The organism is Kitasatospora sp. NPDC056731, assembly GCF_040687675.1.
GTDB lineage: Bacteria > Actinomycetota > Actinomycetes > Streptomycetales > Streptomycetaceae > Kitasatospora.
This window is the reverse complement of the sequence record NZ_JBFBNR010000031.1, coordinates 57,672-104,146: the sequence shown is the minus strand read 5'-3', so window position 1 is coordinate 104,146 and position 46,475 is coordinate 57,672. Positions and strand designations below refer to the sequence as shown.

Genomic DNA, 46,475 nt, shown 5'->3' with positions numbered 1-46,475 from the left:
CGTCCTCGGCCGCGCCGGCGAGTTCGACGGCTCCGGTGGCGAGGTCGCGGCGGAACACGTTCTGCCGCCCGCCGTCGACGCCGGGGACGAGGTTGGCCATCCCTGAGCAGGTACGGCTCCCGGCCCGGCGCCGGCCCGTTCGCCAGCCGAGGCGCCAGGACGGCCCGCAACTCGCCGCTGAGCTCCGCGAGTTCCGCCGGGTCGAGCCAGAACGTACCCTGCCGGTAGGCCACCCCCTGGGCGGCCGGGTCGGCGTCCTCGCGGTCGAGGTAGGCGTTGAACTCGGCGATCAGGACGGCCATCGCGGCGGCGAAGCCCCGGCGGTGGTCCTCCCGCGTCATCGCGGCGGCCGCGGCGTCGTCCACGACCGGGCGGTCCTCGCGCAGCCGGTAGTGCCGCTCGACGGCGCCGCGCACCCGGCGCTCCTCGGCGACCTCCAGGAAGCCGGCCTCCGCAAGCAGCGCGACGTGCCGGTACACCGTCACCTTCGACACGCCGGACAGCCGCTCGCACAGCTGCGAGGTGGTGAGCACCTGCCCGCCGGCGAGGGCGTGCACCACACGCAGGCGCACCGGGTGGAGGAGGAGGTCTACCGCTTCGAGGTCCATTGCCCAACGATTTCACAGTCGCTATCATTATCAAAGATGAAAACAGTGCGTCCGGGAGACGACCCGGATGCCGGTTCCCAGGGGGGAAGCACCATGCGCCAGGCGAACGGGCGGGCCATCACCGTCAACGGGCGATCGATCCACGTCGAGGAGTCCGGCCACGGCACCGACGTCGTGCTCTTCGAGTCGGGCCAGGGGCTCGGCCGCGTCTCCTGGGACCCGGTCCTGCCGCTGCTCGCGGACCGTGCCCGGCTGGTCGCCTACGACCGGGCCGGCTTCGGCCGCAGCGCCCGCACCGACGCCCCGCTCGACCTCGACGACCTGGCGGCCGACCTGGTCGCCCTCGCCGAGGCCGTCGCCCCCGACCGGTTCGTCCTGGTCGCCCACAGCATGGGCGGCCTGGTCGCCCGCCTCGCGTACCAGCGCCTCGCGCCCCGGCTGCGCGGCATCCTGATGGTCGACACCACACCGGAGACCGCGCCCGCCTTCGACGCCATCGCCCAGATCGCCCGCCGCGTCGACCGCACGCTCGCCATCGCCCAACCCCTGGTCCGCAGCCGCCTGGTGGCCCGTCTGCTCAGCGGCACCGCCCGCCGGGTCTTCCCCACCGACACCTACGAGACCATGCTCGCCGAGGACTTCGTCCCGGCCGGCCTCGCCCAGACCCGCCGCGAGTTCCGCGCCGTCGCGGCCGCCGTCCCCCGGCTGCGCGCCGAACCCCCGGCACCCCCCGGCTGCCCGACCGTCCTACTGTCCGCCGACCGCCCCCGCCGAGGCGGCGAACGCACCCACCCCGCCCTCCAGGAACACCAGCGCCGCTGGACCGAAACCCTCCCCGACGGCCGCTACGAGACCGTCGACGCCGGCCACTTCATCCAGGGCGAGCGGCCCGACGTGGTCGCCGCCCGGATCCGCGAACTCCTCGACCGCAGCTGAGTGGTGGGCCACCGGGCGTCGGTCGACCGGCCGCAGAACGTCCGCCCGTCCGACCCGATCGCCGACCTTCACCGGTTCAGGCCGACGGCAGCAGTCCGGGCACCGGGCCGCCGCGACGGGACAGCCGGCGCAGGAAGGTCAGCACTCCGGGCGTCCCGACCGCCCAGGCGCGGGACTCGGCGGTCGGGTCGCCGCCGGGGAAGACCGGGCGGCCCGCCGGCCCGCCGGCCCGGGTGAGGAGCAGGGCTGCCAGTTGCTCCGCCGCGTGCCAGTGGCGGGGTTCGCCGGTGGCCGTGGCGAGGTCCACGAGGAGGTCGCCGACTCCGGCCAGGCCGCAGCAGCGGACCACCAGGGCGGTGCGCGGGGCGAGCGTCCGGCAGGTGTCGGCCGCGTCGGCGGCCAGGGCGAGGAGGGCGTCGTCGCCGTACTGGATCCCGGCCTGGACGAGGACCGTGCCGAGGCCGGCCAGGCCCCGGCACCAGGAGAGGTAGCGGCGGGTCGCCCCGGGCCGCAGGGCGGCCGCATTGAGGCGGGGGAGGTCGGCGGCGAGTCCGTCGACGATGCGGCGGGCGGTCCGGCGGGAGGCCTCGTCCGGCCGGGCGAGCAGGAAGTGGGCGATGCCCGCGCGGCCGTGCGCGAAGCCCTCGGCGAGGGCGGCGGTGCCGGGGTTGGGTTCCTCCCCGGGGTCGTCGAGGGGGCGGGCGGTCAGTGCCGTGGCGTACCCGGCGGCCGCCGCGAGGTGCCGGTCGGTGTCCCGGCCGAGGGCGGCGAGCAGCAGGTGGGCGGTGCCGAGCCCGGCCGCGCCGGCGATCTGGTCGGTTCCGACGGGCTCGTGGTGGCGGAGGTACGGGGAGTTCGTACCGGGCGGCGCCGTGCCGAGGGTGTCGGCGGCCAGGGCGAGGAACAGGTCGGCGCCCGCCCGGCCCTGGTAGAGCGAGCCGTCGAGGCGGTCGAGCGCCGGGTGGGCGGCCGTCCAGTCGGCCAGGGCGGTGGCGGCGGCCCGGGCGTCGGGGCGGTCCGCGTGCTCCAGCAGTTCGAGGCCGAGGCCGGCGGCGCCGTCGTAGAGCGACAGCAGGGTGCGGGGTTCGCCGGCGCGCGGGTCGGTGGCGACCAGCTCGCGGGCCATCCGCACGCAGGTGCCGACGGTGTGGTCGACGGCCTCGTCGAGCGGGGCCCGGCGCGGCCCGGCCGAGCGCCGGGCCGGGGGGTGGCCGGGCGGCCTCCCGTCCCGCAGGCCGGCGGCGGCGGCCGCGCGCCGGTCCCGGTCCGGGCTCACCAGGCCCGCGACCAGGGCCACCGCGGAATCCGCTGGGTCCGAAGGCCCGGGGAGGGCCGCGCGCAGGCAGGCCAGGGTGCGGTCGCGGTTGGTCGCCGGCTCGGGGTCGATCACCACCGGGTCGAGGCCGGTGAGGGCGTGGTGGAGCGTGGTGCCCAGCGCGTAGTAGTCCTCGGTGGGGTCGGTCCCGGTGGCGCCGGGCAGCCCGTAGCCCGCCGTGGCCCCGGGCGGGCGGGCGCCGTCGAGGGCGCTGACGCCGAAGTCGACCAGCGAGCAGCGGCCGGCGGCGTCGAGCACCACGTTCGCGGGTTTCAGGTCGCAGACCACCACGCCGCGCGCGTGCACCGCGTCCAGGATCCGCAGCAGTCCGCGCGCCAGGCGCCACCAGTCGCGCCCGCCGGTGCCCGGCCGCAGGTCGTACGGGCCCGCGGCGAGGACGTCGCGCCGCAGGTCGCGCGGCCCGCACGCGCCGCTGACCAGGTACTCGTCGGCGCCGTGCCGGAAGTAGTCGACCAGCGGCGGCACCCCGGGCACCCCGGCCAGGGCGGTGAGCACCCGGCGTTCGTGCCGGAGCCGGCCGCGCGCGTCGGTGCCCGCGCCGTCCTCGCCGACGTGGGCGCGGGCCTGTTTGACCACCACCTCGCGCCCGGTGGCGAGTTCGACCGCGCGGTAGACGTGGCCGTTCGGCGAGCGGGTGATCCCGGCGGTGATCCGGTAACGGCCCTCGCCGACCCGGGTGGTCGGCGGCCGGGCGGCGGCCGCGACGGGCGTGAACGGGTCGCTCGCCCAGGGCGGTTGGCGGTAGCGGGCTTCGGCCAGGCCGGGGAAGACCGCCCCGTCCGGGCCGGTCATGCCGTAGTCGGCGCCGTCGTCCGTGACCCGGAACAGTCCGTAGCGGTAGTAGACCGGCGCGTCCGGCCGGAGCCGGCGGTCGCTCACCACCCGGGGTCCGGCCCAGCCGGCCAGCGCCCGGGCCAACTCCGTTCCCAGCGCGACGAGGTCCGCCTCGTCCGGGTAGACCGTGACGGCCTTGCCCACGGCCGCGGGGCCGCGCAGCCCGCTGTTGAGCTCCCGCAGCACGGCCGCGCCCGCCGCGAACTTCGCGTCGCAGGTGCGGCGCAGCAGGATCGGGACCACCGCGTCCAGCAGCTGCGGGAGTTGGCCCTGCCGGGCGGACAGGTGGAGCTTCCAGCCGTGGGCGCGCGCCGGCATCCGCGGGTCCTGGAGGTACCACCAGTGCCCGTCGGTGTGCAGCGGGCGGCGCGGGCCGGGCGCGGCGGCCGCCAGGTCGGCGACCCGGCGCCGCAGTGCCTCGGCGGAGCCGGGGTCGGGTGGTGTGGTCATCGCTCCGCCCTCCCCCGGTCCGCTTCCTCGGTACGGGTCAGCAGTCCACGGCGCAGTCGAAGCGCGTCGGAACGTAGGTGACCCACGGGTCGGCGAGACACGCGACCGGGGCGAGGTCCGCGTCGTGCTCGTCCTCGAAGACGATGGCGTCCTCGTCGATGTCCAGCAGGCCTGCGTCGCGGATCTCGGTCACCACTGCGCTCATGGGTGGTTCCTCCCTTGGGGGTTGGACCTGCTCTTGCGGATCACGCCGGGCGCGCGGGACACCTGGGCACGCTGATCCGACGTGACCCGCAAGAGGGGGCCTGGGCCGGTGTTCCTTGCGGTTGGCGCCTCATGCTAGCCACGCCGGCCGGTCCGCGACAGGGGTACGACAACGCCAACTCGGCCGCTCAGCACCGCGATTCCCGGCGACCGGAACGGATCGTTCAGTCACTCACCAGGCGGCGGCCGGTGATCTCGTCCGGGCTGATCCGGATCCAGCAGGTCCGGCCGCCGCCGGCCCAGGGGATGGCGCCGGGGAGGCCGACCAGGTGGTGCAGGGCGGCGGGGTCGTGCACGTGGTGGGCGGTGCCGAGGAGGAGGACGCTCCAGCCCCGGCCGAGGTACTCGTCGATGTGGTCGATCTGGAAGGAGAGCGCGGTGCCCTCGGCCGGGGCGCCGCGCTCGGTGGTGCGGTAGGCGATGGTGCGGTCGTCGACGACGTAGTTGACGGGGACGACGACCGGGCCCGGCTGGAGCGGCAGGGCGATGCGGCCGACGCCGTGGGTGCCGATCAGCTCCCAGCACTCGGGTTCGGTGAGGCCGAGCAGCCGCGGGTGCGGGCCGGGGCCGCCCTGGCCGGGCGGGGCGTCGGCGCGGCCTTCGAGCAGTTCGCCGCGGCTGAGGCCGAGTGCGGCGGCGATCCGGACGAAGCCGCCGGGGTCGAAGGCCGGTCCGGCTTCGAGCAGGTAGTGCAGGTAGCGGGGGGCCATGGCCGCCTGGTGGGCGAGGTCGTCCTCGCTGAGGCCGAGTTGTTCGCGCCGCTCGGCGATCCGGCCGGCCACGGCGGCGGGTTCGGCCCGGTCGACGGCGTCAGGGGTGTCGTTCACGGTGGTGGCTCCTCGGCTTGCCGGCGGGTGCCCGGGGTCGCGCCCGGCGTCGTGTCCCGGGTCGTGTCCGGGCGGTGACCAGGCCGGATCCATCCAAGCGCCCGGCGTGCGCCAAGTCGAGGAACGGCGGGGCGCCGTGCGTGTCGGCGCGGGGCGGACCGGTGGCCGGCCCACTCGACCGGCCCGCACCCTGCGGGCCCGACCTTGATCGGCTCCGCCCCGCCTGCGATCATCGCGCTGACGTCGAATCAGGTCGGTGTCAGCTACGGGGAGGAGTGCCATCCGTGATCGTTGTGACGGGTGCCACCGGTACGGTCGGGTCGAAGGTGGTCGTGGGGCTGCGCGAGCGCGGCGAGGCGGTGCGGGCGCTGGTGCGCGCCGGTTCGCCGGGCCCGGCGGAGTGGGACGACGCGGTCGAGCGGGTGGCCGCCGACTTCTCGGATCCGGCTTCGCTGGACGCGGCCCTGGCCGGGGCCGACGCCGTCTATCTCCTGGTGGCCGTCCACCCCGAGATGGCCGCCCACGAGCGGAACGTGATCGACGCGGCCGTGCGCACCGGCCGGCGGCCCCGGATCGTGCTGCACGCGGCGGCGGGCGTCGAGCAGCGGCCGGAGGGCGTCCGCTTCGTGGGCGCGCACGTCAGCGGCCTGGACCACCTGCGGGCCTCCGGGCTGCCGTGGACGGTCGTGGCGCCGAACGGCTTCCACCAGAACGTCCTGGGCATGGCCGCGGGCGTCCGGGCCGGCACCCTCGCGGCGCCGGGCGGCGAGGGCGCGGTGTCGTACGTGGACGCCCGGGACGTGGCGGCGGCCGCCGTCGAGGTGCTGGCGACCGAGGGCCACGAGGGCGCGGTCTACACCCTGACCGGCCCGGAGGCGCTGTCGCACGACGCCTTGGCCGAGCGGCTCGCCGCGGTCGCGGGCCGCCCGGTGGCGTACACCGCGCTGGCGCCCGAGGCGGCCCTGGCCGGAATGCTCGACGCGGGCTGGGACCAGTGGCGCGCCGAGGGCATGGTCGAGCTGTACGGGCTGTACGCGGCCGGGTACGCCGCCGCCGTCAGCCCCGACGTGGAGAAGCTCACCGGCCGCCCGGCGCGCTCCTTCGCCGAGTTCGCCGCCGAGCACGCGGCCGCCTTCGCCGGCTAGGCAAGAGGGTTCCAGGACGCCCGTGGTGCCCGCCACGGGCGTCAGCCCGCCGCCGCCGGGGTGGCGCGGTCGCGCCTTGACCGGCGGAGCGGACGGCCCGTCAGGATCCCCGGCGCACGCGGCTGTCGATCCCCGCGGCCGGGGCGCATACTGTCCTGCGCGGCTCGCACCCGCGCGACAGGGCCCGCTCAGGACCCGGCCCGGGCTGCGCCGCTACGGGGAAGGTCGGACGAACGTGGCAATTGTCGTTCTCGTCGTCGTGCTGGCGCTGTTCTGGCTGATCACCGGCGTGCGGGTGGTGCAGCAGTACGAGCGCGGCGTGGTGTTCCGGCTCGGCCGGGTGCGCGAGCAGGTCCGCCAGCCGGGCCTCACCCTGCTGGTGCCGGTGGTCGACCGGATGCGCAAGGTCAACGTCCAGGTCGTCACCATGCCGGTGCCCGCCCAGGAGGGCATCACCAAGGACAACGTCTCCGTCAGCGTCGACGCCGTGCTGTACTTCCGCGTCGTCGAACCGATCAAGGCCACGGTGGACGTCCAGAACTACTCCTTCGCGATGCTCCAGGTCGCCCAGACCTCGCTGCGCTCGATCATCGGCAAGAGCGAGCTGGACGACCTGCTCTCCGGCCGGGAGAACCTGCACCAGGGGCTGGAGATCATGATGGAGAGCCCGGCCACCGGGTGGGGCGTGCACATCGACCGGGTGGAGATCAAGGACGTCAGCCTGCCCGACTCGATGAAGCGCTCGATGGCCCGCCAGGCGGAGGCCGACCGCGAGCGCCGGGCCCGGATCATCACCGCGGACGGCGAGTTCCAGGCCGCCGCCAAGCTCGCCGAGGCCGCCGTCACGATGTCCGAGACCCCGGCGGCGATGCAGCTGCGGCTGCTGCAGACGGTGGTCGAGGTCGCGGCGGAGAAGAACTCGACGCTGGTGCTGCCGTTCCCGGTGGAGCTGCTGCGCTTCTTCGAGGCCTCAGCCGCCCGGACCGCCGAAGCGGGCTCCGCGCCGGCGCCCGCCGTCCCGGCCCAGGCGCCGTCCGACGCGGGCTGACGGCCCGCCCGCACGACCACGGCCGGTCCGGGGCCCGCCCCTGACCGGCCGTCGGCCATCGACCTGACCGCCCCTCACGGGCGGACGATCGGCAGCAGCACCTCGTCGACGATCTCCGCCGGGTCGAGCTGCGCCGGCGCGCCGCCGCACATCTTGACCCGGTACAGCATCAGCGCCGGGACGACGTCGGTGACCAGCGGGGTGACGGACCCGGGCCGGACCTCGCCCCGGGTGGCACCGCGGGCGAGCACCTCGGCGATCAGCGCGGCGGTGGGCTCCACCACCCGCTCCAGCACGATCGCCAGGAAGGTGTGGGCCCGCTGCTGGTCCAGCTCGCCCATGATGGCCCGCACGGCGGCCCCGGGTTCGCTCAGCATCGCCGCGCGCAGCCTGGTCACCACCTCCACCAGGTCCCCGCGCAGGCCACCGGTGTCGGGCGGCGGGCCGACCGGGGGCAGGCAGGCGCGCAGCGCGTCCTTGACCAGTTCCTCCTTGGAGGGCCAGCGCCGGTAGAGCGCGGCCTTGCCGGTCTGCGCGGCGGCGGCGACGCCCTCCATGGTGAGCCGGGCGTAGCCGTCGGCGGTGAGCTGCTGGAGGGCGGCCTCGAAGATGGCATTCTCCAGCGCCTCACCGCGCCTCCGGAGCGGGGCGCCCGTCGCCGGTCCGCGCGCGACTGCGGGTTCAGCGGGCATGGCTGCGCACCTTCTTCGGTTCCACCTCTCGACACGCCCGTTCACCGGCTGTCCGTAATGAACGGATGTGTTCCCTATATCCAGGGCCACTGTCGATGTTAGTGAACGAACCCGTCCCGTCCCAATCGCTCGCCCCCCGGCCGTCGCGGGCCGCGCCGGCGCCGTCCGACCGGCCTGCCATGGTTCTCCCTCCCCTCTCCCGCGCGACGCGACCGCCCGCCGGAGCGCGATCGCGTCCGGGCCGGAGACCGTCGATACGCGGGGCCGCCGTCAGGACACCGTCAGTGACGGCGCCCGCACAGTCAAGGGGGCGTCAGGATCGCCCGCCCCCCGAGGGTCCGCGGCCTAGGCTCGGACTCGTCCCCGCCCGGCTGACGCGGGCCCAGCGCCCCGTCACCGACCTCCGGAGCACCCTTAGCCGCCCACACCCGATCGATCCGCCGTGTCGGACGATACGCAACGAAGGTGAGGTCCCCGTGGCCGTTCTCGGCGCCTTCCACCGCCGCCAGCCCCTCCCCGCCAGCTGGCCCGCATCCGCGCCGGCGCGCGGCTCGGTGGCCGCGACCCTGTCCGCGATCGTGCGCAGGCTCGCCGACAGCCCCCTGGACAACTCCGTGCTCCAGGCCGTGGGCGCCCCGACCGCCTCCAGCGGCACCGGCGCCGCCCGCCGCACGGTGCGGATGCGGGCCAGCTGGCGGGCCGTCACCACCCCCGACGGCACCCGCCGGCTCGAAGCCCGCTGGGGCCCCGGCCGCTGAACCGGGCCCGCCCCGGCGGCCCCGACAGCGCGGGGCCATCACGTGCGCACGCGTGCACGCATCGGGCTCACGCCGACCTACGATGAGCACATGAGCACAAGCACCGACCTGGCAGCTGCACACGGCTCGCAGGAGCAGGAGCAGGACAGCGGCGAGCGGCTGGACGTCGCCGCGTCCGTCCTCGCCCTGCTCGCGGACCGCACCCGGCTCGCGCTGCTGCACCGGCTCGGCGCGGGCGAGGCCGACGTCACCTCCCTCATCGAGGCCTGCGGGGCCCCGCGCACCTCCGTCAGCCAGCACCTCGCGAAGCTCCGCCTCGCGGGCCTGGTCACCACGCGCAGGGACGGGCGCCGCGTCGTCTACTCGCTGCGCCACGGGCACCTTCGGCGCCTGGTCGACGAGGCGCTGAACGTCGCCGACCACCAGATCGGCTCCCTGCCGCCGCACGACTGACCCACCGCACGACAGACCCAACTCGCCCCGACCCGCCCCGACCCGACCCGCCCCCGCAGACCGGAACGGCAGCGAGGGCCGCGCCATCGCAACTAACACGTGCACACGTATGCACGTGTTGGATACGATGGTGCCGCCGCACCACGCCGCCGACCGGGACGGGGCCGATGCTGTCCACACTGCGCAACCGCACCTACCGCCACCTGTTCGCAGCCCAGGTCATCGCCCTGGTGGGCACAGGCCTGGCCACCGTGGCGCTGAGCCTGCTCGCCTACGACATCGCCGGCGCCGACGCCTCGGCCGTCCTCGGCACCGCGCTGGCCGTCAAGATGGTCGCCTACGTGGCCGTCGCACCGGCGGTCGGCGCCCTCGCCGACCGCATTCCGCGCCGAACGCTGCTGGTGGCGATGGACCTCACCCGCGCCGCCGTCGCGCTCGCGCTGCCGTTCGTCAGCCAGGCCTGGCAGATCTACGTCCTGATCTTCCTGCTCCAGGCCGCCTCGGCCGCCTTCACACCGGCCTTCCAGGCCACCATCCCCGAGGTGCTGCCGGCCGAACGGGACTACACCCAGGCGCTGTCGATGTCCCGCCTCGCCTACGACCTGGAGTCCCTGTTCAGTCCCGCGCTCGCCGCGGGCCTGCTCGCGCTGGTCCCGTACACCTGGCTGTTCACCGGCACCACCGCGGGCTTCCTCGCCTCCGCCACCCTGGTCGTCTCCGTCGTCCTGCCCAAGCCCGCCCCCGTCGAGCGGACCGGCGGCGTCTACGCCAAGGCCGCCTTCGGCGCCCGCCTGTTCTGGGCCACCCCCCGCCTGCGGGCCCTGCTCGCGCTCGACCTCGCGGTCGCCGCCGCCGGGGCGATCGTCTTCGTCGACACGGTCGTCGCGGTCCGCGAACACTTCCACCGCCCGGCCGGCGCGGTCTCGCTCGCCCTGGGCGCCTACGGAGCCGGCTCCATGCTGACCGCCCTGCTCCTGCCCCGGCTCCTGCGGCGGCTCTCCGACCGCGCCGTCATGCTCCCGGCCGCCTTCGCGCTCCCCGCCGTCCTGGCCGCCGTCGCCGCCGTCACCGCCGCGGCCCCGGGCGGCTGGTCCTGGGGCGCGCTGCTGGCGTCCTGGGCCGCGATCGGCGCCGCCTGTTCCGCCGTCCTCACGCCGGGCGGGCGCCTGATCCGCCGCTCCGCCGCCGACGCGGACCTGCCGGCCGCCTTCGCCGCGCAGTTCTCCCTCTCACACAGCTGCTGGCTGCTCACCTACCCCCTCGCCGGCTGGCTCGCCGCCGGCGCCGGCCTCCCGGTGACGGCCGTCGTCCTCGGCGCCATCGCCCTGCTCGCCGCCACCGCCGCCACCGCGATCTGGCCCACCCTCGACCCCGCCAGGCTCGACCACGTCCACGCCGACCTGCCCCCGGGCCACCCCCACCTCACCGACGCCCACCCGGCCGCGGACGGCTGGCTCCACGGCCACGACTACGTCATCGACCGGTACCACCGCCACTGGCCGCAAGGCCTCGCCGCGCGGGCCAACTAGTCGGTCCTGCCCGGCGGGGCGACAACTCCATCACCCGGGAGGGTCAATCCAGCGGGAATAAATGAAGAGCTGTTCATGTATTCCTGTATGGTCGACGCGTCGCCCCGTCGTGTCCGCGTGGAGGAACACCACAGCCATGTCCGCAACCCTCACCGAGCGCCCAGCCGCCGCAGCCCCGCGCGGCGGAGCCGCTCCCAAGCGCCGTACGCGCGTCTTCGCGCTGGCCGAGGCCCGCTGGGCCGCCGCCGCGACCGTCGCCTTCCTGACCGCCCTACCGCTCCAGCTGGCCAGCGCCCCGGCCTGGGCCTGGGGGTCGCTGTACGCGATCGCCTACGCCACCGGCGGCTGGGAGCCCGGCTGGGCCGGACTTCAGGCGCTGCGCGAGAAGACCCTCGACGTCGACCTGCTGATGATCGTCGCCGCGATCGGCGCGGCCTCGATCGGGCAGGTGATGGACGGCGCGCTGCTGATCGTCATCTTCGCCACCTCGGGCGCGCTGGAGGCGCTGGCCACCGCCCGCACCCAGGACTCGGTGCGCGGCCTGCTCGACCTCGCCCCCAGCACCGCCACCCGCCTGTTGGACGACGGCGGCGAGGAGACCGTCGCCACCGAGGACCTGGTGGTCGGCGACACCATCCTGATCCGCCCCGGCGAGCGCGTCGGCGCCGACGGCCGCGTCCTGGACGGCGCGAGCGAGATCGACCAGGCCACCATCACCGGTGAGCCGCTGCCGGCCGCCAAGCAGCAGGGCGACGAGGTCTTCGCCGGCACCCTGAACGGCACCGGCGCCCTGCGGGTGAAGGTCGAGCGCGACGCCTCCGACTCGGTGATCGCCCGGATCGTCGCCATGGTCGAGGAGGCCTCGGAGACCAAGGCCCCCACCCAGCTGTTCATCGAGAGGGTCGAGCAGCGCTACTCCCTGGGCATGGTCTTCGCGACCCTCGCCGTCTTCCTCGTCCCGCTGGCCTTCGGCGCCGCCGTGACCGGCTCGCTGCTGCGGGCGATGACCTTCATGATCGTCGCCTCGCCCTGCGCGGTGGTGCTGGCCACCATGCCGCCGCTGCTGTCCGCGATCGCCAACGCCGGCCGCCACGGCGTCCTGGTGAAGTCCGCCGTCGTGATGGAGCGGCTCGGGCAGGTCGACGCGGTCGCGCTGGACAAGACCGGCACCCTCACCGAGGGCACCCCCCGGATCACCGACCTGCTCCCCCTCGCCGGCAGCGGCCTGGACGAGGACGAACTGCTGGCCCTGGCGGCCGCCGCCGAGCACCCCAGCGAGCACCCGCTGGCCCGCGCGGTGGTCGACGCCGCCCGCCGGCGCGGCCTCGACCTGCCGGTCGCCGAGGGCTTCGCCTCCACCCCCGGCATCGGGGTGACCGCCACCGTCTCCGGTGCCGTCATCGCGGTCGGCGCCCCCGCCCGGCTCCTCGCCGGCGCCGCCGACGCGCCCTCCACCGAGGCGGAGGGCAAGGCGGAGGCCACCGCCGTCGCCGAGGAGCTGGAGCGCGACGGGCGCACCGCCGTCCTGGTCCAGCGCGACGGCGTCCCGGTCGGCGTGCTCGGCATCGCCGACCGCCTGCGCCCCGACGCCGCCGCCACCGTCACCGCCCTGGCGGCCCTGACCGGCGCCGCCCCGGTGCTGGTGACCGGCGACAACCCGCGCGCCGCCGCCCGCCTCGCCACCGAGGTCGGCATCACCGACGTCCGCGCCGGGCTGCTCCCCCAGGACAAGGTCGCCGCCGTGCAGGAGCAGGAGCGGGCCGGGCGCAAGGTGCTGGTGATCGGCGACGGCGTCAACGACGCCCCCGCCCTCGCCGCCGCCCACACCGGCATCGCGATGGGCCGGGCCGGCTCCGACCTGGCGCTGGAGACCGCCGACGCGGTCGTCGTCCGCGACGAACTCGCGACCGTCCCCACGGTGATCGCGCTGTCCCGGGCGGCCCGGCGGCTGGTCGTCCAGAACCTGGTGATCGCCTCGGTGTTCATCTCCGGCCTGGTCGTGTGGGACCTGGTCGCCACCCTGCCCCTGCCGCTCGGTGTCCTCGGCCACGAGGGCTCGACCGTCATCGTCGGCCTCAACGGCCTGCGGCTGCTGCGCGAGAGCGCGTGGAAGCGCGCGGGCGCCACCGGGCCGCGGCCGGTTCAAGAGCCGGTTCAGAAGCCGGTTCAGGAGCCGGCGCGGGCCCGGCGCAGCAGGTAGGCGCCGGAGGCGGCGGCGAGCAGCGCCATGCAGGCGGTGAAGACCAGGCCGGCGTGGGCCAGGCCGATCGGCGCGGTGAGCAGGCCGATGCCGATCACCGGGATCGAGATGCCGAAGTAGGCGACCACGAAGAGCGCCGACAGGGCGCCGCCGCGGTGCTCGGCGGGCGCGGCGGCGGCGATCTCGCCGACCGCTCCGCGCAGGCCCATGCCCTGGCCGGCGCCGCCCACCAGGGCGCTGAGCACCAGCAGTGGCAGGGCCGTCCAGGCGAGGGAGCCTGCCATCAGGGCCAGCCCGGCGATGAGCACCAGGCAGCCGATCGGGATCGCCCGGGCGGTGCCCAGCCGGGGCACCAGGAGCTGGCCGAGGATGGAGGCGAAGAAGGCCGTGCAGACGATCAGGCCGACGACGGCCGGGCTGTGGACGTCCAGCCGCTGGGCGAGGAAGGCCGGGCTGACGGAGGTGAAGACGCCCAGCAGGGAGAAGCCCGCGAACGCGGCGAGGCCGGCCGGGACGAACACCCCGCGGACCTCCGGCGGCAGGGACGGCCGGCGCGGCCGGGCGGTGCGCAGCGGGCGGGCGCCGGTGACGGTCTCCGGCAGGAGCCAGGTGACGGTGAAGGAGGCGGCGAGCAGCACCAGGTGCACGGCGAACGGCAGGGTGAGGGGGTGGCGTGTGTACTCGGCGAGCAGTCCCGACAACACCGGTCCGCAGCCCAGGCCGCCGATGTTGGCGGCGGTCGCGACGAAGCCCGCGCGGGCCTGGTGTCCGGGTGGGGCGAGCTCCAGGACGTACGCGGTGGCGGTGCCGGTGAACAGGCCCGCGGACAGGCCGGACAGCAGGCGGCCCAGGGCCAGCAGCGGGAGGCCGCCTTCGGCCAGGAAGGCGAGGGCGCTGCACGCCGCGAGTGCCAGTCCGCAGAGCAGGACGGGCCGGCGTCCGACGGAGTCGGAGACGTTGCCGACGAGCAGCAGGACGCCGATGACGCCGAAGGCGTAGATGGCGAAGACGACCGTCACCATCAGTTCGGAGAAGCCGATCTGCTCCTGGTACAGCCCGTACAGCGGGGTGGGCAGGGTGGTGCCCGCCATGCAGACGGCGAAGCCGGCGGCCGCCCCGAGGTAGCCCGCCCGGCCCATCGCGGGTCGCGCGGTCTGATGATCGGTCATTCGCCCACGGTAGGCGCCCGCCGATGCCGGGCCCGCGACGCGCGGGCGCGGTTACGCCGATCGGCTCCACGGGCGGATCGCCCACCCGAAGGCGCCCCCGCATCCGATGCACCGTCAACTGGCCTGCCATAAAGCAGAATCCGTTCGCGTCCGCCCCCTTGTCAAAGGTTAGTGATGTTTCCTAACTTAATGTCATGTCCGAGACCTCACGGCACTCCCGGCGCGACCTCCTGCGAGTGAGCGCGGCGGGCGGTGCCGCCTTCGCCGCGGGCAGCCTCCTGCTGCCCGGCGCCGCCCAGGCCGCCCCCCGCCCGACCGCCCTCGACACCCCGACCCTCCCCTCGCCCCGCAGCGACCAGACCGCCGGGTCCGCGCTGCGCCCCTTCGGCCGGCACCTGGCCTTCGGGGCCGACCCCTCCCAACAGGTCGTCGTCTCCTGGCAGGTGCCGGGCGCGGTGACCGCCCCCTTCGTCCGGATCGGCCTCCAGCCCGGCGACTTCGGCTCCCCGATCGCCGCCGAGGTCCGCACCCTGGTCAGCAAGCTGTCCTGGCAGCACCCGGTCGAGGACCAGCCCCTGGTCAAGCCCACCACCGTCACCCAGTACTACCTGCACGCGCAGGTCGACCAGCTGATCCCGGACACCACGTACTACTACGTCGTCGGCCACCAGGGCTACGACCCCGCGGGGCAGCGCGCCCGGCTCGGCGACGTGGCGAGCTTCCGCACCGCGCCCGCCCCCGGCCGCGGCGCCGGGTTCACCTTCACGGCCTTCGGCGACCAGGGCATCGGGTACAACGCGGCCGCCACCGCCAACCTGATCGCCGGCCTCGACCCCGCCTTCCACCTCCACATGGGCGACCTCTCGTACGCCAACAGCGGCGGCAGCGGCAAGACCAGCGACCCCTACGACGCCCGCCTGTGGGACTCCTTCTTCGTGCAGAACGACCCCGTCGCCTCCCGGACCCCGTGGATGATGGCGATCGGCAACCACGAGATGGAGGCCTGGTACGGCGCCGACGGCTACGGGGGCGTCCGCGCCCGGTTCACGATGCCCGACAACGCCTGGGCCCAGTCCACCGGCATCTACTCCTGGCGCTGCCAGAACGTCGGCCTGATCAGCCTCGACGGCAACGACATCTGCTACAACACCGCGGCCAACCTGAACTACACCAAGGGCAAGCAGAAGAAGTGGCTGGAGAGCCGGCTCGCCGCGCTCCGCGCCGACACCACCATCGACTTCGTCGTCGTCTACCTGCACCAGTGCACGTACTCCACCTGCCACGACAACGGGGCCGAACTCGGCGCGCAGCAGGACTGGGCCCCGCTGTTCGACAAGTACCAGGTGGACCTGGTGCTCAGCGGCCACAACCACGTCTACGAGCGGACCGACCCCATCCGCTCCGGCAAGCCCACCCGCAAGGTCGCCTCCGGAGACACCGTCAATCCGCTGAAGGACGGCACCACGTACGTCGTCGCGGGCGGCGGTGGCGGCGGGGTCTACTCCTTCCCCGTCGCCGACACCTACCTCGGGCACGAGACGAAGAACGACTCCCCCGTCCCGATGGTGGTCGCCGATCCGACCGGCCACAACCAGACCGTCAAGGTCACCTGGTCCAGGGTCCGTTACACCGGTTACTGCCTGGTGGCGGTCGACGTGACGCCCGCCGCCGCCGGCAAGCCGGCCCGCATGGCGGTGCGCTCGATCACCGAGGACGGCACCGCCGTGGACCAGTTCACCGTGCAACGCGGCTGACCCGACAACCGCGCCCGGACGGCCCGCGCCCGGCCTGCCTGCTCCCCGCCGGCCGGGCCGGGCGCGGCCGCCGGGCCGGCGGGGTGCGCGTCAGTGCTCCGTGGTGACGGTGAAGCCCTGCGGGGCGCGCAGGTCGACGGCCCCGGTGTGGTCGGTGGACACCTCGATCGGCAGGCCCGCCACCGTCAGGCCGGTGAACGTCAGCGACTCGTAGCCGGCGGGGAGTTGGGCGCGCACCCGGAGCCGACGGTTGGGGGCGTCGGCCTCCAGGCCGAGCAGTGCCTGCACCACCTGGACGGAGGCCGCGGCGGCCCAGGCCTGCGGGCGGCAGGAGGCCGGGTAGGGGACGGGGCGGGCGAACTCGGCGCGCGGGTGGCCGCCGAAGAGTTCGGGCAGGCGGTGGTCGAAGGCGGCCGCCGCGCGGACCAGGCCGGCGGCCAGCGGCGCGGCGGCGGCGTGCAGCCCGGCGCGGGAGAGGCCGTGGACGGCGATGGCGCTGTCGTGCGGCCAGACCGAACCGGTGTGGTAACCGAGCGGGTTGAAGCCGGCTGCGGCGGCGTCCAGGGTGCGCAGCCCGAAGCCGCTGTCCATGCCGGGGGCGGTGAGCCGGCCGGCGACCAGGGCGCTCTCCTGCGGGTCGAGCAGGCCGGTGCCGAGCAGGTGGCCCATGTTGGAGGCGATCGAGTCGACCTGGTGCTTGCCGCCGTCGAGGGCGACCACCGGGTACGGGCCGTGCGCGTCCTCGGTCCAGAACCGGTCGCGGAAGCGCAGCCGCAGCTCCTCCGCCCACTGCCGCCAGCGGTCGGCGCCGGGCCGGCCGAAGGCCTCCAGCAGGTCGGCCGAGGCGACGGCGGCCTCGTAGGCGTAGGCCTGGACCTCACTGAGCGCGATGGGGGCGTCGGCGATCCGGCCGTCGCGGAAGCGGATGCTGTCGGAGGAGTCCTTCCAGCCCTGGTTGGAGAGCCCCTTGCCGGAGCTGTCCACGTACTCCAGGAAGCCGTCGCCGTCCGCGTCGGCGTGGTCGGCCAGCCAGGCGAGGGCGGCCTCGGCGTGCGGCAGCAGGTCCTCGACCTGGTCCTCGGGCATGCCCCAGCGCCAGGCGTCGTGCAGGAGGGTGAGCCACAGCGGGGTGGCGTCGGCCGTGCCGAAGTAGCAGGGCGGCAGGTGGGAGCCGTTGTCGAGGTGCTGCTCGTCGCGGCGGACCTCGTGGAGGATCTTGCCGGGCTGCTCCTCGGTGGCCGGGTCGAGGGCGCGGCCCTGGCGGCGGGCCAGGGTGCGCAGCGTGCCGGCGGCGAGTTCGGTGCCGAGCGGGAGCATCATCCGGGCCGCCCAGAGGGAGTCGCGGCCGAACAGGGTGAGGAACCAGGGGGCCCCGGCGCCGAGGAAGTGGTCGGCGGGCTGCAGCGGGTCGGTGAGCAGGAGGCCGCGCAGGTCGTGGTGGGAGCGGGTGATCCAGTGCGCGAGGTGGTGGTCGCGGCCGGTGATCCCGGGGGTGCGCCACGGGGCGGCGTCGGCGGCCGGGGCGGGGAAGAGGTCGCCGTCGCGGTGCTCGGCGGTGCACTCCAGGACGGCCTGCCAGCTCTGGCCGGGGGCGAGTTCGAGGTCGAAGCCCAGGGTGCCGGTGTCGGCGGCGAGGTGGTCGGGCGCCGGCTCGACGGTGAGGGCGGCGCTGAGCGGGCCCTCGCTCCAGCGCAGGCCGTTCGAGCCGGCGGTGGGCGTGCGGATCTGGGTGGCGCGGCCGGCCTTGACGCTGTCCATCGCGGCGAAGTCGCTCTCCGCGCGCAGGTCCAGGCGCAGGCGGGCGGTGAGGTCGCCCGCGTTGCGGACGGTGTAGCGCTCGACGAGGCGGCCGGGGTGCAGCTCCCGGCGGCGTTCCAGGGTGACGGCCGGGTCGGGGGTGAGTTCGGCGATGCCGCGCAGCACGGTGACGAAGGTGGTGCGCCCGTCCTCGCCGTGCGCGGTGGCGACGGGGGTGTTGGGGACCGCGGCGACGCCGGCCTCCAGGCGGGAGAGGATCCGGCGGTCCCCGTGGTAGAAGCCGTCCGCGCCTTCGCCGATCCGCCCGTCCGGGCGCGAGGCACAGAAGCTCGGGGCGGCCACGGAGAGCTGGGCGTCGTGCAGGAACGGCTGCAGGGCGATCGCTGACATGGTCTCTTCATCCTCGTTTTGGGGCTTGACAGTTGCTTCCACTCGGGCGCAACCTTTCTGCCATTGGAGCGTTCCAAGACATTAACCCCCCTGGTGGGGAAGATGGAACCCCGTATTGGAACGCTCCAAGATCTTGTCAATGAAGACAGAACCTAGGATCGCCGTCATGCATGCACACTCATCGCCCCGGCCCAGGACAGGGTCCGCCGCGACCCTCGAAATGGTCGCCGCCCGGGCCGGCGTGGGCCGTCAGACGGTGTCCAACGCGATCAACTCGCCCGAGCTGCTGCGCCCGCAGACGCTGGAGCGGGTCCAGCGCGCGATCGACGAGCTCGGCTACCGCCCGCACCGGGCCGCGCAGGCGCTCAAGACCAGGGCCAGCCGGCTGATCGGCTACGGCATCCGCTCCAGCAGCACCGGCGTCCCGACCCCGGTCCTGGACCAGTTCCTGCACTCCCTCTCCGAGGCCGCCGACCAGGCCGGCTACCGCGTGGTGCTGTTCGCCGTCGCCCCCGGGGACGACGAACTCACCAGCTACCAGCAACTGCTCGACGAGCACGGCGCGGACGGCTTCGTCCTCAGCAGCACCGACCGCGGCGACCGCCGCCAGGGCTGGCTGCACGAACGCGGCGTCCCGTACGTCGCCTTCGGCCGCACCTGGTCCGGCCGGGACGTCGGCGACTGGGTCGACGTCGACGGCTCCGCCGGGACTTCGGCCGCCGTCCGGCACCTGGCCGGGCTCGGCCACCGCAAGATCGGCTTCCTCGGCTGGCCGAAGGGCTCCGGCGTCGGCGACGACCGCGCCCGCGGCTGGCAGAGCGCGATGCGCGAACTGGGCCTGCCCACCCGGGGCCGCCGGGCCGAGAGCCCAAACGACCAGGCGAGCGCCACCGAGGCCGCCGAACGGCTGCTCGCGACCGGCGCGACCGCGGTGGTGACCGCCAGCGACACCCTGGCGCTCGGCTGGTACCAGGCGCTGCGCCGCGACGGCCGCACCCCCGGCCCGGACGCGGCCGTCATCGGCTTCGACGACTCGCCGATCGCCCCCCTGCTGTTCCCGTCGCTGTCCAGCCTCGCCCAACCGCTCGACGCGGTCGGCCGCGAGTGCATGCGGCTGCTGCTGGAACGCCTCGGCGACCACCAGCGGCCGACCGAACACGTGCTCCTGGAACCGGAGCTGGTCCTGCGCGAAAGCGTCTGACCGCCACTCCCCCGAAACCATCTCCGCCCACTCCCCCACCCACCCTCGCAAGGAGATCCCGCATGGCCACCTCCCGCACCCTCGCCGCGGCAGCCGTCTGCGCGGCCGTCACCCTCGGCGCCGTCACCGGCTGCTCCTCCTCCGGCGGCTTCGGCGACTCACCGGCCAAGCAGTCCTCCGGCGGCAACCAGAGCCTGACGGTGCTGATCGCCACCTCCGGCGAGGCCGAGACGGCCGCGGTCAAGGCCGCCACGGCCGACTGGGCCAAGAAGACCGGCAACACCGTCACCGTGCAGATCGCCAGCGACATCAACCAGCAGCTCGGCCAGGCCTTCGCCGGCGGCAACCCGCCGGACCTCTTCTACGTCAACTCCGACCAGTTCGCGAACTACGCCAAGGGCGGCTCGCTGTACGCCTACGGCGACCAGATCCCGGACGCCGCCGACTTCTCCGAGCCGCTGCGCAAGGCCTTCAGCTACGACGGCAAGCTCACCTGTCTGCCCAAGGACACCTCCACCCTGGGCCTGGCGATCAACACCACGCTGTGGCAGCAGGCCGGCCTGACCGAGGCCGACTACCCGACCAGCTGGCAGCAGCTCTCCGACGACGCCGCCAAGCTCACCAAGGACGGCGTGACCGGCCTGGTGACCGCCCCCGACTACCAGCGGCTCGGCGCCCTGCTGAAGGAGGCCGGCGGCTGGATCACCAACCCCGAGCAGACCGCGATGACCGCCGACAACCCGGCCAACAAGCAGGCGCTGGAGTACGTGCAGTCGATGATGAAGGCCGGCTCGGCCAAGTACGTCGCCGAGGTGGACGCCGGCTGGGGCGGCGAGGCGCTCGGCAAGGGCAAGGCCGCGATGACCATCGAGGGCAACTGGCTCAAGGGCGCGATGGCCAAGGACTACCCGAACGTCCAGTACAAGGTGCTCCCGCTGCCCGCCGGCCCGGCCGGCCCCGGCACCCTCGCCTTCAGCAACTGCTGGGGCATCGCCGCCAAGAGCCAGCACCAGGCGGCCGGGGTCGACCTGGTCAAGCACCTCGCCTCCGCCGACCAGCAGCTGGAGTTCGCCCAGGCCTTCGGCGTGATGCCCTCGCGCACCAGCGCGCTGAGCGCCTACGCCCAGAAGTACCCCGAGTCCAAGGCTTGGGTCGACGGCGTCGCCAACGCCCAGGCGCCGGTCACCATCGCCGGGTTCACCAAGGTGCTCACCCAGTTCAACACCGACCTCCAGTCGCTGAAGACGGGCGACCCGGCGGCCATCCTGGCCACCCTCCAGCGCAACGGCGAGCAGGCCATCAAGAATGCCAAGTAACAGCTCCACCGGCACGATACGCCGGCGCGGCCTGCGCGAGGGAGCATGGGGCTGGCTGTTCGCCGGCCCCATGGTCCTGGTCCTCGGCCTCTTCATGGTCCTGCCGATCGGGATGGCCCTGTGGGTCAGCCTGCTGCACTGGGACGGCCAGTCCAACCCGTTCAGCGGCAGCGCGGACTTCATCGGCCTGGACAACTACCGCCGGCTGTTCGCCGAGGACGGCCTGGACCGCACGCTGTTCGCCACCTCGATGCGCAACACGCTGTACTACGTCCTGCTGACGGTGCCGCTGCAGACGGTGCTGGCGCTGCTGCTCGCCATCCTGGTCAACCAGCGGATGCTGCGCGGCCGGGGCGCCCTGCGCACGGTGTTCTACTTCCCGTCCGTCACCAGCTCGATCGCGATCTCGACGGTCTTCCTGTTCCTCTTCCAGGGCAGCGGCGCCGTCAACCGGATGCTGGACTGGCTCGGGGTCAAGGGGCCGAACTGGTTCGCCGACCCGCGCGGGGTGATCTGGCTGGTGCTCGGCTGGTTCGGCCTGGACCAGCCCGCCCCGGGCACCGGCGGCCCGCTCGGGCTGTCCTGGTCGGAGTGGTTCGCCGGGCCCTCGGTCGCGATGTGCACGCTGATCCTGATGGCGGTGTGGACCACCTCCGGCACCTTCATGCTGATCTTCCTCGCCGCCCTCCAGGACATCCCGCGCGAACTGGAGGAGGCCGCCGCGCTCGACGGCGTCAACCGCCGCCAGCTGCTGCGCCACGTCACCCTGCCCGCGCTGCGGCCCGTCCTGTTCCTGGTGCTGACCCTCGGCCTGATCTCCACCTGGCAGGTCTTCGACCAGGTGTACGTGATGGGCAAGGGCGCGCCCGGCAACACCACCCTCACGCCCGCCTACCTGTCCTACTCGGCCGGCTTCGACAACGCCGACTTCGGGCAGGGCGCCGCCATCGCGTTCGTCCTGCTCGGCCTGATCCTGCTGCTCACCGCCGTCCAGCGGTGGGTCCTGCGGGAGCGGGACGGCAAGCCCCGCCGCAGCCCGAAGGGAGCCCGCCGTGCCGCACGCTGACCGCAAGCCCGCCGTGGACAAGCCGATTCTCGGCCGCTTCCCCCGGCCGCTGCGGATCCTCGGGTACGCCGTCCTGCTCGGCTTCGCGCTGCTCTACCTGCTGCCGTTCCTGCTCCAGCTGGTGAACAGCTTCAAGACCGACCCGGACGCGGCCGCCCACCCGATGTCGGTGCTGCCCGACGGCGGCACCCTGGCCTCCTACCGGCGGCTGTTCGGCCTGGCGGAGGGCGTCGAGAACATCCCGTTCCTGCGCTGGCTGGGCAACAGCGTGGTGGTGACCGTCCTGGTGACGGCCGGCCGGGTGCTGTTCGACTCGATGGCGGGCTACGCGCTGGCCCGGATCAGGTTCCCGGGCCGCCGGCTGCTGTTCGCCTTCGTGCTGGCCGTGATGGCGGTGCCGGGCGTGGTGCTGCTGATCCCGAAGTTCCTGGTGCTGAAGAGCTTCGGCATGTTCGACAGCTACAGCGGCATGATCCTGCCGCTGCTGGTCGACGCCGCCGGGATCTTCATCATGAAGCAGTTCTTCGAGTCGGTGCCGCGCGAGATCGAGGAGGCGGCGCGGATCGACGGCGCCGGGACGTTCCGGATCTTCTGGTCCGTCGTCCTGCCGATGTCCCGGCCCTCGCTGATCACGCTCACCGTGCTCTCCTTCCAGGGCTCCTGGAACGAGTTCACGCACTTCCTGGTCTCCACCCAGTCCAGCGAACACGACACCCTCACCACCGGTCTGGCGCACTTCGTCTCCGGCGGCCTCGGCTCCGGGACGCAGTACCCGCTCAAGCTGGCGGCGGCGCTGGTCTCCACCCTCCCGGTGGCGATCCTGTTCTTCTGCTTCCAGCGCCACTTCGTGCGCGGCGCCAACTCGGGCTCGCTCAAGGAGTGAGCCCGGCCCGGCCCTGCCCTGCCTGTACACCCCCCTCTGCCGAACCTTCCTGTGAACCCTTCTTGGAGAACCACGTGCCCGCCCGTATCGAGGACTACGCGCTGATCGGCGACATGCAGACCGCCGCCCTGGTCGGCAGGGACGGCGCCGTCGACTGGCTGTGCCTGCCCCGCTTCGACTCCCCGGCCGTCTTCGCCGGCCTGCTGGGCACGGACGAGCACGGCTTCTGGCGGATCGCCCCCGGTGACGCCCCGCCCGCCCACCGGCGGCGCTACCGGGGCGACTCGCTGGTCCTGGAACAGGAGTGGGACACCGCCGGGGGCACCGTCCGGGTGATCGACTTCATGCCGCCGCGCGGCACGGCGGCCCCGCAGCTGATCCGGATCGTCGAGGGCGTCGCCGGCACCGTCCGGATGCGCTCGGCGGTGCGGATGCGCTTCTCGTACGGGCGCATCGTGCCCTGGGTGCACCGGGTCGAGCAGGCCGGAGGCGGCCACCGCACCGTCGCCGTGGCCGGGCCCGACTCGGTGTGGCTGGACGGCGAATCCGAGACCTACGGCCGCGACCTCACCACCTACGCCGACTTCACCGTCACCGCCGGCGAGCGGATCGCCTTCGCGCTGACCTGGCAGGCCTCCCACCTCGGCGCCCCCGACCGGCCGGACGCCGAGCAGGCACTCGCCGCCACCGAGGAGTTCTGGCGCGACTGGGCCGCCCAGTGCACCTACCAGGGCCCCTACCGCGAGGCCGTGATCCGCTCCCTGATCACCCTCAAGGGCCTCACCTACGCCCCCACCGGCGGCATCGTCGCCGCCCCCACCACCTCACTGCCCGAGGACATCGGCGGCGTCCGCAACTGGGACTACCGCTACACCTGGCTACGCGACGCCACCATCACGCTCTCCTCGCTGCTGCGCACCGGCTACCGCGACGAGGCCAAGGCCTGGCGCGAGTGGCTCCTGCGCGCCGTCGCCGGCGACCCGGAGAACCTCCAGATCATGTACGGCATCGCCGGCGAACGGGAGCTGGTGGAGACCGAACTCGACTGGCTGCCCGGCTACGAGGGCTCCCGCCCCGTCCGGATCGGCAACGGCGCCGCCGGGCAGCTCCAACTCGACGTCTACGGCGAGGTCGTCGAGGCCCTGCACCTCGCCCAGCACACCGGCCTGGCCCGCAACGACCACGCCCACCTGCTGCAACTGCGGCTGATCTCCTGGCTGGAGCAGCACTGGCAGGAGCCGGACGAGGGCATCTGGGAGGTCCGCGGCCCGCGCCGGCACTTCGTCCACTCCAAGGTGATGGCCTGGGTCGCCGTCGACCGAACGGTCCAACTGCTGGAGCAGACCGACTGCGAGGGACCACTGGAGCGCTGGCGCGCCCTGCGCGACACCATCCACGAGGACGTCTGCACCCACGGCTACGACCCGGACCGCAACACCTTCACCCAGTCCTACGGCTCGCAAGAACTCGACGCCTCGCTGCTGCTCATCCCCCAGGTCGGCTTCCTGCCGCCGGACGACAAGCGCGTCATCGGCACCGTCGAGGCGATCCAGCGCGAACTGTCCACCGAGGACGGCTTCGTGCTGCGCTACCCCACGAGCGGCGGGGTGGACGGCCTGCCGGGCGACGAAGGCGCCTTCCTGGCCTGCTCGTTCTGGCTGGCCGACGCCCTGGCGATGATCGGCCGGACGGACGAGGCGCACCAGCTGTTCGACAAGCTGCTGTCCATCCGCAACGACCTCGGGCTCCTGGCGGAGGAGTGGGACCCGCGGCTCAAGCGCCAGGTCGGCAACTTCCCGCAGGCCTTCAGCCATGTGCCATTGATCGACACCGCACTGCGCCTCGGCCGGGGCTGAGTCGGTCCGAAATAATCGGCCACCCCCTTGTTGATGATGTGATCAAATGTGTAAGCACTGTGGCGCTTGACGCCACCGGGGAGGGACCGGTCTGACCATGTGGTCAGGCCCCGTTACACAGGAGACGTACCATCAACACCGCCATTCGCCGGGCCGCGCGCGGAACCGTTCCCGTCGCCGTCACCGCATCCGTGCTCGCCGCCGGCCTGGCCGCCTGCGGCACCGTCGAGCAGCTGTCCGCCGCGCAGAAGGTGTCCAAGGCCTTCACCAAGGTCGGCGAGGGCAAGGCCGCCGGCCTCACGTTCTCCGTGGACGCCACGCCCGAGCAGATCATCGCCTTCGGTGCGGCCACCGGCGACAAGGTCGACCCGAAGAGCGCCGACGCCGTGTCCGGGCTGAACTTCTCCGTCGCGGTGTCCGCCGACAAGCCCCTGAAGGACCTCGACACCTTCAAGAACGCGCAAAGCAACGGCGCCGACAAGGACCTGACGCTCGACAAGTCGGTGCGCCTGTCCTACGTGCTCTCCGACCGGAAGGGCACCGCGCTGCTGGAGTACCGCCAGGTCGACGCCAAGGCGTTCCTGCGCGCCGACGCCAAGGGCCTGGTGAAGCTGGTCGGCGAGGACCCGTCGCAGGTCGACGCCATCAGCAGCGACCTGCCCGCCGAGCTGAAGCCGGTCAAGGACGTGCTGGCCGGCAAGTGGGTCTCCTTCGACCTGCAGAAGCTCGCCGACGAGACCAAGAAGTTCGACGGCGCCAAGGCCACCCCGAGCACCCCGAGCGGACAGCCCTCGCTGGACCCGGAGTCGGCCAAGCAGCTGACCAACTCCCTCAAGGACGTCCTGTCCCGCACCGTCACCTTCGAGGACAAGGGCAAGAAGGACGGCGCCGAGCACATCTGGATGAGCGCCCCGGGCCGCCAGCTGGCCGACGAACTGCTGAAGGCCGTCAAGCCGCTGGCCGCCAAGTTCCCCCAGCAGTTCGGGAAGCTCCCCACCTCCGTCCCGAGCACCGTGCGCGAGGACAAGGTCGGCGCCGACCTCTACCTGAAGGACGGCAAGCTCTCCGCCGCCACCTTCGACCTCGCCCAGCTGGAGGCGAAGGCCGCACCGGGCGTCAACTTCCCGGTGAAGCTCGCCTTCAACCAGAACGCCCCGACCGTCGAGGCCCCCGCCGACGCCGTCACGCTGACCAGCGACGACATCCAGAGCGCCATGCTCACCCTCCTCACCTCCGGCGCCACCAGCGGGGGCAAGGGCGGCACCGCCCCGGGCACCCCGGGCACCCCGGCGCTCACCCCCGGCAAGCCGCTGACCCCCGCCCAGGCCGAGGAGCTGAAGGCCCTCGGCCTGCCCCTGGCGCAGCAGGAAATGTTCAGCAAGCTCGGCATGGGCTACGAGGACATGAAGAGCCTCGCCCAGGAGGGCTGATCCCCGGCTCTCCCCCACGGCGCCCGGCCGGCCGCGACAGCGGCGGGCCGGGCGCCGCTGTTCGACGTCACAGCCGGTGCCCTGACCGCCCGGATCACCGGCGCGCGGGGCTGCGTCCTGACCGCCCGGATCACCGGCGCGCGAGATGGACGGTGAGGTCGGCCGCGACCTCGACCGTCTCGGGCAGCACCCGCGCGATCGCCTCGAAGGCCTCCCGCCGCCTCGGCGGCGGCAGTTGGAGGTACGCCGAGACGGTCGACAGGTGACCGAGGTAGTACGGGGCGCTCACCAGCAGGCGCCGCCGGATGACGGACTGCCGGACGTCGCGGAACAGCCGGGACCGTTCCAACTCCGTACCCGGCCACTGCAGTTCCTCCTCGGGAGCGGTCCCGTCCGGGGACGGGACGTCGTCGCTCTCCAGGAACGGCGCCCGGGCCGCCCGCACGGCCTCCTCGACGGCCGGGTCGGCCAGCTGGAACGGCCCGCCGAAGTTGGCGAACACGCCCTCCGGCTCCAGCAGTTCGGCCACCCGCGACCACCGGCCCTCCGGGCGCGTCCAGTGCAGGGCCGCCGCCGCGTAGACCAGGTCGTACGTCCCGCCCGGCCGCAGGTCCTCGAACGCGGCCCGGACGGTCCGCACGTTCGGGGGCGCCGTCCTGCGCAGTTCGGCGAGCATGGCCGCGTCGGGCTCCGTCGCCGTGACGTCGACCCCGCGCCCGGCGAACAGCCTGGTCGCCTTGCCGGTGCCCGCACCGATCTCCAGGGCGGTCCGCACCGGACGGCCCGCGTACGCCGCCACCGTGTCGAAGAGTTCGTCGGGGTACCCCGGCCGGAAACGTTCGTAGGCTTCGGCGATCGCGCCGAAGCTCAGTGCACGAGCAGACATGCCGAGCATCCTGACACGACCGCGGCGGGCCGTGCCCCGGGTTTTCCGCCGCCGCACCGCGCCCGGAGGAGTGGCGTGGGTCCGGAATCAGCCGCTTGTCGGTAATGAACGATTGTGTTCCCTATACCTCGGGGATACTGCCGGTGTCAGTGGACGGACCCGCCCCTCACCGTCGTTCGCTCCCGAGCCATTGGGGGACCTGCCATGGTCACCTCGCGCGCCCTGGCCCCGGCGCCGCCCGCACCCGCACGACGCGGCCAGCACCCGGGGACAGCCCTCACCGTCATCGCGGCCACCCAGCTCATGGTGGTCCTCGACGTCACGATCGTGAACATCGCCCTGCCGCACATCCAGCAGGCGCTGAGGTTCAACACCACCGACCTGTCCTGGGTCGTCAACGCCTACACCCTCACCTTCGGCGGGCTCCTGCTGCTGGGCGGGCGGATGGGCGACATCCTCGGGCGCCGGCGCGTGTTCGTCGCCGGGGTCCTGATCTTCAGCCTCGCCTCACTGCTCGGCGGCGTCGCGCAGTCCTCCGGCTGGCTGCTGGCCGCACGCGCACTCCAGGGCCTGGGCGCGGCGATCGCCTCGCCGACCGCGCTCGCCCTGATCGCGACCAACTTCCCGGAGGGCCCGGCCCGCAACCGCGCCTTCGGCGTGTACTCGGCCGTCGCGGGGGCGGGCGGCGCCGTCGGCCTGCTCGCCGGCGGGATACTGACCTCCTGGCTGTCCTGGCGGTGGGTGCTGTTCGTCAACGTGCCGATCGGCATCGCGATCGCGCTGCTGGCGCCGCTCTACATCAACGAGTCCGAACGGCACCCCGGACGCTTCGACCTGACCGGCGCGTTCGCCGCCACCGCGGGCATGGTCTCGCTGGTCTTCGGCTTCATCCGGGCCTCCGACCACGGCTGGACCGACTCCGTGACGCTCACCTCGTTCAGCCTCGCCGCGCTGCTGCTGGCGGCCTTCCTGTTCCACGAACGGCGGGCGCCGCAACCGATCACCCCGCTGCACCTGTTCCGCGACCGCAACCGCTCCGGCGCCTACGGGCTGCTGCTCTGCGTGGCCGCGACCATGTTCAGCATCTTCTTCTTCATGACCCTGTTCGTGCAGGACGTCCTCGGGTTCAGCCCGCTGCGGGCCGGCCTCGCCTTCCTGCCGATCAGTGCCGCGAGCGTCGTCGCCGCCCAGTTCGCCGCCCGCAACCAGCTGCGGTACGGGCGCAGGCCGTTCCTGGTGGTGGGCTCGCTGCTGGTGGCGGGCGGGGCGTTCTGGTCCACCCGGCTCGACGCCCACAGCGGCTACCTGACCGGGGTCCTCGGCCCGACCCTGCTGTTCGGCCTCGGGATGGGCTCGATCTTCGTCCCGGCCACGCTGACGGTGGTCTCCCGGGTCGCCCCGCACGAGACCGGCGCGGCCACCGGCATGCTCAACACCACCCAGCAGGTGGGCGGCTCGCTGGGGCTGTCGATCCTGGTCACGGTCTACGGCGCGGCCGGCCGCACCGAGGCCGGCCGGCAGGTCGGCGCGTTCCTGCGGCAGGCCACCCCGGAGCAGGCGGCCCGGTTCCGGGCCACCGGAAAGCTGCCGGCGCCGTACTCCTCCGAGGTGCTGGCGCACGGCATCTCCAGGGCGTTCGACATGGGCCTGGCCTTCGCCGTGCTCGCGGCGCTGATCGCCCTGTTCGTCATCAGGGCCGACCGGGAGGCGCCGCCCGTCAGCCCTTCGGGGGACGGCACTTGACAGGGCGTCCGGACATCGCCGACAGTCCATCTTGCAATGGTTTTCATCTTCGATAACCAGACTCCGCGAAAGAGGACACCCATGTCGCTCGACGTCTCCCCCGCCCTCCTCGCCCAGGCCGAGCACGGCCGGGTCAACCAGGCCGACTTCCTCGACACCGTGCGCGCCTCCCTCCCCTACGCCTACCAGGTCGTCGCCGGGCTCAGCACCGAACTCAGCGCAACCGAGGACGAGTTCACCACCGACAACACCACGCCCACCGACGAGGAGCGCGCCCAGCTGCTGCGCGCGCTCGCCAGCAACGCCATCCGCGGCAGCCTGGAGGACCACTTCGGCGTCAAGCTCGCCTTCGTCAACTGCCACCGCGTCGGCGCCTTCCGCCCCGGCACCGAGGACGGCGACGCCTACCGCGAGTTCACCTCGCTGCACAACCAGATCCGCAACCAGAGCCCGGAGCTGCGCAGCTGCTGACCCTCCCGGACGCGCGGCGGGCCCCGCCCGGGGGAGGGGGCCCGCCGCGCCCCGTACCGGGTCGGTATTGAGGCGGGATTGCGCCGTGTTGCGCGCCGATGTCCGATCCCGCGCCGATCTTGTGGGGACGCGAGCCGCCTGCGTACGTTCGACGGGCACCACCCGCCCGGCCCTCCCGGGGCCGCCTCACACCACCCGGAGCCACCCACCATGCCGCCGACCCCACAACCACTGCGGAAACTCGGCTTCCTGACCATCGGACTGTTCGACGAGACCGACCCGCGCCGGGGCCACGAGTCCACCCTCGACCTCATCACCCTCGGCGAGCAGCTCGGCTTCGACAGCGCCTGGCTGCGCCACCGCCACCTCCAGTACGGGATCTCCTCCCCCGTCGCCGTCCTCGCCGCCGCCTCCCAGCGCACCAGCCGCATCCACCTCGGCACCGCCGTCACCCCGCTCGGCTGGGAGAACCCGCTGCGCCTCGCCGAGGACCTCGCCACCGTCGACATCCTGTCCGGCGGCCGCCTCAACCCCGGCTTCAGCGTCGGCCCGCCCACCCACTACGACCGGGTCCGCGGCGCGCTCTACCCCGACACCGGCGAGCACGAGGACTTCGGGACCGGCCGCGCCGAGCGCCTCCTCGGCCTCGTCCGCGGCGAACCCGCCTCCGACTTCGCCGGCACCGAGGGCATCGAGGTGTACTCCCGCCGGGTCCAGCCGCACTCCCCCGGCCTCGCCTCCCGGCTCTGGTACGGCGCCGGCAGCCTGCGCTCCGCCCGCTGGGCCGGCGAGCACGGGCTCAACCTGCTCACCAGCAGCATCGTCAAGGCCGGGGAGCCCGGGGAGTCCGAGGACTTCGCCGAGATCCAGCGCACCCAGATCCGCGCCTTCCGCGCCCACCACCCCGACGGCGAGCGCGCCCGCGTCTCCCAGGGCCTCGTCGTCATCCCCACCGACGGCGCCAGCCCCGAACAGCGCGCCAAGTACCAGGCGTACGCCCTCGCCCGCACCCCGCGCACCCTCGCCCCGCAGGGCCCGGCCCGGATGGTGTTCGCGCCCGACCTGGTCGGCCCGGCCGAGGAGATCGCCGAGCGGCTGCACGCCCACGCCGGCTACCAGGAGGTCGACGAGGTCGCCTTCGCCCTGCCCTTCACCTTCGACCACCAGGACTACGTGCAGATCCTCACCGACCTCGCCACCCGCCTCGGCCCCGCCCTCGGCTGGCAGCCCTCGGCCGGGCACGGCTGACCCGGCGACCGGCCGCGCCTCGCCGCGCGCGGCCGGGCGACCCCGCGCGCAGCGGGTGCGGAGCAGGGCGCGGCGGGGGCGGAGCAGGGCGCGGCGGGGGCGGAGCAGGGCGCGGCGGGGGCGCTGCGGCTCAGGGCCGGTCGGGGCCGCGGGTGGGCAGCGTCTGGCTGTAGACGACGCTCGTGGTCGTGCTGCCGAAGCCGGCCAGCTCGTCCACGAGCGTCTCCAGATGCTCCATGGAGGTCGCGGCGACCTTGAGGGTGTAGCAGTCGTCGCCGGTGGTGCGCAGGCACTCCAGGAGCTCCCGCCGCTCGGCGAGCAGCCGGCGCAGCGGCTCGTGCCGGTTGCCCGGGTACTTCAGCCGGACGACGGCGAGCACGGGGTAGCCGACCTTGGCCAGGTCGACCACGGCGTGGTAGCCGGTGATGACGCCCAGCGCCTCCAGGTTCCGCACCCGTTCCGTGGTGGCGGACGAGCTGAGGTTCACCCGCCGCCCCAGCTCGCTGAGGGAGATCCGGGCCTCCCGTTGCAGCTGTCCGATGATCTGCCAGTCGACGTCGTCGAGATTCACGGCCATTGTGCGATTCTACCGGTAGAACCACGGCAGAGGGCTGTGATCGCCGGGATGGTTCGGTTCCGTCGGCCATGATCACCGGGATAGCCTCGGTCCATGCAACTTGGCGTCAACGTACCGAACTTCGGGCCCGGGACGGACCCCGGCGTGCTGCGCGAATGGGCGCGGACCTCGGAGGGGCTCGGCTTCGACCTCCTCATGCTGTCGGACCATGTGACCATCACCTCGGACGTGGCCGTGCGGTACCCGGAGCCGTTCTACGAGCCGTTCACCACGCTGTCCTGGCTGGCCGGTCTCACCACGGACCTGCGGCTGGGCACGAGCGTGCTGATCCTGCCCTACCGGCACCCGCTGCTGACGGCCCGGCTGGCCGCCAACCTCAGCCGGCTCAGCGGCGGCCGGTTCGTCCTCGGGGTGGGCGTCGGCTGGGCGCGGCAGGAGTTCGACGCGCTCGGCGTGCCGTTCGCCGCGCGCGGCCGGCTGACCGACGAGTACCTGGGCGCGCTGCGGGACGCCTGGCGTCCGGAGACTCCAGAGGCTCCGGAGTCTCAGGAGACGGGGATCGGGGGCCACGCCGCCCCGCCGCCCGTCTGGATCGGCGGCCACAGCGCGGCGGCGATCCGGCGCGCGGTCAGGTTCGGCGACGCCTGGCACCCGCTGCGGCTCCCCCTGCCCCTGATGCGCTCCATCCTGGCGGAGCACTCGCTGCCGGGGTTCTCCCCCCGCATCGCCCTGCGGATCACCGAGGCGCCGGTCGACGATCCCGAGCGGCCCGCCGGGGTCGGCACCGTCGAGCAGGTCCTCGACGACCTCGACCAGCTGCGGCTGCTCGGCGCGGACACCGTCGTCCTCGACCCCTACCACGGCGATCCGGAGGAGACCCGTCGGCCCCGCGCGGCCTGGCAGGCGCTCACCACCGTGGCCACCCACTGGAAGGCACGACCGTGATCACCCTGGCCGACGAAACCCTCCTGCGGCGCGCCGTCGCCCTCGCGGCCCGGGCGGTCGCCCTGGGCGACGCACCGTACGGCTCCCTGCTGGCCGGCCCGGACGGCGCGATCCTCGCCGAGGCGCACAACACGGTGCGGCGCGACGACGACATCACGGCCCACCCGGAGCTGAAGCTCGCCCGCTGGGCGGCCCGCGAACTCGACCCGGACCTGGCCGCCCGCACCACCCTCTACACCAGCTGCCAGCCCTGCGGCATGTGCACCGGCGGCATCGTCCGCTCCGGCCTCGGCCGGGTGGTCTTCGCGCTCTCCACCGAGCAACTCGTCGAGCTCAACCCGCAGTCGGGCGCCTGGCCGACGGTGGCCCAGGACGGCCCGGCCCTGTTCGACGAGGCGCGCGCACCCCTCGACGCCTACTACCGGCCAGGCTGCTGACGTCGACGCGCCGGGCGGGCACTGGTCAGATGACTAAGCGCTTGCTTAGACTCGGGCCTCCAGTGCAGGCCCGCGCGCGCCCCCAGGAGACGTCATGACCGCGACCAACCGTCAGATCCGCCTCGCCCGTCGGCCGGTCGGGGAGGTGCGGGCGGAGGACTGGGCACACGGGTCGGAGCCGGTGGGGGCGGCCGGGCCCGGGGAGTTCGTGGGGCGGACGCGGTACGTGTCGCTGGACCCGGCGATGCGCGGGTGGCTGGACGACCGGCCCTCCTACCTGCCGCCGGTCGGGCTGGGCGAGGTGATGCGGGCCGGGTCCGTGGTCGAGGTCGTCGAGTCCGACCACCCGAAGTTCCGCGTCGGCGACCACGTGGTCGGCAGCTTCGGCGTCCAGGAGTACGTGGTCTCGGACGGCAAGGGCGCGCTGAAGGTCGACCCCGCGCTCGCGCCGCTGTCGACGTACCTCGGCGCGCTCGGCATGCCCGGGATGACCGCCTACTTCGGGCTGCTGGACGTCGGGGCGCTCAAGGAGGGCGAGACCGTGGTGGTCTCCGGCGCCGCCGGGGCCGTCGGCAGCCTGGTCGGGCAGATCGCCAGGATCAAGGGCTGCCGGGTGGTCGGCATCGCGGGCGGCCCCGAGAAGTGCGCGCTGCTCACCGGGGAACTGGGCTTCGACGCGGCGATCGACTACCACTCCGAGGACCTCCGCAAGGCGCTGCGCGACCACGCGCCCGACGGCATCGACGTGTACTTCGACAACGTCGGCGGGGACGTCCTGGACGCCGCGCTCACCCGGCTCGCGATGCACGCCCGGGTGGTGCTCTGCGGGGCGATCAGCCAGTACAACAACGAGACCGCCGTGCAGGGCCCGTCCAACTACCTGTCACTGCTGGTGCGGCGGGCCCGGATGGAGGGCTTCGTGGTGTTCGACTACGCGCCCCGCTACCCGGAGGCGGCCCGGGAGCTCGCGGGCTGGATCGCGGACGGCCGGATCAAGGTCAAGGAGCACGTGGTGGAGGGGACGGTGGACGACTTCCCGACCGTCCTCGGGATGCTCTTCCGCGGGGAGAACACCGGCAAGCTGGTGCTGCGGCTGAGCTGATCCCGGCCCGGTGCGGCGGCGACGGGATGTCCGCCGCCGCACCGGGGGCGTTCAGAGCAGGCGCTTGATCTCGCCGCGCGCCCGGTAGAAGCCGCCCGAGGCGGACTCCCGCACCTCGGCGACCAGGTACCGCGCCCCCGCGACCCGGACGTCCTTCGGGAACTGCACCCGCCGGCCCGGGTCGAAGCCCGCCGACACCACCCGCACCCGCAGCCGGGCGCCGTCCTGCACGCACTCGACCTCGATCCCGCCGCCGGGCAGGCCGCCGGTGCCGGTGACCACCGTCTCCAGGGCCGTGCCCGGCCGCACCGCCTCCCAGCCCGCGTTGCGCACCTCGGCGGTGGCCGGCAGGGTCCCGCCCTCGGCCGCCCGGACGGCCTGCTCGCTCGCGTCCAGGCAGGCGAGCGAGCCGTCCGTGGTCACCAGGTAGAGCCGGCCGTCCCGGTACTGCATGCTGTACGCGGAGCCGCAGCCGGTGGCGAGCTTCCACAACCGGGTGCCGTCGGCGGCGAAGCAGTACACCGAGGAGTGGTTGTCCCCGGCGAAGACGTACTCGCCGTCCGGGGAGGCCGCGCAGGAGAACACGGCGGCGTCGCAGCGGTAGGCGGCGACCTCGGAGCCGTCGGACTTGCGCAGCCGGTGCACCCAGCCGCGCCCGGTGCCGGCGAACACCTCGTCGGCCTCCTGCCAGCCGAACAGCACCTCGCCCTTGGTTACGGTGTGCCACAGCTGGTCGCCGCCGCGCGCCGCGTAGCGGGCGACGCCGCGCGAGTGGCCGTGGTAGACGCCGTCCGCGTCGCAGCGCACCATCCAGCCGGAGCGGCCCTCGGCCTTGCGGCGCCACTGGAACTCGTCCTCGTGGTCGACGGTGGTCAGCCCGCCGCGTTCGTCGGCGACGCCGAGGACGCCGTCGTGGATGTCGAGCCAGAAGATGTCCACGTCCTCGGCTATCTCGTACGCCACCCGGGGGACCTTGCCGCCCAGGTCGTACACCTTGCCGTCGTCGCAGCCCGCGTAGATCCACCAGTCGTCGGCGACGATGCACTTGACGCCGTCCGGCAGGCCGAACCGGGCGGTGACCTCGCCGTCGTGGGTGAGGGTGTAGACGTCGCCGCGCTCGTTGCCGACCCAGGCGTGCTCCTCGCCGACGAAGACGCCGAAGGCCGGCGAGCCGGAGCGGAACCGCCACAGCAGCGGCGCCTGGTTCGCCGTCGAACGGGTGCTGACGAGCTGCCGCCTGGTCACCGCCCGACGCTGGCGCACGCCCTGGACGGCCGGCGCGTAGCCCTTGCGGACCTTCTCGCCGATCTTCTTGGCCGCCGACGCGGCGGCCTTCTCGGCGCTCGGGAAGCTGGTCGACTTGGCCTGCCCCTCCTCGCCGATCCGCCCGTACCGGACCGTCACCGTACTGCCGGCGAGCCGCACCTCGTAGAACTTGTGCGCGCTCCCCTCCTCCTCGGACAGTTCGAGGTAGGTGACCTGCTCTTCCACGGCGACGGACACGACGAAGTCCCCTTTCGGGTTTTCGGGCAACGGAGACGGGAGGCGGGGCGGGGCCTGTTCGCGGCCCCGCTCACCGACAACCCCCAACCTAAGGCGCGGCACTGACAGCGCGTCCCGCTGGGCCCTCCCGGAACCTCGCCTCCCACTTGTCGCCCCACGAACCATTCTTCCGCCGTACATCTGGTCGTCGCCCGCCGCGCACGGTAGGGATCGGGTGGCGTTGCTAGAACCGCAGCGCCCGAACTTTCTTGTCCGTGCTCAGACCGCCGGGCCACCAGCCCGAGCGGCCGTCAGGAGGAAGCTCATGCGGAGTACCCAGCGAGTCCGGCGCAGAGCGATGGCGGGGGCGTCCGCCGCAGCCGTGGTGGGGGCGCTGCTGGCGCTGCCCGGCGGCGTCGCCCAGGCGGCGTCACCCGACGTGGTGATCAGCCAGGTGTACGGCGGGGGCGGCAACTCCGGTGCCCCGTACGCCAACGACTTCATCGAGCTGTACAACCGCGGCACCGCGCCGGTGTCCGTCACCGGCTGGACGGTGCAGTACGCCTCGGCGGGCGGCACGTCCTGGGGCCGGACCACCCTGTCCGGCACGATCGCGCCGGGGCGTTTCCTCCTGGTGCAGGAGGCCGCCGGGGCCGGGACGGGCGCGGCGCTGCCGACGCCGGACGCCACCGGGACCCTCAACCTGGCCGCGACCTCCGGCAAGGTCGCGCTGGTCACCAACGGCACAGCGCTGACCTGCGGTTCGGGCTGCGCGACGCAGCCCGGGGTGAAGGACCTGGTCGGCTACGGATCGAGCGCCAGCTCCGCCGAGGGCTCGCCGACCGGCAACCTGTCCAACGCCACCGCCGCCCTGCGCGTCGGCGGCGGCGCCACCGACACCGACAACAACGCGGCGGACTTCACCATCGGCGCCCCGACGCCGCGCAACTCCGCCTCCACCGGCGGCGGCACCACCACCGGCGCCCGAATACACGACATCCAGGGCGCGGCCCGCACCTCCCCGCTCGCCGGCAGCGCCGTGAGCGCGGTGCCCGGCGTGGTCACCGCCGTCGGGCCCAACGGCTTCTGGTACCAGGACCCGCAGCCCGACAACGACCCCGGCACCAGCGAGGGCGTCTACGTCTACACCGCCGGCGCGCCCACCGTCGCCGTCGGCGACTCCGTCACGGTGAGCGCCACCGTCAGCCAGTACCGCCCCGGCGGCAGCGGCGGCACCACCAACCTGTCGATCACCGAACTCACCGCGCCCAGCGTCACGGTGCTCGCCCACAACGCGCCGCTGCCCGCGCCCGCCCTGGTCGGCCCCGGCGGGCGGGTGCCCCCCGCGGCGGTGATCTCCAGCGTCACCGGCGGGGACGTCGAGACCGCCGGGAACTACCAACCCGCCACCGACGGCATCGACTTCTGGGCCTCGCTGGAGGGCATGCGGGTCGAGATCGACAACGCGGCCGTGGTCGGCCCCAGCAACAAGTACGGCGACCTCCCCGTCGTGCCCCAGGGCAGCACCACCCGCACCAACCGGGGCGGCATCCTGCTCCAGGCGAACGACGGCAACCCGGAGCGGGTGACCCTGGCGAACGCGCTCGCGCCCACCCCGGCCGCCAACGTCGGCGACACCCTGACCGGCGCGACCGTCGGCGTGCTCGACTACTCCTTCGGCAACTTCAAGCTCCAGGTCACCGCGACCCCGGCGGTCACCTCCGGCAACCTCGCCCCCGAGGTCACCGCCGCCCCGACGGCCGGCCAGCTCGCCGCCGCCACCTTCAACGTGGAGAACCTCTCCCCCGCCGACCCGCAGAGCAAGTTCGACGGCCTCGCGGCGGGCATCGTCACCAACCTGCGCGCGCCCGACCTCGTCGCCCTGGAGGAGATCCAGGACAACAGCGGCCCCACCGACGACGGCACCACCGCCCCCGACCAGACCCTCGCCAAGCTCACCGCCGCCATCTCGGCGGCCGGCGGCCCGGCCTACTCCTACCGCCAGATCGACCCGGTGGACGGCCAGGACGGCGGCCAGCCCGGCGGCAACATCCGCCAGGTGTTCCTGTTCCGCACCGACCGCGGCCTGAGCTTCACCGACCGCCCCGGCGCCGGCTCCACCACCGCCGACTCGGTGGTCAACAACGGCGGCACGCCCCAACTCGCCTACTCCCCCGGCCGGATCGACCCGACCAACACGGCGTTCAACTCCAGCCGCAAGCCGCTCGCCGGCGAGTTCCGCTGGAACGGCAAGCCGGTCTTCGTGATCGCCAACCACTTCAACTCCAAGGGCGGGGACCAGCCCCTGTTCGGCCGCTACCAGCCGCCCGCGCACCCGTCCGAGACCCAGCGCCACAACCAGGCGACGGCGGTGAAGAGCTTCACCGACCAGATCCTGGCGGTGGACCCGAACGCGGCGGTCATCGTGCTCGGCGACCTCAACGACTTCGAGTTCTCGCAGACCGCCGACATCCTCACCGCCGGCGGCTCCCTGACCGACCTGCCGCGCACCCTGCCGCTGCCCGAGCGCTACACCTACGTGTACGAGGGCAACTCCCAGGTGCTGGACCACATCCTCATCTCCGGCGCGCTGGCGGCGAAGCCGTACAGCTACGACATCGTGCATATCAACAGCGAGTTCAGCACCCAGCTGAGCGACCACGACCCGCAGGTCGTGCGGATCCCGCTGCCCTGACGCACGACACCGGCGCGGTGCCGGCCTCACCCCGGGCGGGGAGGCCGGCACCGCGTTCGCCGTTCAGCCTCCGGCCACGGCGGCCAGCAGGGCGCGCAGGGCCTCGTCGTCGCGGATTCCGGCGCCCGCGAAGCTGCCCCCGACGATCCGGCGGTCGCGCCCGGCGACGTCGGCGAGGCGGCGGCGCTGACCGTCGTCCAGGGCGGTGGCGCCCAGGGCCGCCAGGGCCTCGCCCGCGCCCCGGAGGTCCGACCCGGTCTCGGCCGCGCGCAGGGCGGCCTCGACCAGGCGGCCTCGGTCGAGGGCGGCGCCGTCGGCCACCGCGAGGAGGGCCAGCACGGCGGCCGGGGCCTTCACCCGGTCGGCGAGCAGCCCGTCGAGCCTGGCGGTGAGCGGGCGGGCGGCCGGCCCCAGGAGGGCGGCGACGCGGGCCGCGCGGACCGCCGTCCGGTCGAACCACGCCCCGTCATCGGCGCGCCGCAGGACGCCGTCCAGGATCGGGACGACCTCGGCCGCGTCCCCGGTGATCCGCCACAGCGCGTCGGCCACCGCCAGGTCGGCCTCCAGCACCGGAGAGGTGTCGGGCACGCCTCCGGCGCTGAGCGCGGCGCGCAGGGCGGGGGCCAGCGGGAGGGCCCCGGGGCCCAGGTCGGCGGCGGCCCGGGCGGCCTCGGCGACCGCGTACGGGCCGGCCGCGAGCCGGTCGGCGAGTGCCCCGAGCAGCGCCTCGGGATCGCCGGTGAGGTCGTACAGCGCCCGGGCCGCCGCGACGGAACCGGGCACCTCCCGCAGCGCTGCGGCGGCGCGGTCACGCTCCGCCGCCGGGCCGTCCACCGCGACGGCCGCGACGGCGGCCGCCGCCTCCGGGCGGTGCGGCAGCACCGCGCACAGCTCGGGCAGGGCCGGGGCGGCCGCGCGGCCCCACTGGCGCACCAGGCGGAACAGCTGGTGGTGCTCGTTGCCGCCGAGCTGCTCGGCCGTCAGCCGGGCGCGGACGGCGGCGAGCAGCTCGGGGTCGAAGGGGAACGGCGCGTCGGCGGGGGCCCGCTGGCCGGCGGCGGCCTCCAGCGCGCGCGGACGCCGGCCCAGCGCACGGGCGAGCAGCGGGGCCGCCGTCCGTGGTGCGACCAGGACGAGCGCGGCCAGGGCCTCGTCGGCGGGCCCGTCCTCGGCCTGCGCGGCCCGGGCGGCCAGCCCCGGGGCGGCCTCGGCGGCGGCCGGGCCGAGGTTGCCGAGCAGGTGCACCACGTCGGGGTCGGCGACGAGCTGGGCGAGCGCTGGGAGCAGCCGCCGGGGCGCGCTGCGGGACAGCTGGCAGGCGTGGTCGGCCGCCCAGACGGCCTCGGCCCGCACCTCGGGGCGCTCGTCGCGCAGGGCCCGGTCGAGCAGGGCGTAGGCGGCGTCGCGGTCGGCGGGCGTCTCGCGCAGCAGCAGCTCCTCGGTGATCACGCGCAACGGCTCCCGGCGGTCCAGGTCGTACCGGTCGACGGCGACCGGGTCGGCGGGCAGCAGGGCGAGGACGGCGGCGTGGTGGGCGCCCGTCCACGGCTCGCCCGCGTCCAACCCGGCGAGGACGGCGGCCAGGCGCAGCGGCGCCGGCGTGTCCTCGCCCAGCAGCGGCCCGGCCTCGGCGGCGGCCCCGGACCGGTCCAACCGGCCGAGGGCGGTGAGCAGTTCACCGCGGACAATGGGGTCGGTCTCGCTCGCCCAGCGGCGGCGCAGCGCGGACAGGGCGGGCTCGACGGCCCTGGTCTGGCCGACGGCCCAGGCGGCGGCCTGCCGGACGCCGGCGCTGCCGTCCGCCAGCAGCGGCAGCAGCAGCGGGAGTTGGCCGACGACGGCAGCCCGGACGGGAGCGGGCGGGCCCTCCCCGCCGTCACCCCGCTCCCCGTCCCACTCGCCCTCGCTCTCGGCCAACCCGCCGAGCAGGCCCAGGACTTCGACCGTCCCGCAGCCGGCCGCCGCGATCCGGGCCAGATAGGGGACGGCGTCCGCGCTGGCGGTGTACACCGAGCCCTGGTGGAGGATGCACGAGTAGAGCTCGGCGAGCGCCTCGTCGGCCTGCTCGCCGCCGGCGGCGAGCGCGCGCAGCAGGCCGGGCAGGTCTTCGGCGGGTCCGTAGGCGTGCGACACGGACGCCCAGGGGTGGGCGTCGAGTCCGTCGAGGGCGTGGGCGAGGTCCATGGGCGGATCATCGCAGCCGCCACCGACAGCGCTCATGCGTCCCGGCGGGGGGCAGGCATCCCGCAGTGCTCAGGCGTCCCGGCAGGAGGGTCAGGCGTCCCGGCGGGTCAGGCTCGCGGCCGCCAGGGTGAGGGCGACGGCGAGGTAGCCGACGAGGGTGGCCAGACAGCCGGCCGCGCCGAGCCGGTCGGTGCCGCCCGCGGAGGCGACGGTGCTGCCCAGGCCCTCGAAGACGCTCTGCAGGCCGAACCGGGTGGCGCCGTCACCGAGCGGCGCCAGCAGCATCGGCGAGAGGAAGAACAGGCCGAACAGCGCGGCGACGGCGCCCGCGGTGTGGCGCACCAGGAAGCCGAGCGCCAGGCCGAGCAGGGCGAAGACGGACAGGAACACGCCGCAGCCGACGACCGCGCGCGCCACGCCCGGGTCGCCGAGCGACACCGCCAGGTGCTTCCCGGCCAGGGCCCGTTGGCCGAGCAGGAAGGTCAGGAACGCCAACAGCTGCCCGAGCAGCGCCGACACCCCGCCGACCACCAGCGCCTTGGCCGCGAGCACCTGGCCCCGCCGGGGCACGGCGGCCAGGGTGCTGCGGATCTGGCCGGTGGTGTACTCGCTGGAGGCGGCCAGGGTGCCCAGCGTGCCGATCGCCAGGACGGCGACGTAGAAGCCGCCGGAGAAGCCGTAGCGGACGGGGTCGAAGCGCTCGCGCTGGACGGCCGTCCAGACGTCCCAGTTGTCGGCGGCGCTGCCGTAGTCGATCAGGCCGATGAACAGGGCGGCGGCGAGCGCGACGACGGCGGTGAGCGGGGTCGCGCGGACGCTGCGCAGCTTGACCCACTCGCCGGCCAGTGCGCCTCGGGTGGTGGGGGCGGTCATGTGGTCCTCTTTCCGGACGTAGTGGTGGTGGCCGTCATGCGGTCCGCCTTCCGGACGGACCGGTGGTGGCGCGGTAGTCGACGGTCTCGCCGGTGGCGTCCAGGAACGCCTGCTCCAACGAGGCCTGCCGGACGGTGAGTTCGTGGACGCCGAGGCCGTGCGCGGCGGCCAGCTCGCCGATCGCCGCCGGTTCCAGGCCGCCGACGGCCAGTGCCCCGCCGGGCTCCTCGGCGACCGGCGCGGCCCCGGCGGCGCGCAGCAGCCGGGCCAGTTCGGCCGGCCGGGCGCAGCGGACCAGGACGTCGGTGCGCGCGTTCTCGGCGAGGAAGTCTGCGGTGGGGCGGTCCGCGACGAGCCGGCCGCGCCCGATGATCACCAGGTGGTCGGCGGTGACGGCCGTCTCGCTCATCAGGTGCGAGGAGAGCAGGACGGTCCGGCCCTCGGCGGCCAGGTCGCGCAGCAGGGTGCGGATCCAGTGCACGCCCTCCGGGTCGAGCCCGTTGACCGGTTCGTCGAGCAGCAGGACGGGCGGGTCGCCGAGCAGGGCGGCGGCGATGCCGAGGCGCTGCTTCATGCCGAGGGAGAACCGCCCGGCCTTGCGGCGGGCCGCCTGTTCCAGGCCGGTGCGGGCCAGTACCTCGCGGACCCGGGACGGCCCGATGCCGTTGGTGACGGCGATGCCGAGCAGGTGGTGGTAGGCGGAGCGGGCGGGGTGGACGGCGCCGGCGTCGAGCAGCGCCCCGACTTCCCGCAGCGGGTGGCGCAGGGCCGCGTACGGCCGGCCGTTGACGGTCGCCCGCCCGCTGGTCGGGGCGTCCAGGCCGAGGATCATCCGCAGCGTGGTGGACTTGCCCGAGCCGTTCGGCCCGAGGAAGCCGGTGACCTGTCCCGGCCGGACCGTGAAGGTCAGCCCGTCCACGGCGACGGCGCCGCCGTAGCGCTTGGTGAGGTCGCGTACCTCGATCATCGTGGTGCCTTTCCGGGTTTCCCGGTCGGCCGAGGGGGCCGACGCGGGCTCCACGTTCCCGCCCGGTCCCGGTGCGGGGCGTCCCGCCGTGGGGGGAGATCACGGCGTTCAGCGGGGGCGGCCTCTGCCCGTGGTCGTAGGCCCACAGGGCGATGCCGGGCGCGGGGGCCGCCGCTAGCCTGGGGAGATGCCCCGTGCTCCGCATCCACCGGTGACCAGGAGGCTGCGCCCGGGCCACTGGGTCGCGGTCGACCTGGCGGTCTCGCTGACCCTGACCGTGCTCACCTGGTTCCGGGTGCTGGACGCCTACCGGGTGTTCGACCCGCACCACCGCGGCTACCCGAAGCCGACGTCCGCGGAGCTGGTGACGGTGCTGGTGTGCGTGGTGGCGGTGGGCGCGGCCGCCGGGCTGCGCCGACTCGCGCCGGTGGCCGCGGCCGGGGTGGTGTTCGCCGCCTGGACGGTGGTGGTCGCGGTGGCCGGGCAGCTGACGATCGCCAACCTGGCCGGGTTCCTGGTGGTGGTCGCGGCGGCGATGGTCGTCTACCTGGTCGCGGCCGCCGGGCCGATGCGGCTGGGCCTCACCGTCCTGGCGTCCGGCCTGGTCGGGGCCGGGCTGAGCCGGTTCGGGTCGCGGGAGCTGTGGAACAACCTCGTGCTGTCCGCACTGGAGGTCGTCACCGCGTGGGCGCTCGGCTGCGCGGTGGCCCGCTACCGGGCGTACGGCGCCGAGTTGCGCCGGCACCAGGTCGACCTGGCCACGGCGGAGCTGGCCGAGGAGCGGATCCGGCTGGCCCGGGAGCTGCACGACGTGATCGCGCACAGCATGAGCGTGGTCAACGTCCAGGCCGGGTACGGCCGTTTCGTGATCGGGCGGGATCCGGCGCAGGCCGAACAAGCGCTGGCAGCGATCCAGGCGGTGAGCCGGGACGCGATGGTCGAGATGCGCGGCCTGCTGACCGTCCTGCGCGGCGCCGACGGGGCCGGGCTCGCGCCCGCGCCCCGGCTGGCCGATCTGGACCGGCTGGTGGCGAGCAGCGCCGAGGCCGGGGTGCGGGTGGAGCTGCGGGTGGGCGGCGTGGTCCGGGAGCTGTCCGACGGGGTCGAGCTGTCCGCGTTCCGGATCGTCCAGGAGGCGCTGACCAACGTGGTGAAGCACGCGCACGCGGCCGAGGCGCGGGTCGCCGTGGAGTTCGAGGAGGAGGCGCTGGTGCTGGAGGTGAGCGACACCGGGCGCGGCGGGCCGGTCGGGGTCGGCGGACACGGACTGGCGGGGATGGCCGAGCGGGTCGGGCTGTACGAGGGCCGGTTGGAGGCCGGGCCGCTGCCGGGCGGCGGGTTCCGGGTGCGCGCGGTGCTGCCGCTGGCCGACGCGGCTGGGCGGGAGGCGTCGTGACGGGAGACGTCGCGAACGGGGCGCCCGCCGGCCCGCCGATCCGGGTCGTGGTGGCCGACGACCAGACCCTGGTGCGGGCGGGCCTGGCCGGGATCGTGGCCGCCGCCGACGGCTTCGAGGTGGTGGGCGAGGCCGCCGACGGGGCGCAGGCCGTCCGGCTGGCCCGCGCCTGGCAGCCGGACGTGGTGCTGATGGACATCCGGATGCCGGGCACGGACGGCCTGGCGGCCACCCGGCAGATCACCGCCGAGAGCGCCGTACGGATCCTGATCCTCACCACCTTCGACCTCGACGAGTACATCTACGGCGCGCTGCGCGCGGGGGCGTCCGGCTTCCTGCTGAAGTCGACCCCGCCCGAGGAACTGCTGACCGCGATCCGGGTGGTCGCCGCCGGGGAAGCGCTGCTGGCCCCGAGCGTCACCCGCCGGCTGATCCGCGAGTTCGCCGCCCGGCCCGCCGCCGAGCCGGCGACCGCCGCGCCCGGCGGCGACGAGCGGGAGCGGGTCCTGCGCGCCGTCACCGGGCGGGAGTTGGAGGTGCTGACACTGATCGGTCGCGGGTTGACCAACGCCGAGATCGCCGAGCAACTGTCCGTCAGCACCGGCACGGTCAAGACACACGTCGGCCACCTGCTGGCCAAGCTCGCCGCCCGGGACCGCGTGCACCTGGTGATCACCGCCTACCGCGCAACCCTCGTCGAATCCTGACGGCCGCCCGCCCCAGGAGCCCTGGGGCGGACCGTGGACGGGACCGCGCCTCAGACCGGCCTCAGGACGGCCGCAGGGTCAGCGCGAACTGGGGCAGTGCGAGGAGCAGCACGGCGGTTCCGGCCTCGATCCAGCGGTACTTCGCCCGGATGATCGCACTGGTCCCGGCCAGCGAGGACAACAGCGCCCCCACCGGATCACGACCCCCGCATTCGAAGACGCGGCGCAGCCGCTCCACCCCCGCACCCGGCGCGATGTGCCCGAAGTAGGCCGGGCTGGTCGGGGCCTGCCGCTCGCCCTTCCGGTACCGGGGGACGAGGGCGGCCACGAAGCAGGCGACGGCCAGCAGCGCGCTCGCCACCGCGCTCCACCACAGGAACGGGACCGCCCAGGCCCGGGGCCCGGATCCGCCGCCGCTCCCGCCGCCCCCGCCCAGCGGGATGAACACCCCGAGGACCGCGCCGGTGAACGCCAGGAACACGGCGGCCTTGGCGTCGGCCCGGGTGAGCTCCATGCTGTTGGCGGCCACCAGGCGCTCGATCGCCGCCACCGCCGACGGGCTCGGGGCGGCGTCCGAGGCGGTGGTCGGCTCGGTTGGCACCCGGCCGCCGGGTATGCCGGCGGCGGTCACACCGGGCTCCCGTTCGCCACGCCGCCCGCCCAGCCGTTGGCCTGCGAGCGGATCTTGACGAACTCCGGCCCGGTGCCCTGCGGCCCGGGGCCGGGCACTCGGCGCCCGAGCGCGACCAACCGGTCGCGCAGCATCCGGGACAGCTCCTGCCTCTCCTGCTCGCTCAACTTGCCTAGCATCATCGCCAGTTTATCCTCCCAGGTGGTCTCACCCCGGAGCAGTTCGGCGTGGCCGACCGCCCAGTCCAGGACCTCCCGGACCTGGTCCGGGTGTCTGGCCAGCCAGAGCGCCGCGAGCGACACCGGCCCCTCCTGAACGGCCCGGCGACAGAACGCGTACTCGTCCTCGCTCTTGTCCATCCAGTTGTAGGGCACGTCGGCCCCGTCCGGCTCCCCGAGCCGCAGTTCGGCGTCGTGCTCCCGAGCGGACACGTCCGTGACGCGGTAGCCGAGGCCGCAGTGCGGCAGGAGGTGGGGCGTCGCGAGGTAGTGCATCAGCTCGGCCTCGGTCAGCCCGTGCCCGGCGGTGGCGAACTGCTCCTTGAGCTGGCGCAGACGCTGTTCGAGGTCCTTGCGGACCGGCAGCCAGCCCCGCACGGTCCGCGCCCGCACGACGTTCACGGCGTCGTGCACCCACCACAGGACGTGGACGTCCACCGACTTCGTGCCGTACGGGGTCGACAGGCCGACCGCCCGCGTCCCGGACCGCTCGTCGAGCTCGACCAGGTACGCCTCGTCGAATCCGCGCAGGCCCGTCCGGACGGCCACCGGGCCCTCCAGGTCCGGGTCCTCATCGGCGCGGGCGCGGCGGCGGTGCCCCACCTGGTGGTAGAGCCCGTCCCGGTCCAGCAGGACGAGCGCGCGGTCGCGCCGCCCGGACCAGCGGTGGCGCAGGATCTCCCGCCACGGCGCCTGGGTGGCGCGGGCGTAGACGGGCGGGTCGCTGTCGGCGGTCATCGGGCTCCTCCATCGGCAGGGGCGGGCCGGTACGGCGGCGGTTCGCCCCGGCGCCAGGCGTCCAGGGCGTGCTGGGCGATGTGCCGTCCGGCCAGGTCGGGGTTGTCGTCGGCGTCGATCTCGACGAACAGGCGCATTTCACCGAGGCTCATCTCCTGGGCGAGCGCGGTCAGCAGCGTCTCCACGGCGGCGCGCAGCGGTTCGTTCCACACCGCCGAGGCGCACCAGGAGAGCAGTGAACGGCTGGTTTCGCCGAAGAGGTCGTCGTCGTTGAGCGACCGCCGGATGAAGGTGATCACGATGTCGGCGAGCTCGCCGTCGGTGAGCAGCTGGTCCTGGAGCCAGGACGGATTCCACAACAGAGCAGGGAAGACCTGGAGCGAGAGTTCGGCATCAGACTCGGAACGGTCTGCCCAGGCCGCAAGATGGCGCAGGACCAGCGCCTGGCTTCCTGCCGCGAACAACGCCTGCAGTGCCCGCCGGACGGCTGCCGCGACCCTCAACTCGTCGCCCTCCCGCCCCTGGTAGCAGCGCCGCAGGAGCGACATCGCGAACTCCGGCCGGGACACCCCATAGTCCCTTCCACAAGCGTCGGCGGCCGTGGATCGCAGCCGCCAGCTGCGTGCGTAGCTCCAATCCGTGAGTCGGTACTTCACCTCACTGGCCAATACCGGGTCCTGCCCCGCGATACTCAGGGCGAAGGCGGCCGCACTCCGGCTCTGCCCGCGCTCCGACTTGGCCAGGTCGGAGATGTGTTTCAAGGCGCTCCGACCGCCACCCCAGCTGGCCGCCAGCCCAACCACACGCCCCAAGGGCACGGCCAGTTCGGGGTCCTTTTCGGAGACCGTGTCCATCCAATCGGTCAGCAACCTGGACAGCTCGCCGTACTGCCGCCACACGTGCCGCAGCACCGTCTCGGCCTGGCGGTGCCGGGTGAAGCGCACCGGCTCCACCGTGTAGGTGTAGCGGGAGGTCGCCCGGATCTCGCCGGGCGCGCACTCGGCCCGGACGGTCGCCAGGAGTTCGTCCAGCGACCGCCGGAAGACGAAGCGCGGGTTCGGGCGGGGGGCCTCCCGGCTCACCGCGCCGCTCTGGCCGTCGTCACCACCCGTCGACAGGACGGAGTCGAGACGGCCGTCGGCCAGCTTGAGCAGCCGGTCGGCCTCGTCCCGGACGATCCGGTGGTCGAGTCCTTCGAAGACGCTGGTCGCCAGCAGGAACGCGAGTCCGTCCGGGTCGTCGTGCAGCTTCTTCAGCAGGTCGGGGACCTCC

General features: G+C 74.1%; 39 protein-coding genes (1 of these 39 only partly in view). 23 read left to right on the top strand and 16 right to left on the bottom strand.

Going from position 1 to position 46,475, the window contains the following annotated elements:
• A partial coding sequence (locus AB0R04_RS27510; protein ID WP_363375846.1) for a helix-turn-helix domain-containing protein occupies positions 1-608 on the bottom strand: 608 nt, incomplete at its 3' end.
• 93 nt (positions 609-701) lie between these two features.
• Between AB0R04_RS27510 and AB0R04_RS27505 the strand changes: the two genes are divergently transcribed.
• Positions 702-1,544 (top strand): alpha/beta hydrolase, encoded by an 843-nt coding sequence (locus tag AB0R04_RS27505; protein ID WP_363375845.1) that lies wholly within the window; start codon positions 702-704, stop codon positions 1,542-1,544.
• A 76-nt stretch (positions 1,545-1,620) separates the two neighbouring features.
• Here AB0R04_RS27505 and lanL read toward each other — a convergent pair whose 3' ends face one another.
• The 3 genes from lanL to AB0R04_RS27490 form a co-directional block, all read right to left on the bottom strand.
• Positions 1,621-4,164: a class IV lanthionine synthetase LanL gene (gene lanL, locus AB0R04_RS27500; protein WP_363375842.1), complete on the bottom strand. Its 2,544-nt coding sequence runs from the start codon at positions 4,162-4,164 to the stop codon at positions 1,621-1,623.
• A 37-nt stretch (positions 4,165-4,201) separates the two neighbouring features.
• The gene (locus AB0R04_RS27495) at positions 4,202-4,369 is read right to left on the bottom strand and encodes an SflA family class IV lanthipeptide (RefSeq protein WP_167745841.1); all 168 of its coding nucleotides are present in this window, start codon (positions 4,367-4,369) and stop codon (positions 4,202-4,204) included.
• A 223-nt stretch (positions 4,370-4,592) separates the two neighbouring features.
• On the bottom strand, positions 4,593-5,255 hold the full coding sequence (locus tag AB0R04_RS27490) for a pyridoxamine 5'-phosphate oxidase family protein (RefSeq protein WP_363375841.1): 663 nt from the start codon (positions 5,253-5,255) through the stop codon (positions 4,593-4,595).
• A gap of 284 nt (positions 5,256-5,539) precedes the next feature.
• Between AB0R04_RS27490 and AB0R04_RS27485 the strand changes: the two genes are divergently transcribed.
• Positions 5,540-6,400 carry an NAD(P)H-binding protein gene (locus tag AB0R04_RS27485; RefSeq protein ID WP_363375838.1) on the top strand — a complete coding sequence of 287 codons (861 nt, stop codon included), beginning with the start codon at positions 5,540-5,542 and terminating at the stop codon, positions 6,398-6,400.
• 235 nt (positions 6,401-6,635) lie between these two features.
• Positions 6,636-7,448: a slipin family protein gene (locus AB0R04_RS27480; RefSeq protein WP_363375836.1), complete on the top strand. Its 813-nt coding sequence runs from the start codon at positions 6,636-6,638 to the stop codon at positions 7,446-7,448.
• A gap of 74 nt (positions 7,449-7,522) precedes the next feature.
• Here AB0R04_RS27480 and AB0R04_RS27475 read toward each other — a convergent pair whose 3' ends face one another.
• Complete coding sequence (locus tag AB0R04_RS27475) at positions 7,523-8,140, bottom strand: TetR/AcrR family transcriptional regulator C-terminal ligand-binding domain-containing protein (RefSeq protein WP_363375833.1); 618 nt, start codon at positions 8,138-8,140, stop codon at positions 7,523-7,525.
• Between the two features lie 476 nt (positions 8,141-8,616).
• Between AB0R04_RS27475 and AB0R04_RS27470 the strand changes: the two genes are divergently transcribed.
• The 4 genes from AB0R04_RS27470 to AB0R04_RS27455 all read left to right on the top strand — a co-directional run bounded on the left by AB0R04_RS27470 (position 8,617) and on the right by AB0R04_RS27455 (position 13,080).
• Positions 8,617-8,898 carry a hypothetical protein gene (locus AB0R04_RS27470; protein ID WP_363375831.1) on the top strand — a complete coding sequence of 94 codons (282 nt, stop codon included), beginning with the start codon at positions 8,617-8,619 and terminating at the stop codon, positions 8,896-8,898.
• Positions 8,899-8,988: 90 nt separating this feature from the next.
• Positions 8,989-9,351, top strand: a complete 363-nt coding sequence (locus AB0R04_RS27465; protein ID WP_363375829.1) for a metalloregulator ArsR/SmtB family transcription factor — start codon at positions 8,989-8,991, stop codon at positions 9,349-9,351.
• A 167-nt stretch (positions 9,352-9,518) separates the two neighbouring features.
• Positions 9,519-10,880, top strand: coding sequence for an MFS transporter (locus AB0R04_RS27460; RefSeq protein WP_363375826.1), 1,362 nt, complete (start codon positions 9,519-9,521; stop codon positions 10,878-10,880).
• Between the two features lie 136 nt (positions 10,881-11,016).
• Positions 11,017-13,080, top strand: a complete 2,064-nt coding sequence (locus tag AB0R04_RS27455) for a heavy metal translocating P-type ATPase (RefSeq protein ID WP_363375824.1) — start codon at positions 11,017-11,019, stop codon at positions 13,078-13,080.
• On the opposite strand, the gene AB0R04_RS27450 is transcribed toward AB0R04_RS27455, so the two are convergent.
• Complete coding sequence (locus AB0R04_RS27450) at positions 13,047-14,219, bottom strand: MFS transporter (RefSeq protein WP_063345903.1); 1,173 nt, start codon at positions 14,217-14,219, stop codon at positions 13,047-13,049. The two genes, AB0R04_RS27455 and AB0R04_RS27450, sit on opposite strands and share 34 nt — an antisense overlap.
• Positions 14,220-14,443: 224 nt before the next feature.
• Between AB0R04_RS27450 and AB0R04_RS27445 the strand changes: the two genes are divergently transcribed.
• Entirely contained in the window at positions 14,444-16,003 is a 1,560-nt protein-coding gene (locus AB0R04_RS27445; protein ID WP_363375821.1) for a metallophosphoesterase family protein, read from the top strand.
• Between the two features lie 90 nt (positions 16,004-16,093).
• On the opposite strand, the gene AB0R04_RS27440 is transcribed toward AB0R04_RS27445, so the two are convergent.
• Entirely contained in the window at positions 16,094-18,151 is a 2,058-nt protein-coding gene (locus AB0R04_RS27440) for a glycogen debranching N-terminal domain-containing protein (RefSeq protein ID WP_363375818.1), read from the bottom strand.
• 166 nt (positions 18,152-18,317) lie between these two features.
• On the opposite strand from AB0R04_RS27440, the gene AB0R04_RS27435 reads away from it, so the two are divergent.
• From AB0R04_RS27435 to AB0R04_RS27410, 6 genes are all read left to right on the top strand, one after another.
• Positions 18,318-19,352 (top strand): LacI family DNA-binding transcriptional regulator, encoded by a 1,035-nt coding sequence (locus AB0R04_RS27435; RefSeq protein WP_363375817.1) that lies wholly within the window; start codon positions 18,318-18,320, stop codon positions 19,350-19,352.
• A gap of 62 nt (positions 19,353-19,414) precedes the next feature.
• Positions 19,415-20,668: an extracellular solute-binding protein gene (locus AB0R04_RS27430; protein ID WP_363375814.1), complete on the top strand. Its 1,254-nt coding sequence runs from the start codon at positions 19,415-19,417 to the stop codon at positions 20,666-20,668.
• On the top strand, positions 20,658-21,734 hold the full coding sequence (locus tag AB0R04_RS27425; RefSeq protein WP_363375812.1) for a sugar ABC transporter permease: 1,077 nt from the start codon (positions 20,658-20,660) through the stop codon (positions 21,732-21,734). The genes AB0R04_RS27430 and AB0R04_RS27425 overlap by 11 nt, the downstream gene beginning before the upstream one ends.
• Complete coding sequence (locus AB0R04_RS27420) at positions 21,721-22,617, top strand: carbohydrate ABC transporter permease (protein ID WP_208869026.1); 897 nt, start codon at positions 21,721-21,723, stop codon at positions 22,615-22,617. The genes AB0R04_RS27425 and AB0R04_RS27420 overlap by 14 nt, the downstream gene beginning before the upstream one ends.
• 74 nt (positions 22,618-22,691) lie before the next feature.
• Positions 22,692-24,473, top strand: coding sequence for a glycoside hydrolase family 15 protein (locus AB0R04_RS27415; RefSeq protein ID WP_363375809.1), 1,782 nt, complete (start codon positions 22,692-22,694; stop codon positions 24,471-24,473).
• Between the two features lie 191 nt (positions 24,474-24,664).
• On the top strand, positions 24,665-25,903 hold the full coding sequence (locus tag AB0R04_RS27410; RefSeq protein ID WP_363375806.1) for a hypothetical protein: 1,239 nt from the start codon (positions 24,665-24,667) through the stop codon (positions 25,901-25,903).
• Positions 25,904-26,033: 130 nt separating this feature from the next.
• On the opposite strand, the gene AB0R04_RS27405 is transcribed toward AB0R04_RS27410, so the two are convergent.
• Positions 26,034-26,789 (bottom strand): class I SAM-dependent methyltransferase, encoded by a 756-nt coding sequence (locus tag AB0R04_RS27405; RefSeq protein ID WP_363375804.1) that lies wholly within the window; start codon positions 26,787-26,789, stop codon positions 26,034-26,036.
• 204 nt (positions 26,790-26,993) lie between these two features.
• Here AB0R04_RS27405 and AB0R04_RS27400 point away from each other — a divergent pair, with 204 nt between their 5' ends.
• The 3 genes from AB0R04_RS27400 to AB0R04_RS27390 all read left to right on the top strand — a co-directional run bounded on the left by AB0R04_RS27400 (position 26,994) and on the right by AB0R04_RS27390 (position 30,251).
• On the top strand, positions 26,994-28,532 hold the full coding sequence (locus AB0R04_RS27400; RefSeq protein WP_363375801.1) for an MFS transporter: 1,539 nt from the start codon (positions 26,994-26,996) through the stop codon (positions 28,530-28,532).
• Between the two features lie 81 nt (positions 28,533-28,613).
• The gene (locus tag AB0R04_RS27395; protein WP_063345914.1) at positions 28,614-29,003 is read left to right on the top strand and encodes an SCO5389 family protein; all 390 of its coding nucleotides are present in this window, start codon (positions 28,614-28,616) and stop codon (positions 29,001-29,003) included.
• A gap of 210 nt (positions 29,004-29,213) precedes the next feature.
• Positions 29,214-30,251 (top strand): LLM class flavin-dependent oxidoreductase, encoded by a 1,038-nt coding sequence (locus tag AB0R04_RS27390; protein WP_363375798.1) that lies wholly within the window; start codon positions 29,214-29,216, stop codon positions 30,249-30,251.
• Between the two features lie 130 nt (positions 30,252-30,381).
• Here the strand turns inward: AB0R04_RS27390 and AB0R04_RS27385 are convergent, their stop codons facing one another.
• Positions 30,382-30,828 (bottom strand): Lrp/AsnC family transcriptional regulator, encoded by a 447-nt coding sequence (locus AB0R04_RS27385; protein ID WP_363375796.1) that lies wholly within the window; start codon positions 30,826-30,828, stop codon positions 30,382-30,384.
• Positions 30,829-30,921: 93 nt separating this feature from the next.
• Here AB0R04_RS27385 and AB0R04_RS27380 point away from each other — a divergent pair, with 93 nt between their 5' ends.
• The 3 genes from AB0R04_RS27380 (at position 30,922) to AB0R04_RS27370 (ending at position 33,312) form a co-directional block, all read left to right on the top strand.
• Positions 30,922-31,773 carry a TIGR03619 family F420-dependent LLM class oxidoreductase gene (locus AB0R04_RS27380; RefSeq protein WP_363375795.1) on the top strand — a complete coding sequence of 284 codons (852 nt, stop codon included), beginning with the start codon at positions 30,922-30,924 and terminating at the stop codon, positions 31,771-31,773.
• A complete protein-coding gene (locus AB0R04_RS27375) occupies positions 31,770-32,210 on the top strand; it encodes a nucleoside deaminase (RefSeq protein ID WP_363375794.1) in 441 nt (146 codons plus the stop codon). Before AB0R04_RS27380 ends, AB0R04_RS27375 begins: the two co-directional genes overlap by 4 nt.
• A gap of 94 nt (positions 32,211-32,304) precedes the next feature.
• The gene (locus tag AB0R04_RS27370) at positions 32,305-33,312 is read left to right on the top strand and encodes an NADP-dependent oxidoreductase (protein ID WP_208869027.1); all 1,008 of its coding nucleotides are present in this window, start codon (positions 32,305-32,307) and stop codon (positions 33,310-33,312) included.
• A gap of 51 nt (positions 33,313-33,363) precedes the next feature.
• Here the strand turns inward: AB0R04_RS27370 and AB0R04_RS27365 are convergent, their stop codons facing one another.
• A complete protein-coding gene (locus AB0R04_RS27365; protein ID WP_363375792.1) occupies positions 33,364-34,815 on the bottom strand; it encodes a WGR domain-containing protein in 1,452 nt (483 codons plus the stop codon).
• A gap of 304 nt (positions 34,816-35,119) precedes the next feature.
• On the opposite strand from AB0R04_RS27365, the gene AB0R04_RS27360 reads away from it, so the two are divergent.
• Positions 35,120-37,489 (top strand): lamin tail domain-containing protein, encoded by a 2,370-nt coding sequence (locus tag AB0R04_RS27360; protein ID WP_363375789.1) that lies wholly within the window; start codon positions 35,120-35,122, stop codon positions 37,487-37,489.
• Positions 37,490-37,552: 63 nt separating this feature from the next.
• Here AB0R04_RS27360 and AB0R04_RS27355 read toward each other — a convergent pair whose 3' ends face one another.
• The 3 genes from AB0R04_RS27355 to AB0R04_RS27345 all read right to left on the bottom strand — a co-directional run bounded on the left by AB0R04_RS27355 (position 37,553) and on the right by AB0R04_RS27345 (position 41,513).
• Positions 37,553-39,673 carry a HEAT repeat domain-containing protein gene (locus AB0R04_RS27355; protein WP_363375788.1) on the bottom strand — a complete coding sequence of 707 codons (2,121 nt, stop codon included), beginning with the start codon at positions 39,671-39,673 and terminating at the stop codon, positions 37,553-37,555.
• A 90-nt stretch (positions 39,674-39,763) separates the two neighbouring features.
• On the bottom strand, positions 39,764-40,546 hold the full coding sequence (locus AB0R04_RS27350; RefSeq protein WP_363375786.1) for a hypothetical protein: 783 nt from the start codon (positions 40,544-40,546) through the stop codon (positions 39,764-39,766).
• A gap of 34 nt (positions 40,547-40,580) precedes the next feature.
• The gene (locus tag AB0R04_RS27345) at positions 40,581-41,513 is read right to left on the bottom strand and encodes an ATP-binding cassette domain-containing protein (protein ID WP_363375783.1); all 933 of its coding nucleotides are present in this window, start codon (positions 41,511-41,513) and stop codon (positions 40,581-40,583) included.
• Between the two features lie 211 nt (positions 41,514-41,724).
• Here AB0R04_RS27345 and AB0R04_RS27340 point away from each other — a divergent pair, with 211 nt between their 5' ends.
• The gene (locus AB0R04_RS27340) at positions 41,725-42,909 is read left to right on the top strand and encodes a histidine kinase (RefSeq protein WP_363375780.1); all 1,185 of its coding nucleotides are present in this window, start codon (positions 41,725-41,727) and stop codon (positions 42,907-42,909) included.
• Positions 42,906-43,616, top strand: a complete 711-nt coding sequence (locus tag AB0R04_RS27335; RefSeq protein ID WP_363375779.1) for a response regulator transcription factor — start codon at positions 42,906-42,908, stop codon at positions 43,614-43,616. Before AB0R04_RS27340 ends, AB0R04_RS27335 begins: the two co-directional genes overlap by 4 nt.
• 61 nt (positions 43,617-43,677) lie before the next feature.
• Here the strand turns inward: AB0R04_RS27335 and AB0R04_RS27330 are convergent, their stop codons facing one another.
• The 3 genes in view from AB0R04_RS27330 to AB0R04_RS27320 are tightly spaced (each overlapping or abutting the next) and all read right to left on the bottom strand, a layout consistent with a single transcriptional unit that may run on beyond the window.
• A complete protein-coding gene (locus AB0R04_RS27330; protein WP_363375776.1) occupies positions 43,678-44,247 on the bottom strand; it encodes a Pycsar system effector family protein in 570 nt (189 codons plus the stop codon).
• Positions 44,244-45,203 (bottom strand): hypothetical protein, encoded by a 960-nt coding sequence (locus tag AB0R04_RS27325; protein WP_363375773.1) that lies wholly within the window; start codon positions 45,201-45,203, stop codon positions 44,244-44,246. Before AB0R04_RS27325 ends, AB0R04_RS27330 begins: the two co-directional genes overlap by 4 nt.
• Positions 45,200-46,475 carry the 3' portion of a hypothetical protein gene (locus AB0R04_RS27320; protein WP_363375771.1) on the bottom strand. The gene runs 971 nt beyond the window's last position, so 1,276 of the gene's 2,247 nt are visible here — the last part of the coding sequence; its start codon lies beyond the right edge, outside the window — the gene reads right to left on this strand; the stop codon is at positions 45,200-45,202. Before AB0R04_RS27320 ends, AB0R04_RS27325 begins: the two co-directional genes overlap by 4 nt.

What these genes read in the sequence shown, in the direction of transcription:
- AB0R04_RS27505 (WP_363375845.1), top strand. Translation starts at nt 702, where the DNA reads ATGCGCCAGGCGAACGGGCGGGCCATCACCGTCAACGGGCGATCGATC.
- AB0R04_RS27450 (WP_063345903.1), bottom strand. Translation starts at nt 14,219, where the DNA reads ATGGGCCGGGCGGGCTACCTCGGGGCGGCCGCCGGCTTCGCCGTCTGC.
- AB0R04_RS27435 (WP_363375817.1), top strand. Translation starts at nt 18,318, where the DNA reads ATGCATGCACACTCATCGCCCCGGCCCAGGACAGGGTCCGCCGCGACC.
- AB0R04_RS27495 (WP_167745841.1), bottom strand. Translation starts at nt 4,369, where the DNA reads ATGAGCGCAGTGGTGACCGAGATCCGCGACGCAGGCCTGCTGGACATC.
- AB0R04_RS27460 (WP_363375826.1), top strand. Translation starts at nt 9,519, where the DNA reads ATGCTGTCCACACTGCGCAACCGCACCTACCGCCACCTGTTCGCAGCC.
- AB0R04_RS27405 (WP_363375804.1), bottom strand. Translation starts at nt 26,789, where the DNA reads ATGTCTGCTCGTGCACTGAGCTTCGGCGCGATCGCCGAAGCCTACGAA.
- AB0R04_RS27425 (WP_363375812.1), top strand. Translation starts at nt 20,658, where the DNA reads ATGCCAAGTAACAGCTCCACCGGCACGATACGCCGGCGCGGCCTGCGC.
- AB0R04_RS27455 (WP_363375824.1), top strand. Translation starts at nt 11,017, where the DNA reads ATGTCCGCAACCCTCACCGAGCGCCCAGCCGCCGCAGCCCCGCGCGGC.
- AB0R04_RS27430 (WP_363375814.1), top strand. Translation starts at nt 19,415, where the DNA reads ATGGCCACCTCCCGCACCCTCGCCGCGGCAGCCGTCTGCGCGGCCGTC.
- AB0R04_RS27395 (WP_063345914.1), top strand. Translation starts at nt 28,614, where the DNA reads ATGTCGCTCGACGTCTCCCCCGCCCTCCTCGCCCAGGCCGAGCACGGC.
- lanL (WP_363375842.1), bottom strand. Translation starts at nt 4,164, where the DNA reads ATGACCACACCACCCGACCCCGGCTCCGCCGAGGCACTGCGGCGCCGG.
- AB0R04_RS27445 (WP_363375821.1), top strand. Translation starts at nt 14,444, where the DNA reads ATGTCCGAGACCTCACGGCACTCCCGGCGCGACCTCCTGCGAGTGAGC.
- AB0R04_RS27350 (WP_363375786.1), bottom strand. Translation starts at nt 40,546, where the DNA reads ATGACCGCCCCCACCACCCGAGGCGCACTGGCCGGCGAGTGGGTCAAG.
- AB0R04_RS27440 (WP_363375818.1), bottom strand. Translation starts at nt 18,151, where the DNA reads ATGTCAGCGATCGCCCTGCAGCCGTTCCTGCACGACGCCCAGCTCTCC.
- AB0R04_RS27380 (WP_363375795.1), top strand. Translation starts at nt 30,922, where the DNA reads ATGCAACTTGGCGTCAACGTACCGAACTTCGGGCCCGGGACGGACCCC.
- AB0R04_RS27345 (WP_363375783.1), bottom strand. Translation starts at nt 41,513, where the DNA reads ATGATCGAGGTACGCGACCTCACCAAGCGCTACGGCGGCGCCGTCGCC.
- AB0R04_RS27360 (WP_363375789.1), top strand. Translation starts at nt 35,120, where the DNA reads ATGCGGAGTACCCAGCGAGTCCGGCGCAGAGCGATGGCGGGGGCGTCC.
- AB0R04_RS27465 (WP_363375829.1), top strand. Translation starts at nt 8,989, where the DNA reads ATGAGCACAAGCACCGACCTGGCAGCTGCACACGGCTCGCAGGAGCAG.
- AB0R04_RS27475 (WP_363375833.1), bottom strand. Translation starts at nt 8,140, where the DNA reads ATGCCCGCTGAACCCGCAGTCGCGCGCGGACCGGCGACGGGCGCCCCG.
- AB0R04_RS27400 (WP_363375801.1), top strand. Translation starts at nt 26,994, where the DNA reads ATGGTCACCTCGCGCGCCCTGGCCCCGGCGCCGCCCGCACCCGCACGA.
- AB0R04_RS27390 (WP_363375798.1), top strand. Translation starts at nt 29,214, where the DNA reads ATGCCGCCGACCCCACAACCACTGCGGAAACTCGGCTTCCTGACCATC.
- AB0R04_RS27385 (WP_363375796.1), bottom strand. Translation starts at nt 30,828, where the DNA reads ATGGCCGTGAATCTCGACGACGTCGACTGGCAGATCATCGGACAGCTG.
- AB0R04_RS27370 (WP_208869027.1), top strand. Translation starts at nt 32,305, where the DNA reads ATGACCGCGACCAACCGTCAGATCCGCCTCGCCCGTCGGCCGGTCGGG.
- AB0R04_RS27355 (WP_363375788.1), bottom strand. Translation starts at nt 39,673, where the DNA reads ATGGACCTCGCCCACGCCCTCGACGGACTCGACGCCCACCCCTGGGCG.
- AB0R04_RS27325 (WP_363375773.1), bottom strand. Translation starts at nt 45,203, where the DNA reads ATGACCGCCGACAGCGACCCGCCCGTCTACGCCCGCGCCACCCAGGCG.